Origin of the sequence: Aeromonas sp. s5 (genome assembly GCF_040907865.1) — a bacterium.
Lineage (GTDB): Bacteria > Pseudomonadota > Gammaproteobacteria > Enterobacterales > Aeromonadaceae > Aeromonas > Aeromonas dhakensis.
In genome coordinates this window covers 129,580-187,250 of sequence record NZ_JBFOCO010000009.1, presented here as the reverse complement: position 1 = coordinate 187,250, position 57,671 = coordinate 129,580, and the positions used below count along the sequence as shown (strand labels likewise).

Here is a 57,671-nt window from a genome sequence, read left to right as displayed (position 1 = left end):
TGATCCAACTCGGGATGCAGAGTTTCGGCATGGTTGCGCGAGCGGCCCAGCAGCTCGACCTGCAGCACGTTGAGCGGGTCTGTGTAGGGGTTGCGCAGCTTGATGGACTCCTTGATCCAGGGCTGGTCGTCGAGCAAGTCGCCCTGCGGGCGCAGCTCCAGCACCACCTGGATGGAGTCGGCAAGCTCCTGGCGCAGCTGTTTGCCGAGGCCCCACAGCTCCTTGGGCACCAGCCGGGTGTCGTAGTATTCGGCCAGCCAGACGTCAGCCTTGAGGAACACCATCTCCAGCATCTCGAGGCGGGTGCGGAAGAAGGGCCACTGACGGCTCATCTCTTCCAGCACGCCCTTCTGGCCGTCGGCGATGGCTTGCTGCAGCCCCTTGTGGGCGCCGAGCCAGGCCGGCAGCATCAGCCGGTTCTGGGTCCAGGCGAAGATCCAGGGGATGGCGCGCAGGCTCTCGACGCCGCCGTTGGGCTTGCGCTTGGAGGGGCGCGAGCCGAGCGGCAGCTTGCCGAGCTCCATCTCCGGGGTGGCGGCGCGGAAGTAGGGCACGAAGTCCGGATGACCGCGCACGATACTGCGGTAGTGATCGCAGGAGACGGACGCCAGCTGCTCCATCACGGCGCGCCAGCACTCCTTGGGCTTGGGCGGCGGCAGCAGATTCCCCTCCAGCACGGCGCTGGTGTAGAGGTTGAGGCTCTGGATGGCCACCTTGGGCAGGCCGAACTTGAAGCGGATCATCTCGCCCTGTTCGGTCACCCGCAGGCCACCGCGCAGGGATCCCGGCGGTTGCGACAGGATCGCCTGATGGGCAGGTGCGCCACCACGGCCGACGGTACCGCCACGGCCATGGAACAGAGTGAGGCGCAGGTTGTTGGCTTCGGCCAGCGCCACCAGGGATTCCATGGCGGCGTACTGGGCCCAGCCTGCGGCCATCATGCCCGCGTCCTTGGCGGAGTCGGAGTAGCCAATCATCACGTACTGACGGCCCTGGATGTAACCGCGATACCAGTCCACCGACAGCAGGCGCTCCATCACGGCGGTGCCCGCCATCAGGTCTTCCTGGGTCTCGAACAGCGGGGCGACCGGCATGCGGAACTTGCAGCCGGCCTCTTTGAGCAACAGCTGCACCGCCAGCACGTCGGACGGTGCGCCAGCCATGGAGATGATGTAGATGCCGAACGCATCGGGGTCGTGCTGGGCGATGACCTTGCAGGTATCCAGGGTCTCGTGGGTCTCGTCGCTCGGCGCCCAGTCGCTCGGGATGAGCGGGCGGCGGGAGTTGAGTTCGTTGAGCAGGAAGGCCTGCTTGTCATCCTCGCTCCACTCGGCGTAGTCGCCCATGCCGAGGTAGCGGGTCAGCTCGGAGAAGACCTGGCCGTGGCGCTCGCCATCCTGGCGGATGTCCAGCTTGACCAGATGGATGCCGAAGCAGGCCAGCTTGCGCAGCACGTCAAGCAGCATGCCGTCGGCGATGTTGCCCATGCCGCAGGCGTGCAGGGAGTGGTAGCAGAGCTCCAGTGGCTCGCGCAGCTGGGCGGTGGTCTTGACCAGATCCCGGCTCTCGCTCGCCTGGCCCTGCACCTTGGCGGTCAGGAACTCCTGGGTCTCGCGCAGCTGTTCGCGCAGCTCGCGGACCAGGGCGCGGTAAGGCTCGGGGTGATCTCCGACCCGTTCGCGCACGGCGTCGGTGCAGTCGGACATGGAGAGCTCGGAGGTGAGCTCCTTGATGTCCTTGTAGAACAGGCTCACCGCCATCCAGCGGCCCAGCTCCAGCACTTCGGCGGTCACCTTGGCGGTGACGAAGGGGTTGCCGTCGCGGTCACCGCCCATCCAGGAGGTGAACTTGACCGGCGCGGCATCCAGCGGCAGCCGCACACTCAGGTGGTGTTGCAGCCGCTCGTCCAGATTGCGCATGAATTCGGGGATGGCCGGCCACAGGCTGTTTTCCACCACGGCGAAGCCCCACTTGGCCTCGTCCACCGGGGTCGGGCGCTGTTCGCGGATCTCGTTGGTGTGCCAAGCCTGGTTGACCAGCTGTTCGATGCGATTGAGGATCTTGTCCCGCTCGCGGGGCAGCAGATCGGACAGCTCCAGCGCCTCGAGGCAGTCGTTGAGCTGTACGTGCTTGTGGATCAGAGTGCGACGGGTCACCTCGGTGGGGTGGGCGGTCAGCACCAGATCGATGTCCAGCTCGCGCACGGCCTGGATGATGGCTTCCTGCGACAGGTTGGAGGCTTTCAGTTTGTCGAACATCTGCTCCAGCGGATCCGGGGTGCAGACCTGCTCTTCGCAGCGACGGGAGATGGTGTGGAACTGTTCGGCCACGTTGGCCAGGTTGAGGAACTGGCTGAAGGCGCGGGCCACCGGCAGCAGCTCGTCGTCGCTCAGGTTGCGCAGGGTGTCGAGCAGACGTTCCCGGTCCGTCTCATTGCCTTTGCGGGAGGATTTGGCCAGCTGGCGAATGGTTTCGATCTTGTCGAGGAAGGCCTGTCCCTGATGATCCTTGATGGACTTGCCCAGCAGTTGACCCAGCATGCCTACGTTGGCGCGTAGTGCGGCGTACTTTTCGTTCATTCCACATCCTTATCTTGTTGGTGCCTGACACCCATCCGGGGTGCGAGACGACCTCACTTATTGTTGTGCGATTACAACATATGCTCCGTCATCTTAGGGTGACAATCTACCCAGATTGTCTGCGCAAGGTCAAATAACAGGCCGATTCAGAACATGTATTTCCATCACCTGTCCCGAGGTGCGATGTCATGTAACTTACTTACATTCCCGTCAGTTCAGAGGCAGAAACGGCGGATCAGGTGCTGCAATACGCTGGTGGTCGGTTTGACGAACGACAGATCGAGATATTCGTCCGGCTGGTGGGCCTGGGCGATGTGGCCGGGGCCCAGCACTATGGTTTCACAACCGAGCTGCTGGATGAAGGGGGCCTCGGTGCAATAGTTCACGGATTCGGCGGCCCGCCCGCTGGCCCGCTCGGCCTCGCGCACCAGCTCGGAGTCATCGGCGCAGGCGTAGGCAGGGATCGGCTCGTGCAGGTGCTGCAGGTGCAGGCAGCCCGGCTGGTGGATCTCGATGGGGGAGAGCGCTTCTTTGAGCATGCCCATCAGCTCGTCGGGGCCCACCTGCGGGGTGGGTCGCATGTCGATGTGCAGTTCGCAGCAGCCGCAGATGCGGTTCGGGCTGTCGCCCCCCTGGATGTAGCCGAGGTTCAGGGTCGGCTGCGGCACGGCGAATCTGTGATCGGCGTACTTCTCCTTCAGGCTGTGCTGCAGCTTGAGCACCTGGCCCATGGCCTGGTGCATGATCTCCAGCGCGTTGACGCCGTTGGCGGGATCCGAGCTGTGGCCGCTCTTGCCGGTGATGCGGATGGCTTCCGACATGTGCCCCTTGTGGGCCACTACCGGTACCAGCCCGGTCGGCTCGCCAATCACCGCGTAGTCGGGTTTGAGTTCGGCCGCGGCGGCGATGGCGCGGGCCCCCGCCATGGTGGTCTCTTCATCGGCGGTGGCCAGAATGCGCAGCGGTTTGCTGAGGGTCTTGAGGTCGATCTCCTTGAGCGCCTCGACGATAAAGGCGAAGAAGCCCTTCATATCGATGGTGCCCAGCCCGTACAAGCGGTTGCCCTCTTCGGTCACCTTGAAGGGATCCTTGCGCCAGGCGCCCTCGTCGAACGGCACCGTATCTGTGTGGCCCGCCAGCAGCAGCCCCCCTTCGCCTTGGCCTATCGTCGCCACCAGATTGAACTTGCCCGGCAGATCGGGCAGGGCGGTCACCTCGCACTGAAAGCCGAGCTGAGCGAACCAGTCGGCCAGCAGCCGGATCACCGCCTCATTGCTCTGATCCCAGCGGGGATCCGTGCTACTGATGGACGGAATCGCAATAATATTCTTGTAGAGTGAAAAAAAATCCAGATTGGCCACCTGCTCCTCCTTGCTTCCCCGGAATGTTTCTGTTAGAAAATACAAATGCAAAGTGAGTGCATGAATATTCTGTAGGTTTGCCTGAATACGTGGCTCATCGACAAGGCTTCTAGTTGTAAGGGAAAGTTAATGTTCTGTCACCTGATCTATAACCGACGACACACACCCGCCTGAATTGCCCCTCCGCACTCGTGCATGGGGCATCGAACCCCCTTGTGCACCGCAGCACCATGCTGTGAATCTCGAACTCTGACTTGGAATACTCAACATGCTTAACACCGTTATCGTCGGTGCCAGTGGCTACGCGGGAGCCGAGCTGGCCGCCCTGGTCCAGAACCATCCACAACTCAAGCTGTTCGGCCTCTATGTTTCCGCCGGCAGCCAGGACGCCCACAAGCGTTTCTCTTCTCTGCATCCCCAGTGGGTCGGCGCCCTGGATCAGCCGCTGCTGCCGCTGGACGAAGATGGCATGACCCGGATCCTGACCCAGGCCGATCTGGTGCTGCTGGCCACCGCCCACGAGGTGAGCGCCGAGCTGGCGCCCAAGTTCCTGGCCAAGGGGCTGCCGGTGTTCGATCTTTCCGGTGCCTTCCGGGTCAGGGAGCAGCAGTTCTACGCCTCCTACTACGGCTTCACCCATGAGAGCGAGCAGTGGCTGGATCAGGCCGCCTACGGCCTGGCCGAGTGGAATGCTGAAGCGGTCAAGGCGGCCCAGCTGATAGCCGTGCCCGGTTGCTACCCGACCGCCTCCCTCTGCGCCCTCAAGCCGCTGCAGCAGGCTGGTCTCATCGCCAAGGGGTGGCAGCCCATCATCAACGCCGTCTCCGGGGTCTCCGGGGCCGGTCGCAAGGCGGCCATCAACACCAGCTTCTGCGAGGTGAGCCTCAACCCCTACGGCACCTTCAATCACAGGCATCAGCCGGAGATCAGCCACCACCTCGGCAAGGAGGTGCTGTTCCAGCCTCACCTTGGCAACTACGTGCGCGGCATCCTGGCCACCATCTATGTGCAGCTGGCGGATGGCGTGACGCCGACCCAGGTGGATCAGGCCTACCTCAAGGCCTACGAGGGCAAGCCGCTGGTGCGCCTGACCGGCCAGATGCCCTCCATTCGCGGCGTCGCGGGCACCCCTTACTGCGACCTCGCCTGGCAACAGCAGGGCAACATGCTGGTGGTGGTCTCCGCCATCGACAACCTGCTCAAGGGTGCCGCCTCCCAGGCCATGCAGTGCATAAATATCAAATTCGGATTTGAACCGGCCACCGGCCTGATTTAAGGACTCAAGGAAGGATCGCAACGATGAACAAGCAGACTCTGGTAATCAAGCTGGGCGGCGCACTGATCGAGAACGACGAGGCGCTGACCGCCCTGTTCGCCACCCTCAAAAGCTTTCTGGACGAGCAGCACAGACCCCTGGTGCTGGTGCACGGCGGTGGCTGCCTGGTGGATGACCTGCTCAAGGGGCTGGGTCTCACCTCCACCAAGAAGAACGGCCTGCGGGTGACCCCGTTCGAGCAGATCCCGTTCATTGCCGGCGCGCTAGCCGGTACCGCCAACAAGCAGATGATGGCCAAGGCCATCGCCACCGGCATCCCGGCGGTGGGGCTCTGTCTGGCGGACGGCGGTCTGTGCCAGGTGACCCAGCTCGACCCGGCACTCGGCGCGGTCGGTGACTGCCAACCGGGCAACCCGGCACTGGTGGCGGGGATCCTCGCTCAGGGCTTCCTGCCGGTGGTGAGCTCCATCGGCATCACCGCCGAGGGGCAGCTGATGAACGTCAACGCGGATCAGGCGGCTACCGCCATTGCCGAGGCGCTCGGCGCCGATCTGGTGATGCTGTCGGACGTGAGCGGCATCCTGGATGGCAAGGGCAAGCTGGTGCCCCAGCTCGACAAGCTGACCGCGCTGGATCTGATGGAGAAGGGGGTGATCAGCGACGGCATGGCGGTCAAGGTGAAAGCCGCCCTGCATGCCGCCGAGACCCTGGGCAAACCGGTCTGTGTCGCCAGCTGGCGCTACCCGGATCAGCTGCTCAAGCTGCTGGCTGGCGGTGCCGTCGGCACCCAGGTATCTCTCTGATCTCCACCGGAACAAGGAACATCCGATGCAACATCTTCTGAAAGACAGCGACTTGAGCAAGGCCCAGATCGAGGCGCTGATCGCGCTAGGCAAATCGGTCAAGGCCGATCCGAAAAAGTACGGCCAGGCACTGGCGGGCAAGAGCGTGGTCACCCTGTTCGAGAAACCCTCTCTGCGCACCCGGGTCACCTTCGACATCGGCATCGCCAAGCTGGGCGGCCACAGCGTCTATCTGGATCAGCAGAACGGCGCGCTCGGCAAGCGCGAATCGGTGAAGGATTTCGCCGCCAACCTGTCGCGCTGGTGCGATGCCATCGTCGCCCGGGTGTTCGATCACCAGACTCTGGTCGAGCTGGCGGAGCACGGCACTGTGCCGGTGGTGAACAGCCTTTGCAACCTCTACCACCCCTGCCAGGGGCTGGCGGACTTCATGACCATCAGCGAGCACTACGGCGATCTGTCCAAGGTGAAGCTGGCTTATCTCGGCGATGGCAACAACGTCAGCCACTCGTTGCTGCTGCTGGGGGCGACCCTCGGCACCGACGTGACCCTGGTCTGCCCGAAAGGCCACGGTCCGGATACCCAGATCTTCCTGCAGGCCCAGGCGCTGGCGGCCCAGTCGGGGGCGACTATCCACATCAGCGACGACGTGGCGGCCATCGAAGGGTTTGACGTGGCCTACACGGATACCTGGGTCTCCATGGGTGACAACACGCCAATGGAGCAGGTAAAAGATATCTTTATGCCTTATCAGATCAACCAGGCCCTGCTCGACCGCACCGGCATCCAGCACGTGCTGCACTGCCAGCCGGCGCACCGGGAGCTGGAGATCACCTCTCAGGTCATGGACGGGCCTGGCTCCCTCATCATGGACGAGGCAGAAAACCGGATGCATATCCAGAACGCCGTGCTGTTGACCCTGCTTGGGCACAAATAACGGCAACCGACCCCAAATCACACCCTTTTATCGAATCATCATGGAGAGAAGTAAATGAGCGGAATCAACAAGATCGTACTGGCTTACTCGGGCGGACTGGATACCTCGGCCATCATTCCCTGGCTGAAGGAAAACTATGACGCGGAGATCATCGCCTTCGTCGCCGACGTCGGTCAGGAGCGTGACGATCTGGAAGGGATCGAGCAAAAAGCCATCGCCTCCGGCGCCACCAAGTGCATCGTCAAGGATCTGCGGGAAGAGTTCGTCAAAGAGTACGTCTACCCGACCCTGAAGACCGGTGCCGTCTATGAGGGCACCTACCTGCTGGGGACCTCCATGGCCCGTCCGGTGATCGCCAAGGCGATGGTCGAGGCCGCATTGGCGGAAGGGGCCGACGCCATCTCCCACGGTTGCACCGGCAAGGGCAACGATCAGGTGCGTTTCGAAGGTGCGGTGGCCGCGCTGGCGCCCCAGCTGAAAGTGATCGCCCCCTGGCGTCTGTGGGACATGCGCTCCCGGGAAGATCTGCTGGCCTACCTGGAAGCCCGTCAGATCCCCTGCAAGGCGACCCTGAAGAAGATCTACAGTCGCGATGCCAACGCCTGGCACATCTCCACCGAGGGTGGCGAGCTGGAGAGCACCTGGAACGAGCCGTCCGAAGCGGTCTGGCAGTGGACCGTTTCCGCCGAACAGGCACCGGATCAGCCGGAGTACGTCAAGCTGACCGTGGCCCAGGGTGAAGTGGTGGCCGTTGACGACCAGCCGCTCAGCCCGCACCAGATCCTGATGACCCTGAATGAGCGTGCTGGCAAGCACGGCGTGGGCCGCATCGACATCACCGAAAACCGGATGGTGGGCATGAAGTCTCGTGGCTGCTACGAGACCCCGGGTGGCACCGTCATGGTCGCTGCACTGCGCGCCGTGGAAGAGCTGGTGCTGGACAGACCGACCCGCGCCTGGCGCGAGAAGCTGGGTGCCGAGTTCTCCCACCTGGTCTATGACGGTCGCTGGTTCACCCCGCTGTGCAAGGCCATTGTCGCTTCTGCCAACGCCATCGCCGAAGATCTCGACGGTGAAGTGGTGCTGAAGATGTACAAGGGTCAGGTCACCGCGGTACAGAAGAAGTCGCCGAACAGCCTCTACTCCGAAGACTTCGCCACCTTCGGCGCCGACGAGGTGTACGACCAGAGCCATGCCGAAGGCTTTATCCGTCTCTACACCCTGGCGAGCCGGATCCGCGCCATGAAAGAGCAGCATCAGGCCATCGGTGGTGATCACACCCACGGCTAACCCTATAGGTTCCAAGCCGCAGAAACAGGTGAGGGGGCTTGGCCCCCTCACTCATAAGCGGCGACCTGATTCCCTCGCCTGTGAGCAGGGGAAGGATAACCGATGAGCTGTGACAAGAGGGGCTGCGCCTGGGACATGTCTATGAGATAACAGGGGCGGCTTTCAATGAGGGGTGTGCTTTGCCCCCTTCTCCCGCTTACGTGGAAAACAGGGGGAGAAGGGTTGGGGATGAAGGGGAGGTCATTGGCCATTCCCCTCACCCTAGCCCTCTCCCAGAGGGAGAGGGGATCGGTTCGTAGTTGCTGGATGTGACGTGTTTAACGGCAACAGCACTCCTCACCACCGCACTGTTATACAGGAAAATACAGGGCAAGATTTCTGCGCGCAGGCCAAGGGGCCGCGCGAGTACGGCAGGCGCAAGGCGCCACCGACAACGCATTCAAGGAGAGCAGTATGGCACTTTGGGGTGGACGCTTCAGTCAGGGAGCCGATAGCCGGTTCAAGCAGTTCAACGATTCGCTGCGGTTCGATTACCGGCTGGCGGAGCAGGATATTCAAGGCTCCATGGCCTGGGCCAAAGCGCTGGTCAAGGTGGGCGTGTTGACCGGCGATGAGCAGGGCAAGTTGCAGCAGGCGATGGAAGTGCTGCTCGCCTCGGTGGAGCAGGATCCTCAGCAGATCCTGAGCTCGGATGCCGAAGATATCCACTCCTGGGTCGAGAGCCAGCTTATCGCCGCCGTCGGCGATTTGGGCAAGAAGCTGCACACCGGCCGCTCGCGCAACGATCAGGTCGCCACCGACCTGAAACTCTGGTGCAAGGCCCAGGGCGAGCTGCTGCTCGGTTCCATCACCGCCCTGCAACAGGGGCTGGTCGCCTCTGCCCGTGCCAATCAGGCCGCGGTGCTGCCGGGTTACACCCACCTGCAGCGCGCCCAACCGGTCACCTACGCCCACTGGGCGCTGGCCTATGTGGAGATGCTGGAGCGGGATTACTCCCGGCTGCAGGATGCCCTCAAGCGCCTCGACACCAGCCCGCTCGGCTGCGGCGCGCTGGCAGGCACCGCCTACGCCATCGACCGAGAAGCCTTGGCGCTCGACATGGGTTTTGCCGGCGCCACCCGCAACAGTCTGGATTCGGTCTCCGATCGGGATCACGTGGTGGAGCTGATGCACGTGGCGTCGCTGTCCATGACCCACCTGTCGCGCTTTGCCGAAGACCTTATCTTCTACAACACCGGCGAGGCGGGCTTTGTCGAGCTCTCCGATGCGGTCACTTCCGGTTCGTCGTTGATGCCGCAGAAGAAGAACCCGGATGCGCTGGAACTTATTCGTGGCAAGACCGGCCGGGTGGTCGGCGCCCAGCTGGGCATGCTGATGAGCCTCAAGGCGCTGCCGCTGGCCTACAACAAGGACATGCAGGAAGACAAGGAGGGGCTGTTCGATGCCCTCGACACCTGGCACGACTGCCTCGACATGGCGGCGCTGGTGCTGATCGATCTGAAGGTCAATGGCGAGCGCACCAAGGCGGCGGCCCAGGGCGGCTACGCCAATGCCACCGAGCTGGCAGACTATCTGGTGGCCAAGGGGATTCCGTTCCGTGAGGCGCACCATATCGTCGGCGAGACCGTGGTCTACGCGATCCAGATGAAGAAGCCGCTGGAAGAGCTCTCTATCCCTGAGTTCCAGCGCTTCAGCCCCGTGGTGGGGGAGGATGTCTACCCGAACCTGGAGCTGGAGGCGACCCTGGCCAAGCGGGTCGCCAAGGGCGGCGTCGCCCGCGAGCAGATCGAATCGGCTCTCACCACCGCCGAACAGTGGCTGGCCAAACGCGCCTAAGTGCACAGGAACATCAAGAGAGGGCGTCAGCCCTCTTTTTTATGTCGGCTTATCAGCCTGTTTCGCTTGCCCCGAGGGTGGCAAAGCGGGCATAAATCCCTGACCAGGCTGAATGGAACTCAGCGCCAACCAGAAGGAACCTGCATGTACTTGCCACCCCATTTTGCCGTCACCGACTCCGAGACTCTGCACCAGCTGATCCGGGCATATCCGCTGGGGGCCCTGATCACCCATGGTGAAGGGGGGCTGGATGCCAACCACCTGCCGTTCGAATTCGATGCTGGAGCAGGGGTGCATGGCGTCCTGCGTGCCCATGTTGCCCGCAACAATCCGCTCTGGCAGGAGGTGAAAGACGGCGATGAGGTGCTGGTGATCTTCAAGGCTGCAGATGGCTACATCTCTCCCAGCTGGTATCCGGGCAAGCAGGAGCATCACAAGCTGGTGCCGACCTGGAACTACAGCGTGGTGCATGCTCACGGTCGCATCCAGATCCGTGACGATGCCCGCTTCGTGCGCCGGCTGCTGGCAAATCTGACCCGCACCCATGAAGCCGCAGAGCCAACTCCCTGGAAGATGGCGGACGCGCCGCGAGACTATCTCGAGGCCATGGTGCAGGCGGTCGTCGGCATTGAAATCGAGATAACCGGGCTGGTCGGAAAGTTCAAGCTGGGTCAGAACAAGGAGGCGGCGGATCGCCTGGGGGCGGCCAATGCCTTGCAGGATCGTGGGCAGAGCGCGCTGGCAGAGGCGATGCTGACTCCACCTTCCTCACTACCCTGGCGCGGCTAACATGAGGTCCGGCCCGGCAAAAACGGCAACCAGGAGGTTGCCGTTTTTTTATTGCTCACCGCCGTTCACGCACTGGCATTGAGCAGCTTGCCGACGCCTTCCCCCTTGCCGTTGGGCAGGGTCTGCTTGAAGGCGAAGAGCAGCTGATCGAGGCTGAGGTCGCTGTTGCCAAGGGAGCCCTTGAGGGTGTCGAGCTCGCCCTGCAGGGCGTCGAGGCGGGTGCTCTGGGTGCCGTTTGCCAGCTGGGTGCGAGCGGCGTCGATGGCCTGGGGCAGGGACTGGCCCGAGTACTCCTGCCCCAGGGTCTGCATCAGCGCCCCCATGAAGTGGTTGATGGCGGGACGGTTCTGCTCGCTGTTTGCCTCCTTGACGCCGAGGCGCTGGAACAGGCTCTGCACCGTGGGGGCGAGCCGCTCTTCCTGCACGGGGGGCTCGGTCTGGGCCGGTGGCGTGCTGTCCCCAAGCAGCTTGCTGCCGAGCTTGAGGGCGAGGGAGGCGAGGGGAAGCAGGGTGCCGATGGCGATCATGATGTCACTCTCCGTACTACTGATGTCATGACGGAGCAGGGAACGGGCCAGTTTGGCGAAAATTTAGTCTTAGAGTGGCAGGGGACTGATCCTGCGGTGAATTTAGTTTTTGCCAGGCAGAGGGCGGGCGAGTGCGAGATAGGGCGGCGGCAAACCCTTGCAGCCCGCGGGCTGGCGGGTTGCCGCCCGGCTTGCCGGATCAGAGCTCCTTGAACGGGCGGCGCTTCTCCTCCTCGATGACGATGGCTTCCAGATTGGCGATGCGCTCCTGCAGCTCGTTGATGAGCATGTCCTGCTTGCCGAGACGATCGGTGATGCGGGCATCCCCCAACTGGTAGCGGGCCCGCTTGCTGAGAAAGCCGAACAGTGCGCTGATGAAGACGATCAGCACGATACCGGTCCACATGGTCATGAATGACTCCTTGCCGATGAATAAACGAGAAAACAGCCTTGTTGCCATCTGTTGTCTCATACCCGATTGCCGGCTGCAATGGCCGGCAAGGGGGGGGACGGGAATGTCGAGGGGCCGTTTTGCCCGCGTCAGACCGTTTGCCAGAGCGGACGGCCGAGCCAGAGCCCCCACAGGGTCAGGTGCAGCAGCACGATGAACCAGAATACCCTGCGATAACTCCCCTTTTGGGTCTTGTGGCGCAGCCAGTGGCGGGCCAGCAGGGCGCCGGGCCAGCCGCCGAACAGCTCGAGCAGGTGGAGCCGGGACTCGGGGATGCGCCAGCCGCCGCGCACCGCCTGGCGCTTGTCGTGGGCGTAGGCCAGCATCGTCAGCAGGCTCATGGTAGTGACGATGGCGAGCGGCCACCAGTTGGCGTCGGCCAGGCCGAGCCAGGCCGTCCACAGCAGGGGAAGCAGGGCGAGCCAGATCACAGGGCCAGCTCCCAGCCGCGGGGGGCGTCCGGGCTCAGGCTGCGGATCACGCGCGCCGGGTTGCCCACCGCCACCGAGTCGGCCGGGATGTCGCGGGTGACCACGGCGCCGGCCCCTATGATGGAACGGGGTCCTATGGTTACGCCGGGGCAGATGATGGCGCCACCGCCAATCCAGCAGTCATCGCCGATCCGCACCGGCTTGTTGTAGGCGGTCCAGTTGCGTCGCTCCAGATAGTCCATGGTGTGGGTGGCGGTGTAGATCTGCACGTTGGGGGCCAGCAGCACATGGCTGCCGATGTGCACCTCGCCCACGTCGAGAATGGTGATGTTGAAGTTGAAGAAGGTCTTCTCGCCGATGTGGATGTTGCGGCCGAATTCGCAGGTGAAGGGAGTGCTGATCCAGCAGGAGTCGGGGCAGTGGCCGAACAGCTCACCGCACAGGCGCTGGCGCAGGGCTTGGTCACCGGCCGGGGAGGCGTTGAGTTGTGCCAGCAGCGCCTGACCGCGGATCCGGTCGTTCGCTATCTCCTCGCTCTGGCTGTCCAGGGCGCCGCCCGCCAGAACCTTGTCCCAATCGCTTGCCATGCTACCGCTCCTCTCATGTGCCAAGAGGAGCCAGTATACGCGAGCACTTTGGCGGCGTCAGGCTGTCACTTGCTGCAACCTCAGGCGCCCGGCCAGATCAGCGGCAGGAGCAGCAGGGCCGAGACGAAGTAGGGCAGCAGCACCCGCAGCCCCAGCCGGCGGCCGCCGATCCCCAGGGCCAGCAGCCCCTTCACCAGCGAGTTGACCAGCCCGGCCAACAGGATGCCGCGGGCCGCTACCTCCAGCGCCAGCTCCTTGTGGGAGAGTTGGGAGAGCGACAAGGTGATGGCGTCCACGTCGGTGATGCCGGAGACCAGCGACAGCAGATAGACCCCAGAGTTGCCCACCTTGTTCTGCAACAGGGTGGCCATGAAGCCGATCAGCGCCAGCAGCAGGCCGAACTTGATGGCGGTGGCGAGATCGAGCGGGTTGCTGGTCTGGGGCTGCACCGGGCCGTCGGTCAGCTCCTCGCGCTGGCGCCAGAACCAGAAGGCGAAGCCGTAGACGGTGGCCGCCAGCAGCAGCAGGGGCGCCGCCAGGCGCATCGCCAGCTCGTTGTGGATGAGCAGCACCAGCACCAGCAGTCGCAGCCACATGGTGGCTCCCGCCAGCAGGATGCCGGTGGCCAGCAGCCGCTCCAGCCCCCCCTGCTCCTTGTTGAGGCGGGCAAACTGCAGGGTGAGGGCGGTGGAGGAGGCAAGCCCGGCCAGCATGCTGGTGAGCACCAGCCCGGCGCGGGTGCCGAGCAGGCGCACCGCGAAGTGACCGCAGAACGAGATGCCGGCGATCACCACCACCATCAGCCAGATCTTGAAGGGGTTGAAGGCATCGAGCGGGCCCATCTCCTCGTTGGGCAGCACCGGCAGCAGCACCAGCGAGATGAGCAAAAAGCGCAGAGTGGCGTGAAACTCGGTCTCGCTCAGAAACAGCATCCCCTGCTGGATCTTGCCCTTGAGCCCCATCAGCAGGGCCGCCAGCACGGCGCAGGCCACCGCCTCGCTCGGGCTCAGCAGCACCGACATCAACCCCAGCAGATAGGTGAGCAGCATGGCCACCGAGCTGGTGAGGCCGAACTCCCCCTGCCAGCGCTGGGCCAGCCAGACCGAGAGGCCGCAGCCAATCACCACCGCCAGCAGGCCGAGCAGCGGCAGCCAGGGGCCCAGGGTGGGCAGCAGCAGGGCGCAGACCCCGCCGAGCAGGCCGATGAGGCCGTAGGTCCGCATCCCGGCGATGCGTTGGTTGTCCCCCAGCTGGCGTACCTGCCAGCCCCGCTCCAGCCCTATGATGAGGCCGATGGCCAGCGACACCAGGGCACCATTGACGGGTTCTGCGTTGATCCACATAACGACTTCCTGTTCGTCATCAGCCTGCCTTGTTTCCATGATGGCACAGCCGGCATCGGGCCAGCGCGGCCTGGCTCACAGAGTGCGCGAATGGCGCCTACGGCCTCCTGATATGAGCAAATGAGATAAGCAAAGCGTTATTTCTTGGTTCTCGGCATAACAAGCCCGCGGCATGCTGAACTCAACCCAACGAGATATGGAGTATCCCCATGAAACTGCGAACGACCGCCCTGACCCTGCTCTCCCTGCTGGCCCTCGGTCAGGCCAATGCCGCCGAGATCCGCCTGCTCAACGTCTCCTACGATCCGACCCGCGAACTGTTCCAGGAGTACAACGGCGCCTTCGCCAGGGAGTGGAAGGCGAAGACCGGCGACGATGTGGTGGTCAGCCAGTCCCATGGTGGCTCCGGCAAGCAGGCGCGCGCCGTGGTGGACGGGCTGGAGGCGGACGTGGTGTCGCTGGCGCTGGCCTACGACGTCAATGCCGTGGCCAGGCAGGGGCTGATTGACGCCGACTGGCAGAGCCGGCTGGCCAACAATGCGGCGCCCTACACCTCCACCATCGTCTTCCTGGTGCGCAAGGACAATCCCAAGCAGATCAAGGACTGGGATGATCTGGTGCGCAAGGACGTGGCCATCGTCACCCCCAACCCCAAGACCTCCGGCGGGGCGCGCTGGAACTACCTGGCTGCCTGGGGCTACGCCCTGAAGAAGAGCGGCAGCGAGGAGGGGGCCAAGCAGTTCGTCGGCGATCTCTACAAGAACGTGAGGGTGCTGGACTCCGGCGCCCGCGGTGCCACCACCAGCTTCATCGAGCGCGGCCTCGGCGATGTGCTGCTGGCCTGGGAAAACGAAGCCCTGCTGGTGCTCGGTCAGCCCGGCAATCGCGACAAGTTCGAGCTGGTGGTGCCGTCGGTCTCCATCCTGGCCGAACCGCCGGTGGCGGTGGTGGACAAGGTGGCCAGGAAGCACGGCACCGAGGCGGTCGCCAAGGCTTACCTCGACTACTTCTACTCCGACGAGGGGCAGCGCATCGTCGCCAAATATCACTATCGCCCCAGCAACCCGGCGATCCTGAAGGAGACCGCGGCCCAGTTCCCGCAGCTGACCCTGTTCACCGTCAAGGATCTGGAAGGGGACTGGGACAAGGCGCAGAAGAAGCACTTCGCCCAGGGCGCCCTGTTTGACCAGATCTACCAGCCGGGTCGCTGAGCGGCCGGCCATCGTCAACTGAACTGGCCCCTGTGCCAGCTGATAGGAGCACCAAGATGAACAAGATCCTCCTGGTTCCCGGTCTGCACAACAGCGGGCCGGATCACTGGCAGAGCCGCTGGCACCAACAGTTCCCCCACTGGCAGCGGATGGTGGGGCTGCCGTGGGATCGGCCCGACCTCACGGTCTGGAGCGCCAAGCTGGCGAGCAAGCTCAAAAGCCGGCGCGGGCGGGCTCACCTGGTGGCCCACTCCTTCGGCGCGCTGGCAGCCATCACGGCGGCGCGCCGGCAGCCCGACAAGGTGGCCTCGCTGTTTATCGTGGCGCCGGCGGATCCGGCCCGCTTCGGCTTGCCAGACGAGCTGCTGGCAGGCTCGCTCAAGGTGTCGGCCCAGCTGGTGGCCAGCCGCAACGATCCCTGGATGAGCTTCGAGCGGGCCGAGTACTGGAGCCGGCAATGGCAGGTGCCGCTGTTCGATGCCGGCGAGGTGGGCCACCTCAATGCCCAGTCCGGCCACGGTGAGTGGCACCAGGGGCTCAACCTGCTCGGCACCCTCTATCGGCGGGCCGAGATGGTGGTGGCGCCGACGCCGGCGGTGTGGGAGCGGCGGGCGGCCTTGAGTTTTCGCTGAGCGGCGAGCGTTGAACACACTGATTTGGAATAGAGAAGGAGGGCAGGCACTCGACACCACCACAGTCTGATTTGGATAGCTTGGTACATTGCACGACGCTCCATTTTTAGGTCTTTTATTTATATAAAAGACCTTTTTTTCATTTTATGGCTCTAAAAGCCTTGTATGTCGTTGTTAGATAAAAAAGTGCTTAGCAAAGGCGTTATTGGTGTTTGTTGCCTCTGACAGGAGTGCGCAGAATCGCTGTATCTAATGTTTTTCATAACAAACGGATGCGTTATGCGATTTGGTTCTTACTCCGTGCTGCCGGGCTTTGGCCCGACCCTCGGCTTCAGCCTGCTCTATCTGGGCGTGCTGGTGCTGCTGCCGCTCTCGGCGCTGGTGCTGTTCGCGGTGAACAATCTGACCCTGGCCGAGTTCTGGCAGGTGATAGGTTCGCCGCGGGTGCTCGCCTCCTTTCGTCTGAGCTTCGGGGCCGCCCTGGTGGCGGCGCTGCTCAACGCCCTGTTCGGCCTGATCCTGGCCTGGGTGCTGGTGCGTTATACCTTCCCCGGCCGCCGACTGGTGGATGCCCTGATCGATCTGCCGTTCGCCATGCCCACCGCCGTCTCCGGCATCGCCCTGTGCGCCATCTTTGCCCCCAACGGCTGGATCGGGCAGTGGGTCGCCCCGTTTGGCATCGAGCTCGCCTACAACCCCATCGGCGTGGTGATCGCGCTCACCTTCATCGGGTTGCCGTTCGTGGTGCGCACCCTGCAGCCGGTGCTGCGGGAAGCCGAAACCGAGCAGGAGGAGGCCGCCGCCAGCCTAGGGGCCGATCGCTGGCAGACCTTCATCCGGGTGCTGTGGCCGACCCTGGTGCCGGCTCTGCTCACCGGCTTTGCCCTGGCTTTCGCACGGGCGGTGGGGGAGTACGGCTCCGTCATCTTCATCGCTGGCAACCTGCCGATGGTGTCGGAGATCGCGCCGCTGATGATCATGAGCCACCTGGAGGAGTACGACTACGCCGGCGCCTCCGCCATCGCCGTGGTCATGCTGCTGATCTCTTTCATTTTGTTACTGCTTATCAACAAGTTGCAGGCCTGGAGCTGGGCCCGTATCGGGGGGAGCCGGATATGAACGCATCCAACGCAAGCCTGGCGCTGGCCACGGGTGAGGTGGCGCCGACCACCTCGGTGCGCCAGCCCCCCGTCATCCGCGAGCCGGTTTGGGTCAAGTGGTTGCTGATCACGGTCGGCCTCGGCTGGTTTGCCGCCCTGTTGCTGCTGCCGCTGGCCACCGTCTTTATCCAGGCCTTGTCCCCCGGATTGAACTTCTTCTGGCACGCCATCAGCGAGCCGGACGCCCTCAGTGCCCTCGGCCTCACCGCCCTGGTGACCCTCTGCTCGGTGCCCCTCAACCTGCTGTTCGGGATCGCCGCCGCCTGGGCCATTGCCCGCTTCCGCTTCCCGGGCCGGCAACTGCTCATCACCCTCATCGATCTGCCGTTCTCCGTGTCGCCGGTGATCGCGGGCCTGATGTTCGTGCTGATGTTCGGCAGCCGCGGCTGGTTTGGCGAATGGCTGAGCGAGCACGACATCAAGGTGATCTTCGCCACTCCCGGCATCATCCTGGCCACCACTTTCATCACCGTGCCCTTCGTGGTGCGCGAGCTGCTGCCCCAGATGGAGACGCGCGGCCCAGAAGAGGAGGAGGCGGCCATCATGCTGGGGGCGAGCGGCCTGCAGATGTTCTGGCGGGTCACTCTACCCGGCATCCGCTGGAGCCTGATGTACGGCCTGCTGCTCTGTACCGCCCGGGCGGTGGGGGAGTTCGGCGCCGTGTCTGTGGTCTCCGGCCACATTCGCGGCCAGACCAACACCCTGCCGCTGCACATCGAGATCCTCTACAACGAGTACCAGACCGGCGCGGCCTTCGCGGTAGCCAGCCTGTTGGCCCTGTTCGGGATCTTCACCCTGCTGGGGGAAACCCTGCTGGCCCGGCTGCGTGCCCAGCCCGTTCACTCTCACTGATCACCGAATTCAAGAGGCTGCCATGAGCATTCAGGTACAAGGACTCAACAAGCATTTCAACCAGTACGCGGCGTTGGCCGACATCAACCTCGACTTTCACGACGGTGAGCTGGTGGCGCTGCTCGGCCCCTCCGGCTGCGGCAAGACCACTCTGCTGCGGATCATCGCCGGGCTGGAGCAGGCCGACAGCGGCCACGTCATCATCCGCGGCGAGGATGCCTCGGATCTGCACGTGCGCGAGCGCAACGTCGGCTTCGTGTTCCAGCACTACGCCCTGTTTCGCCACATGACGGTGTTCGAGAACGTGGCGTTTGGCCTGCGGGTCAAGCCGCGCCGCGAGCGACCGGCCGAGGCGGCGATCCGCGCCCGGGTCAAGGAGCTGCTGGATCTGGTGCAGCTCAGCCATGTGGCCGCGCGCTACCCGACCCAGCTCTCCGGCGGCCAGCGTCAGCGGGTCGCGCTGGCCCGCGCGCTGGCGGTGCAGCCCAAGGTGCTGCTGCTGGACGAGCCCTTCGGCGCCCTCGACGCCCAGGTGCGCAAGGAGCTGCGCCGCTGGCTGCGCGAGCTGCACGACGAGCTGCACGTCACCAGCCTGTTCGTCACCCACGATCAGGAGGAGGCGCTGGAGGTGGCGGATCGGGTGGTGTTGATGAACGCCGGCAGGGTCGAGCAGATCGGCACCCCGGCCGAGGTCTACGACCAGCCCGCCAGCTCCTTCGTGCACAGCTTCCTCGGCAGCGTGAACCTGTTTCGCGGCCGGGTGGCCGGGCAGGGGCTCGGCATCGGTGAGCAACTGCTGGGCGGGCCCATCAGCTCCCAGCTGGCGGAGGGCAGCGCGGCCGTCGCCTATGTGCGTCCCCACGAGCTGGAGATAGTGCCGGCGGATGCGCCGGGTGGCATCAGCGCCACCATCACCCGACTGCTGCCCATGGGGCCACGCATCCGGGTGGAACTGCGTGGCAATGGGGATACAAACGGTGCACACTTCGAGGCCGAGCTGAGCAAGGAGGCGGCCCGCGCCTTCAGCCCGGGCCAGGGGGTGCGGCTGGTGGCCAGACAGGCCCAGCTCTACCCGGATTACCAGATTTAAGTGGCAGGCCCCTGGAGGGCCGCGCAGGCAAGTAGCGTGACCAGGGCGGGGTCTGCCCACCTGGGATGCAACAGGGTCAGTATGGCGGCCAGAGTTCAGGCTCGGGCAGCCAGACAAGATAACAACAAGTCGGCGGGGAGGGTCCCGACCGGCCGGTCAGCGCAGGAGGCGATGACGTGAATTTTCAGCAGTTGCGAATCATTCGGGAGGCGGCACGGCGGGATTACAACCTGACCGAGGTGGCCAATGCCCTGTTTACCTCCCAGTCCGGGGTCAGCCGCCATATCCGCGAGCTGGAAGAGGAGCTGGGGATCGAGTTGTTCATCCGCTACGGCAAGCGGCTGCTCGGCATGACAGAGCCGGGCAAGGAGCTGCTGGTGATCGCAGAGCGCATCCTCGGGGATGCCGAGAACATCCGCAAGCTGGCCAGCACCTTTGCCAACCGCGACTCGGGCCGGCTGCTGGTGGCGACCACCCACACCCAGGCCCGCTACGCCCTGCCGCGGGTGGTGAAGGCGTTTCGCGAGCAGTTCCCGCTGGTGCAGCTGGAGCTGCGCCAGGGCGGTCCGGAGGAGATAGTGCGGCTGGTGCAGACCGGCGAGGTGGACATCGGCATTAGCAGCGAGCAGCTCGACAAAAGCGAAGGGGTGGTGGCGTTTCCCTACTACCGCTGGCACCACAACATAGTGGTGCCGGAGCAGCATCCGCTCAGTGCCGAGCAGGAGCTGACCCTGGCGGCGCTGGCCCAGTGGCCCATCATCACCTATCAGGCCGGGCTGACCGGGCGGGCGCGGGTGGACGAGGCGTTTGCCGAGGCCGGTATCGCCCCGCAGATCCTGCTGACCGCGCAGGACTCCGACGTTATCAAGACCTATGTCGAGCTGGAGATGGGGGTGGGCATACTGGCGGACATGGCGTTCGACACCCAGCGCGACAAGGGACTGGTGCAGCTGGACGGCAGCCGGCTGTTTGCGCCCCACACCGCCTGGATCGGCCTTAAGCAGGGGCAGTTCCAGCACAACTTCGCCTGGCAGTTCATCCAGCTCTGCAACCCTGAGCTGGCGCTGGCGGACATTCAGGCCCGCGCCATGGGTGGCGAGCCCGCCATCGACTTCCAGATCTGAGCTGTCACAGCAGAGAAAACGGGGAGCCAGTGGCTCCCCGTTTTGTTGATGGCATCATGCTGCGCCTGCGGGTCAGTTGACCAGGATCCAGGCATCCTGCCAATTGCTACCGACCCCGGGTTCATACTGGGTGGCGCTGGCCGACCACTGGCTGCACCAGCCGCGATAGGGGAAGGGCTTGCACTGGTAGATCTTGCCGTTCTTGGGCTGCAGCACCCTGGTGCCGTCGGTGTAGGACTTGAGCCCCTCCGGGAAGGTGAACTGGTAGTCACCGCCGGCGGCCGGATCCTTGAGCATCAGGTCCAGGGTCTGCTGCACCGCATCGCCACCGGCCTTGGGTTTGCCTTCGATCACCAGCTGGTGGTGACCGGCGCTGAGCCCGGTGAGCGGCATGGTGAAGCTGTGGCTGCTGTCCTTGATGTCGGCGCTGGTCTGTCCCTTGGCGGCCCCCCCGTGATCATACAGAGTGTTGGTGACGGTCAGATCACCCTCGGCGGCCACGGTAAAGTTGAGGGTGAGTTTGCCCTCGTCGAGCAGGTAGTCGCTCTCCAGGCCGCTCACGCTGACGCCGTTGCTCACTGGCGGCTGCTGTTGCTCAAGCTGGATCTCGACCCGCTCCAGCGCGCTGCCGGCCTTGAAGTAGACCGGGTTCTGGCCATAGACGGGGTTGAACTGGCCTTCACCGCTCTGCTGGCCGGCGCGGATCTGGCTCTGCTCTGCATTGATCTTGCTCGCCAGGGCGTGGGTCCAGTTGTTCTTCTGGCCCTGCTCCGGGCTGGCGATGGTCAGCTCGGTCTGCAGATCGGGGCGCACGCCGTTGGCGTCGAACACCAGAGTTCTGGCCTTGTCGCCGACCGCCAGCTCGGTGGAGGGGTAGATGGTGCCGCCCTGGCTCCATTCCAGCGGTGGCTGGGTGCCACCCTTGAAGTTGGCATCGATCACGTTATAGAAGCTGTTGCTGGTGTCCCCCACTTCCCACACCCCCAGGATCACCTGATAGCCGGTGCGCTCGGGCAGGTTGCACTGGTGGGTGACCTGCTTGGGCGGCTGGGTCATGTTGCCGTCCACCACGCAGAAGGGGGTGAGCTCGAAGGAGGCGCGAGTCAGCGGCTGGTTCGGGTTCCAGTCCTGCTTGGTGAGGTAGTAGCGCCAGTTGCGGGTGACGTGGTTGGCGGTGAAGGTCCAGCTGATGGCGAAGGGGCCGGCTTGTACCTCGCGGCGGGTCCAGCGGTCGCTGGTCTGGGCGTTCAGCTCGCCCCAGCTGGCGCTGCCGGCCGAGGCGATCTGGCCGTCGGCAGGGCCGCCATTCGGGAAGCCGGAGGGGCCTTCCACGCTCTGGGGTTCCCATTGCACCGCGCCGCACTGGCTGTTGCCGCCGGTCTTGCACAGGTAGTTGCGCGATTCCGGCTGGCTGATGTAGCCGTGGGCGAGCACGCTGCCACTGACCAGCAGGGCCAGCGTCGCAGCGACGTGATTGAGTTGGATTTTTGCTGCCATACATTCCTCTGTTCGACAGATGTGGGCAGTCAAGTTGGCAGGGGCGTTCCCCGAAACACTGTGTGGCAACCCCGCTATCCTGGACGACATGTCTTTAGACCGGAGGCTTTGCGTCCTGGCCTTTCAACCAGTTTGCCAAATGACTACATAAAGGGTCATGGTGTCGCGTTTGGCGACAACTCATCATGACTATTTTTGATTAAATAATTAAGTGTAAATCTTTACAGCTTGACCTCATCGGAGTAGAGCAAACACTTAACTTTCTGTTTTTAAATGGCTATTAACTCGGCGCCACGGCATCAAGTTCGTCGAACAGGTCGACAAGATGCAAATATTTGGCATTTTTTCGCAATGAAAAACGCCCCCGCCAGCCGATCTGGCGGGGGCGTGCGCTGCGACAAGCCAGGACGGATCAGTGGCGGATGCGCGGGTGATCCTCCTGCCGCGGCGGTTGCGGCATCCGTGGCTGGGTTGCCGGCTGGTGGCTGGCCGAGCCCAGTTTGAACAGGGCCAGCCGCTCGTCCAGGCTGCGGGAGAGTCCGGCCAGCAGCTCGCTCTCCTGAGCCAGCTGGGAGGCTGACTGGGACATCTCCAGCGCCGAGTCGTTGATGCCGCTGACGTTGCGGTTCATGTCCTCCGCCACCATGCTCTGCTGCTCCGCCGCGGTGGCGATCTGGGTCGCCATGTCGCTGACGTGCTGGATGTGGTTGACGATGAGGGAGAGATCCTGGCCCGCCTTCTCTGACTGGCCGACGCTGCTCTCCGCCAGCTTGCGGCTGGCGTCCATGGCGTCGGCCGCACTCACCGCCCGCTGCTGCAGCTGGGCTATGGTGCTCTGGATCTCCTCGGTGGACTGGCGGGTGCGGCTTGCCAGCTGGCGAACCTCGTCGGCCACCACGGCAAAGCCGCGGCCCTGCTCGCCGGCCCGGGCCGCCTCGATGGCGGCGTTGAGGGCCAGCAGGTTGGTCTGCTCCGAGATGGCGCTGATGACCGCCGTCACCTCGCTTATCTGCATCACCCCCTCCTTGAGCTGGTTGACCTGCAGGGTGGCCTGCTCCACCTCGCTGGCCAGCGCCTGGATGCCGTGCACGCTGGCGTGCACGTCCCGGTTGCCGAGGCCGGCCTCGCTGGTGGCATCCTGGGTGTCGCGGGCGGTGTTCTCGGCGTGGCCGGCCACGTCGGCGATGGTGGCGCTCATCTCGTTCATGGCGGTGGCGAGCTGGGCCAGCTGATCCCGCTGGCTGTTGACCGCCTGGTTGGTCTGCTCGGCGGAGGCGGCGATGCGCAGGGCGGCATCCGCCACGTTGCCGGCCCCCTGGCTTGCCTCCAGCAGGGCGTGCCGGATGGCGCTGAGCCCCTGGTTGGTGCAGCTGGCGACGGCCCCCAGCTCGTCCTTGCCGTGCACCGGGATGCTCACCACCAGATCGCCGGCGGCCACCTGCTGCATGGCCCGGTTGATCTCGGCCAGCGGGTTGACGATGGAGCGGCTGATGGCAAAGCCCAGCAGCCCCATCAGCAGGGTCACCAGCAGGGTGGCACCCCCCATCAGCTGATACTGGGACCAGATGGTGGCCTGGATGTCCTGCAGCAGCACGCCGGAGCCGAGGATCCAGCCCCAGGGCTGATAGCCGGCCACCAGCGACAGTTTCTGGGCCGATTCGCCGGAGGGGGAGACCCACTGGTACTCCAGCCGACCCTGCTGACCCCCTCTGCCGAGATCCACCATCCGCTGCCAGTGCGCGCCGGCGGTGGCGGATCCGCTCTCGCCCATCTGCTGGCCGACCAGCTCGGGCCGGACGGGGTGCACCAGCATCCGGCGGTTCTCGTCCAGCACGAACAGGTAGTTGTCACCGTCAAAGCGCATGCTGTTGAGCATGGCCCTGGCCTCGGCCTGCGCCTGCGGTGCGGGCAGGGTGGCTGCCAGCGCCTGGATCCGGCTCATGGCCAGATCCAGCACAGCCTGCAGCCTGGCTTCCCGTTCACTCATCAGATTGCGCTGCAGGGCACTGGCGGAGATGAGCAGCAGTGCGATGAAGCCGACCAGCGCCAGTGAGAGCAACAGCATCAATTTGCGGCTCACGGCAATATCACCGAGCTTGAACATAGTCTCTTCCTTAACTTTCCCATGCGGGTCTGGTGGTGACCAGTCTGTCGGCTGGCCCTGATTATTTTTCATTTAACATTTAATTAACTTTCAAAGGCTTGGCGCGACAGCACGCCAATTGAGAAGTTTGACACCAGTATAGCCAGCAGACAGAAACCCTCGCTTTTGGTAGCGTGTTCGCGCGCATCCCGGCGCACCATTTGCCGGATTATTTGCAGAAAATGTGAATGAGTCGGCATTTCACCAATAAAGGAGTGGGCACCCCGTGCTGCCCCATAACAAGAGGGAATTTATGAGTTCCATTGCCAGGAATTATCTCAACCAGCTCAACGCCGACTACCTGCAGGTGCACAGGCGCAAGGAGGATCTGTTCTGGTCCACCTACATGGGCACCAGCGACGATCAGGCCGGTTTCACCGCCGCCGAGCAGGCTTACAAGGCCTTCTGCGCCGACCCGGCGCGCCTGCCGGTGCTGCGGGAGATGCATGCCATGGCCGAGGAGACCGAGCTCAAGCGCGGTCTGGCAGGCTGGATCGCCTTCTTCGAATGCAACGTCATCGAGGCGCCGGCCGCCGCCGCCCTGATGGACGAGCTGGTGGCCGCCGAGGCGGCGCTGTTTGCCCGCCGTCGGGAGCTGAAGCTGACCTTGCTGGACGAGCAGGGCCGCGAGGTGGCAGGCAGTCTGCCCGCCGCCAGCACGGCATTGGCTGCCAGTAGCAACGAGGCGGTGCGCCAGAGCGCGCTCGCCATGTTCCACACCCTGGAAAACTGGGTGGTCGACAACGGCTATCTGGCCATAGTCGCGCTGCGCAACCGCTTCGCCCGGGCCATGGGTTATCGCGACTACTTCGACTACAAGGTGCACAAGAACGAGCAGATGAGCCCGGCGCAGCTGTTCGCCATCCTCGACGACTTCATCGCCGGCACCGAGCAGCGGCTGCACCAGAGCCTGGCCGAGCTGAAAGCGGCCAAGGGGGAGGCGGCTCTGCTGCCCCACAACCTGCGCTACAGCGTGAGCGGCGACGTGACCCGCCAGCTCGACCCTTACGTACCCTTCTCCCGCGCCTTGCAGGATTGGGTCGAGAGCTTCCGCCGCCTCGGCATCCAGTACCGCGGCGCCAGCCTCACTCTGGATCTGCTGACCCGGGAGGGGAAATACGAGAACGGCTTCTGCCACGGCCCGGTGCCGAGCTTCTGGCAGGAGGGGGAGTGGGTGCCGGCGGTGGTCAACTTCACCAGCCTGGCCGACCCGGCCCAAGTGGGCAGCGGCTGGAGCGGGCTCAACACCCTGTTCCACGAGGGGGGCCATGCGGCGCACTTTGCCAACGTCACCGGCAACGCCCCCTGCTTCTCCCAGGAGTTCCCGCCCACCTCCATGGCCTACGCCGAGACCCAGTCCATGTTCTGCGACAGCCTGCTGGATGACGCGGACTGGCTCAAGCGCTATGCCAGAAATGCGGCGGGGGAGCCGATCCCGGATGCGCTGATCCAGGCGATGATCGAGGCACGTCAGCCGTTTCGCGCCTTCAACGAGCGCCAGATCGCGCTGGTGGCCTACTTCGAGCGGGATCTCTACGCCATGGACGAGGCCGAGCGCACCCCGGCCGCCGTGCTGGCGCTGGCCCGCCGCTGGGAGCGCCAGATCCTGGGGGTGGAGAGCCCGCGTCCGCTGCTGGCCATCCCGCACCTGCTCAACCAGGAGTCGGCCTGTGCCTATCACGGCTACCTGCTGGCCCTGATGGCGGTGGAGCAGACCCGCGCCTATTTCCTGAAGCGCGACGGCTATCTCACCGACAACCCGCGCATCGGGCCGGATCTGGCCGCCCACTACTGGGGGCCGGGCAACGGCATGACCCATGACGAGACCCTGCGCAGCCTCACCGGCAAGGGCTTCAGCGCCGGCCCGCTGGCCGCGGTGTGCAACCAGAGCGTGGCCGAGGCGTGGCAGCAGGCCGAGGCTTGCATGGCGGCGGCCCGTCAGCGTCCGCCGGCTGGCGAGGGGGCACCGCTCGATGCCCGCATTCGGGTAGTTCACGGCGACCAGCTTATCGCCGACAATAGCGACTCAGAGGAAGCCATGCTGGCCGGCTTCGAACGCTGGATCCGCCACCACTATCAGGAGGCGGCCACCAGTCACTGAGGCGCAAGCCGGTGAACATGCGTTATGTCAGACCCCTGCCACGGCAGGGGTCTGTTTTTCATGGGAAGGAGTCGAGGGTGGGAACAAGAGCGCGGTGGAGGTGGCTGCTGGCCACGTTGCTGCTGACGGGGTCGCTGGCGCAGCCGGCCCGGGCACTGCAGGCGCTGACCGAGCAGATGCCCCCTTACAACTACCAGCTGGCCGGCCAGCCGGTGAGCGGTTTTTCGGTGGATCTGCTGCACGCCCTGCTGGCGCGCAGCGGCCTGGCGCTGCGCGGCGACATCCAGCTGCTGCCCTGGGCGCGGGCCTATCAGAATGCCCGCTATCGGGCGGGTAGCATCCTCTTCTCGGTGGCGCGCACCCCGGAGCGGGAGCACCAGTTCCAGTGGGTGGGGCCGGTCGGGCCGCGCACCATAAGGGTGTGGCGGCTGAGCTCGCGCACCGATATCCAGCCCCGCAGCCTGCAGGAGGCGAGCGACTACAGGATCGCCGTGGTACGCAACTCGGCCTCGGCCCAGCAGCTGATCCACCAGGGGCTGGCGCCGGTCAGCGTCAACAGTGAGGAGGACAAGTTTCGCATGCTGCTGCGCGGTCGGGTGGAGCTGGTGACGGCGCTGGATCTGGGGGCGGCCTTCCACATGCACCAGCTGGGGCACGGCTTCGAGGCGCTCACCCCGCTGTTCGTCTATGACGACAGCGAGCAGTACTACTTTGCCCTCAACCTGGCGACGGAGCCGGCCAAGGTGCAGGCCCTGCAGCAGGCCCTCGACCAGATGCGCCAGGATGGCTCGCTGGAGACCCTGCGCCGGCGCTGGCTCAACCTCCATTCGCAGCCCACCGTCTCGCTCGGCGGGGCTGCTCCCTTCTGATCCCCCGTCACCCCGCCGGGCCTAGCCCTGGATCTTCAGCACGCTGACCGGTTTGCCCTTGAGCGCCACCAGCAGCTGCCGGCCCGCCAGCTTGTGGCCGTCGATCATGATGGAGTTGTGGCTGAAGTTGGCCACCAGCCGGCTGCCGTCGGAGAAGCGGGTCTCCTGCACCCGGCCCACCCCGTCACGCCAGCGAAAGCCCACCAGCGCCTTGTCCCACAGCGCCTCGTGCAGCGGGGCGAACTGCTCGCTCAGCCGGGTCAGCTCCGGCAGGCGACTGGCCAGCGTGCTGCGGCTCAGGTTGACCAGCGGCGGGGTGTTGTAGAGCAGGCCGAGCAGGGCGCGCTCCTCCTTGATGCCGGGGAATTTCAGGTTGTCCAGCAGCCAGTGGTGGCTGTTGAGCACGGAGTCGTGGAATACCGCCTGATAGAGGGGCAGCCGATCCGCCGGATTGAACACCGTCTTCAGGTAGCGCGGCTTGAGCCGGGCGGGCTGGAAGAAGACTTGCGGCGCCTCGTCCGGCCACCACTTGCCGAGGTAGTAGGGGGACTTGGCCTGCTTGCGCATGGCGGCATCCTCCCAGCCAAAGCCCCAGCTCTGGATGCCGTGGGCAAACAGCAGCGGCTTGCTGGTGAGGGCGTTGCCATCCTCCGAGCCCAGCACCAGGCCGAGGTGATCCCCCACCCAGCTCATGCGGGCGTTGCGGTCGGCGACCATGGCCTGACTGCCCTGCTGGTGGGCCGGGTTGTAGTCGTTGGAGGCCATGGCGGTGCCATCCACGTCGAGGAACAGGCTGTTGATGCCGCTGGCCTTGGCCAGCTCGCTCATGCGCCCCTTGGCAAAGGGCAGGGTGCAGCCGGGGTTGAGATAGACCCCCTCGCCGCCAAAGCCCGGCTTGGGCTTGCCGTTGGCCTCGACGATGGCGCAGCGCTTGCCGATCTCCGGCGGCAGCTGGGCGGTGAGCCAGCTGTCGTTGGTGCCGGGCGCGATGGCGGTGTCGTAGGAGTCATAGCTGCCCACCAGATAGCCCTGGCGCTGGGCGGCGGTGAGGGCATAGCCCTGCTGCAGGGCCGCCGTCCACTGCGGGGTGCCGAGCCACAGCTTGCGCAGTCCCGCCTGCTGCAGTGCCTCGATCACCGGCAGCGACAGCCCCTGGCCCCAGCGCTCCTGAGGCACCAGCAGATCCCCCAGCTGACCCTTGACCCACTGCTGGCGCAGGGCCAGCACCTTGCTCTGGGCCTGCGGGCCCTGCTGGGCAGGCAGCGGCAGCTGGCTGGCAATCAGCCGGTTGAGGCCGGCCATGATCAGGCTCTGCTGCCAGATCTCGGGATGGGCGGCGGCCAGCGCCTCCCGCTCCTCGGCGTTGAAGGTCTGCAGCCACTCCGGCTTTTGCTGCAATCTGGCCTGTAGAGCGGGCCATGCCTTCACGTCCTGCCGATCGAGCAGGGCATCCCCCCACAGGTAGACATGGCTGGCGCCGATCAGTCGCCGGCCGGCCGGGACGCGGGCAATCTTGTCGGCCAGGGATTGCCAGGCCCCCTCGCTCTGCAACCATGCCCGGTAGCGGCGCGCCCCTGCCAGCCAGTCATCCCCCACGCTCAGCCGCACCACCATGGGCGCCTGAGCGTTGAAGCTGCTGAACTCGTGGCTGGCGCTCAGCTGCAGCCGGCCCCCCTGGCGGCTGAACTTGAGCCGGTTGTCGTAGGGGCTCTGCAGGATCCAGCTGTAGGTCTGCTTGCCTGCATCCTGGCTCCAGAGCGGCAGCTTGAGGTCGTAGTGGGTGTTGAGCTCGGCCAGCTCGTCGCCGACATAGCCGAGCCAGTCGCTGTCGCGCACCGAGAAGCGGCTGCCCTCGCCGATGGCGAGGGAGAGGTGGGTCTGGTTTCTCGGCAGGCTGTACCAGGTCAGCTGACGGGGACTGTCGCTGGCAAGCGTCAGCAGCAGGTCGTCGCCATCCAGTCTGACCTCCACCCTGGCCTCCTGGGCGGGCCAGCGCCAGCTGGCCTGCTGGTCATCCTGCTGCAGCTGATCGACCTGGCGGGCGGGTTGGCCCGCGCTGACCGGGATCCGGTTCACCGCAATGGCCAGGGTATCGGGATCGATGCTGTAACTTTGAGTCCCGCCCTGCAGGGTCAGGGGGGCGGCGGCGAGCGGCGCCGCCAGCCATGAAATTGCCAGCCAGCCCAGTGCTGGCGCCGTTATCCGCAAACCGTTCATGCAACATCCTTGACCTGATCAATGCCATCAGGGTACGCCGCCGCCCGCCTCCCGGTACAGCCAAATTTGCTTAACCCATATGGGGTGAAGGGAGTCATGCCGGTCGCTTTCACGGACGTTTTATTGCAGCAAAAAAGCATCATTCGAACCCTTCCTCAGCCCCCGCCAGCGCTGGCTTTGTCGACTCAAATGGATGTGCGCAAACACCACCGTCGATTTTTCAGACGCCCCATATAGGGGGGTGCCAGCCTTGTCGCCAGTTTCTAGCATGCCCCCTCACTTTGAATGCAATTCATTGTTTTATAAGGATTGTTTTTGACTGGAGTATCAGTATGAAGAGAGCGAAATGGGGGCTTGGGCTGGCATTGTGCGCCCTCTTGGCCGGGGTGATCGGCTGGTGGCTGTGGCCGCAGCCGGTGGCGCCCGGCGCAATGATGGCAGGGGATGAGGCGCGTGCGGCAGAGTCGGCCCCGCTGGTGGAGCTGACGCCACTCGCCGCCATGCCGGCACCCGCGCTCAAGCCGGCGCCGGTCACGCCCCCCGCCAAGCCGGATCGGCTGCGGGAAGATGGCAGCCAGCAGCTGGAGATCCCCTGGCAGGCGGCCGAGGTGGATGCGGACTTTCCGCTGGCGGAGCCCGGCGATGCGGTCGAGCAACCCCAGCCGATCGCCCTGCAGGGCAGCGATCTGGAGCGGGCCCAGGTGGGTGACAGCGTAGCCCTGCCGCTGCCGGATGGCAGTACCCTGCAGGCCAGGGTGACCAAGGTCGAGCTGCAGCGGGGCGGGGAGCGCAACTGGCAAGGGGAGATTCGGGTCGACGGTGACAGCTATCCGGTCAATTTCACCGTCGGCAAGCAAGCGACTTTCGGGTTCATCGGCACGCCGCAAGGCAGTTACTCCGTCGAGACCCTGGGAGGCAAGGGCTGGGTTTACAAGAACCCGCCGCTGGATCTGGGTCATGGCGGCGATGACGCCCTGATCCCGACTCACCAATAACAACAGAAAAGGAAGATCACATGCAGAAAACTACCTTGGGGATCATGATTGCGGGATTGCTCGGGGCGACCCCCGTGCTGGCGGAAACCATCGACCTGATGGTGCTGCACAGCCCGGGGCTGGCGGCCCGCTATCAGGGGGATGCGCAGACCCGGATCCAGCACATGATCAACGTCACCAACCAGATCTATGCCGCCAGCGGCCTGGATCTGACGGTGCGGAGCGTGCACGACCAGCAGGTCAATTACCCGGATGGCGGCACCGACGAATCCGCGCTCAACGCGGTGACCTACCAGCAGGATCCGGCTTTCAAGCAGGTACCGACCCTGCGCACCCGTTATGGCGCCGACATGGTGGTGCTGATGCGCCCCCAGACAGGTGATCACGGCAGCTGCGGGCTGGCCTGGGTTGGTGGTTCCGCGACCTATAGCGATGGCCGCAAGGCGTATGCCGACGGGGATGTCTCCCAGGATGCTGGCAGCATGTTCAGTCATGTCACAGCCACCGGCTGTGGCGACGTGGTGCTGGCGCACGAGCTGGGTCACAACATGGGGCTCAACCACTCCCGCCTGCAAGATGGCACAGGGGGCACTTACCACTATGCGCTGGGGCACGGGGTGCGGGGTTCCTTCGCCACCGTGATGGCCTATCCCTCCAGCTTCGGGGTCTACAGCCACGAGTACAAGTTCTCCAGCCCGGACCTGGTCTGCAAGGGGCAGCCGTGCGGCGTGGATTACCGGGATCAGGCCAACGGGGCCGATGCGGTGCGGGCGCTGAAGGTGACCACGCCGCAGATCGCCGCCTTCTACCCCACCATGGTGACGGAAGCGCTGCCGGATCTGGGCGAGCTGGAACGCTCCCTCGAAACCCGGCGCCAGGACCTGGCGGCGGCTCAGGAGCACTACAGCCAGCAGGTGGCGGCCAGAACTGCCCTGCAGGATCGCCAGCAGACACTCAAGGGCAACTTTGATCGCTACCAGCGTGAGCTGAACCAGCTGAACCAGCGCAACCGCCAGACGGTGCAGGAGATCAACCGGCTGGTGCGCGAGTACAACAGCTACAGCGGCAGCTACGGCCCGGAAGAGTATCGCCGGATCCGCGCCATCCAGGCGGGCCTGAGCACCCGCATCGATCAGTTGCACGATGAGAACAACGCCATCATTCGCCAGTCCAACGAGATCAGCCAGCGTTACCAGGCCGAGGTGAAGGAGTACAACGGCAGCTGGGATCGCTATAACCAGCTGGTGGCAGCGGTGAAGAGTGCCGACGGCAAGGTGGACGAGGCGCGCCGTGAGCTGGAGCTGGCCGAGCACAGGTATCAGCTGGCGCTGGCCCGCCAGCCGGCCGAGACGCAGCCGGCCTGATGCAACAAGGGCGCCCCGCAACAGGCGGGGCGCCCTTGATGTCTGTCATAGGAGTCGACGGAGCCGACCGGGCAAGCCCGGCCGGCTCCTCTTTTTATGGCGGACTTATCTGGCCGCCGGCAGCTGGGCGAGGGCGGCCTTCACCGCGGCTGCCAGCTGGGGATCGCGCCCCGCCAGCATGTCGGCCGGGGTCAGCGCCACCTGCACGTCCGGGATCAGCTCCTGATTCTCGTACAGGGTGCCGTCGGGGTTGCGCAGTCCCAGGGTCGGGATGCCGTAGGCGAGGCCCGGGATCAGCCTGGAGGTGTGGCCGTACACCATGGTGCCAGTACCCGGCACCGGTTCGCCGACGATGGGGCCCACCTTGAGGGTGCGGTAGTACTGGGGAAAGGCCGAGCCTTCCGAGTAGCTGCCCGCATTGACCAGTACCACCGAGGGCTTGGTCCACTGGCGGGTGGCGGCGTCCGTCTCACCCTTGCCAAGGCGCGGCCAGCTGCTGGCCATGCCCTGGGCGCTGCCGCTGCCGGTGAGGAACTCCACCAGGGTGTTGGCCAGATAACCCCCCTTGTTGAAGCGCACGTCGACGATCAGCGCCTCGCGGTTGCGCTGGCGACCGAGGGCGTCGGCCACCACCTCCTCATAGACGGCGCTGCTCATCTCCGGCAGATAGACGTAGCCGACCCGCCCCTGACTCAACTGTTCCACCTGGTTGCGGCGCTTGGCGATCCAGCCGTCGAGCTGCAGCTGATACTCCTGCTGCTGGTCGATGGCGGTGACCTCCAGCTGGTGCGGCTCCTTGGCCCCCTTGGGCAACAGGGTGAGGGCCAGCCGCTGGCCGGCCTGATGGTTGAGCAGGGCATCCAGCTCGTTGAGGCTGTGCAGTTCGGTGCCGTTGATGGCCAGCAGGCGGGCGCCCGGCGCCAGATCCGTCTCCTGCTCCAGCGGGCCGCCGGCCAGCAGGGCGGCCAGCTCGACCGCTCCCTGCCGCTCGCGCCAGTAGCCGCCGAGGCTGGCGGTGTCGTCCGGCATGCGCAGGGAGGAGTCGGGGACGCTGCCCCAGGTGTGAGAAACATTGAGCTCGCCGGCCAGCTCCGCCAGCAGGTTGCCGAAGTCACGCTCGTTGCTGATGCCGGGCAGTAGGCGGCGATAGGCGGCCACGTAGCCGTCCCAGTCCACCCCGTTCATGTCGGCCCGGTAGAATTCGTCCCGGGTGAGGCGGGTGATCTGGTCGAAGGCAGCTGTCATCCGATCCTGCCAGCTGGCGGTGATCAGCAGAGTGAAGGGGTGGCTGCTGGCCTCGCCTGAGCGGGTATCGATGAGGGCGATCTCCCCCTCCCGCACCAGGGTGGCGAGGCTGGCATCCTGGTTGAGGCTGGCCAGCGCCGGCCCCGGCTGCTCGGCAAACAGCAGCTTGGTCTCGCCCTTGCGCAGATCCCGGGCGTAGCCCTTGATCTCGCTCTCGCCGTTGGCCCCGCTGGTCTCCACCAGATAGACCAGGTGATCGTCGACGATGCGGCTGGCGAGGACGGTGCCTTCTGGCTGCAACTGCAGCGCCTCGCGGTGTGCCAGCCGGTCGGTTTCGAAGCCGTAACCAGCCTTGGGCGGCGCCTGTTCGGCAAGGAAGTCGCTTCTGGCGGCGCGGCTGCTGTAGAGGCCGAGCAGGCTGCCGCCGAGGGGCTCGCCATCGGCCCCCAGCACGCCGTACTTGGTGGACTGCCAGTAGAGGATGCCGCCATCCTGACTCCAGGCTGGCTCGCCATCCCGATAGCCGTTGAGGCTGACGTTGACCGGCTTGGCCTTGGCATCCCGGGTGTCGATGACGGCGATCTCCTGCTGGCTGGAGTCGGGCTGGATGGTCAGCGCCAGGTGGCGCGAATCGGGGGCAAAGGCCAGCTCCACCGCATGGCGGGAAGGGTTGAACTCGGCGGCGACCAGCTGGCGCTGCTTGCCGCTGGCCAGATCCAGCAGATGGACGGCCTGGCCATCCACCACGAAGGCGAGCTGTTTGCCGTCGGGGGAGAGGGTCGGCACGCTGATGGCGGCGCCCGGGATGGCCAGCAGCTTCTCCTCGATCAGGGTGCCGGGGGCACTGAACAGGGTGTCCGGCTGCTCCTTCTTGAGGCGATACAATGCCGCCGGCCCCTCCTGTTCGGAGAGGTAGATGAGCTCTTGCTCTTTATCGAGATAGCGCGGCGCCGACTGTTCGCTGGGGTGGCGGGTGAGCTGGCGTACCCGCTCGCGCCGGGTGTCGACCGCGTAGAGATCCCCCTGGCTGACCAGGATCACCTCTTCTCCGTCCTGGCGGGCGATGGCCTCGTCGACGGGGCCGGGCTGCCAGCTCTGTTCGGCCGGCACCTTGGCGAACAGCGGCTGGATGGCGAGCTTGTGCGGGGTGTCGCTGCCTGCATCGAGGCGGTAGAGCTCCCCCTGCCAGGACCAGACCAGATCCCCCTGGCGGGAGGCACTGAGGCCGCGCACCGGGTGACCCTTGAAGCGGGTGAGCTGGCGATCCTGGCCGCTGGCCAGATCCCGTTGCCAGACGTTGAAATCGCCGCTGCGCTCGCTCAGGTAGTAGAGCTGTTTGCCCTGCTCATCCCAGACCGGATCGCTGGCGGCAACCCTGTCTTCGGTCAGCTGGCGATGCTGCTTGCCGTCGAACAGCCAGAGCCGGGAGACGGCGAACGAGTGCTGATGCTTGCGAAACGGCTGATCCATGCCCGGCATCTGGTAGGCCAGCTGGTTGCCGTGAGGGCGGGCCAGGGTGGCGGGCAGGGGCTGGGCCGGGGTTAGCGGACCGCCGGTAACTGGCGTCCAGTAGAGGTTGCTGGCCCGATACCCCTCCGCCACGAAGTGATCGGCATCGGGGTTGGTCAGGCGCTGGCTGCTCAGCAGCAGTTGCTTGCCATCGGCGCTGAAGGCCTGGGGCAGATCGGGGCGCGAGTCGCGGGTCAGCCGCACCATCTCGCCGCCGCGACTCGGCACCACGAACACGTCCTCGTTGCCGTAGAGGTTGGCGGCAAAGGCTATGAGCTTGCCATCCGGCGACCAGAGCGGGCGCTGGCTCAGATAGCTGCCGTCGGTGAGGGGCACGGCGCTGCCACCATCCCCCGCACTCAGGTAGACGCGGCCCTGCCAGGTGAAGGCAAGCTGCTTGCCGTCGGGGGAGAGGGCGGGCTCGCGCAGCCAGAGCGGCTCGGCCGCCTGCAGGGGGGAGCAGAGCAGCAGGAGCAGCAGTGAGAGTCGGTATCGCATCGTGAGGTTCCTGAGAGGTGAAAAGCGCCTTATCTTCCCCCAATGTCCCACCCGGGACTATCCCGAGATAGGGGGGTTATCCCGTTGTTTTGGCAGTTAATTGTAACAATCTATAAAAGATGGCGCGGGATATGTTTCTCTGGATATATTGAGTATTGATGGCGATCCAATATGATGGCGCTCGCCCGCCACACCAGGCGGTGCAGTTCAGATGATTTGGTAACAGAAAAGCCCTTACCAGAGGCTTGCCGAGGGATGGAATGAGAGCCGTATTACTGTGTTTGCTGGGGCTGTGGCCCGCATTGAGTTTTGCCACCCTGTCCGCCGATATGGTGGTGGTGAAGAAATCGAGTTATAGCCTGACCCTGATGAAGGATGGCAAGGAGGTCAAACGCTACTGGATCGCTCTGGGTCCGGCTCCCAAGGGGCACAAGCAGCGGGAAGGGGATCAGCGCACGCCGGAAGGCCGTTACATCCTCGACTACAAGAAGACCAACTCCAACTATTACAAGGCCATCCACATCAACTACCCGAATCTGGACGACATCAAGGCGGCCAACGAGATGGGTGTGCGACCGGGCGGCATGATCATGATCCACGGTCAGCGCAACAGCATAGGCAACACCCGTTTGCAGCCGTCCAACTGGACCAATGGCTGCATCGCCATGCTCAACAAGGATCTGGACGAAGTGTGGAACGCCATCGAACCCGGCACTCCCATCATCATTCAGCCCTGACTCTCTGCAGCGCGCCACCTTCGGGTGGCGTTCTGTTTTTTGGCTCCCTCCTTTCTTTACCCGCAGCCTCTTGGTATCCGTCCCCGTGCTGTGCTAGTTTTTCCGGCTCGCCGTGGCCGCAACAAGGATGATCCCATGCCGTCAGCAACCCTCTCTCCGTCCGTCGGGGCCGAGAGTACCCGTGCGCTCTGGTGGCGCGCCTCCATCGATATTCTGCCGCTCTCCATCTCGGTGATCCCCTGGGGGATCCTGTGCGGCGCCCTGGCGCTGCAGGTGGGACTGAGCCCGCTGCAGGCCCAGCTGATGTCGCTGCTGGTCTATGCCGGCGCCGCCCAGCTGTCGGCCACCACCCTGTTCGGGGCAGGCACGCCGCTGCTGCCCATCATGGGCTCCACCTTCGTCATCACCTCTCAGCACCTGCTCTACGGCTTCACTTTTCGCCGCGACGTGCTGCCGCTCTCCCTGCGCTGGCGCGCCAGTCTCGCCTTCTTCCTGACCGACGAGATGTTCGCGGTGGCGCTCAAAGACAGGGAGCGCAGCGGCCGCTTCGATCCGGCCTACGCGCTCATCGCCGGCTTCGTCTTCTATCTGTTCTGGAATGTGGCGACCCTGCTCGGCATCGCCGCCGGCCAGTACATCGACGGGCTGGATCAGATGGGGCTGGACTTCGCCATCGCCGCCACCTTCATCGCCATGACCATTCCCGCCATGAAGAACCTGCCCATGGTGGCGGCCACCCTGGTGAGCGGGGCCATGGCGCTGCTCACCAAGCCGCTGCTGGCGGAGGTCTACATCATCATCTCGGCGCTCTCCGGCATGCTGGTGGGTTATGTGCTGCACCGGATGAGGAGGTAATCATGAGCTGGCTGATGATAGGCCTGCTGGCCCTGATCACCTTTTTCAACCGCTTCGCCTTCTTCTCGCGGCTGACCCGCTATCAGCCGGGCGCCGAGATGGGGGCCTTCCTCAGCTTCTCGGCCCAGTCGGTGTTGACCGCCATCTGGCTGCCCATCGTCTTCAGCTACCAGCCTGGCATTGGGCTGAGCTGGGATCCGGACTACCTAGTCGCCACCCTGCTGGTGACGGCGCTGACTCTGCTGCGGCTGCCGACCCTGCTGGTGGTGGTGGTCGGCATGGGGGGCTTCTTCCTGCTGCGCTGGCAGGGGGGCGTGGCACAGCTGCTGCCCTGGCTGGGCTAGGCCCGTGATCCTGCATGGCGGATGTCTTCATTGGATATCCGCCATGTTGTGAATGTCACTTCAAAAAACACCTCTCAAGTGTGAGGATTTAGCTCCCATCCGTCGAGGAGCGAGCCATGTCCTTCACCGAAACCTGCCAGCGCATCGTGCGCGATCCCCTGTTGTCACCGGCCCAGAAGAGCCACTCCCTGGCGCTGGCCGCCGAGAATGCGCTGCCCTATCCCGCGCTGCCCGCCGAGGTGAGCGAGGCGATGGCCAAGGGCTTGGTCTGCGACATGTTCGAGGGACACGCCCCCTACAAGCCGCGCTATGTGCTGCCGGATTACGAGAAGTTTTTGCGCCAGGGCTCTGCCTGGCTGGAGCTGGCACCGCCGCAGGATTTCGATGAGGCGCTCGATGCTCTGCGCATCCTCTACCACCACGTGCCCTCCGTCACCGGCATGCCGGTCTGGCTGGGCCGGCTCGACCACCTGCTGCTGCCCTTCGTCAGGGATCTGGATGACGAGACCCTCTATCGCAAGCTGAAGGGGTTCTGGATCTACCTGGACCGGGTGCTGCCGGATGCCTTTATGCACGTAAATATCGGCCCGGACGACAACCGTCTCTGCCGCCTGATCCTGCGCATCGACGGCGAGCTCAAGCAGGTGGCCCCCAACCTCACCCTGTTCCATGATCCGGCGCAGACCCCGGACAGCCTGCTGCTGCAGGGGGTACAGAACATAGCGGCTTGCAGCAAGCCCCACATCGCCAACTACCCGCTGCATCGCAACACCTTCGACGAGCGCGGCTTCGGCATCGTCAGCTGCTACAACGCCCTGCCCCAGGCGGGCGGCGCCAATACCCTGGTACGGGTCTCCCTCAAGCGGGTGGCCGAGCAGGCCCACGGCATCGACGACTTCCTGGGTTGCCTGCTGCCCCACTACTGCCGCCTCGCCTCCCGCCTGATCGAGGCGCGCGCGGCCTTCCTGCACCAGGAGTCCGGCTTCTTCGACAGCTTCCTGGTGCAGGAGGGGCTGCTGGAGGAGGGTCGCTTCGTGCCCATGTTTGGTATCTACGGCATGGCCGAGGCGGTCAACCTTCTGATGGACAAGGAGAATCTGCCCGAGCGCTACGGCTGTGACGAGGAGGCGAACCAGCTGGGCTATCGCATCTCGGCCCAGCTCGCTCGCTACGTGAGCGAAACGCCACAGCGCCACGCCTGGGGCGGCCGCGCCCTGCTCCACTCCCAGGGCGGGCTCAGCGTGGATCGCGGGGTCACCCCCGGGGTGCGCATTCCCTATGGCGAGGAGCCGGATCCCGCCAGCCATGTGCTGGCGCTGGCCCCTCACCACGGCTTCTATCACTCCGGGATCAGCGAGATCCTCACCCTGGATCCCACCATCCGCCAGAACCCGCAGGCGTTGCTGCAGCTCTGCAAGGGGGCGCTTGCCATCGGCATGCGCGAGTTCACCGCCAACGTGGCGGACAGCGACCTGGTGCGGGTGACCGGCTACATGATCCGCAAGAGCGACGTGGCCCGCTTCGCGGCCGAGGGCTCGCGGCTGCAGACCACCTGCCTCGGCGCCGAGGCGAGCGAGCTGACCGGGATCTGCCAGCGGTCGCCGCGGGTGGTGGGGCGCGAGGCGACCCTGTGTGACTACTGAGTGCGGCAGGCGGGCAGGGGCGGCGCGCAGCGCGACGGTGAGCCGCTGGCTGCCCTTCTCCTGCGTGGACGGCCCCGGCAACCGGCTGGTGCTGTTTCTGCAGGGGTGCAACTTCGCCTGCCCCGGCTGTCATAACCCGCACACCATCGGTCTCTGCGATCACTGCGGTGACTGTGTGCCGGGCTGTCCGAGCGGGGCCCTGACCCTGCACGAAGGAAGGGTCAGCTGGCAGGCGGCGTGCTGCACCGATTGCGATGCCTGTCTCGATGTGTGCCCCCGCAGCGCCAGCCCCAAGACCGCCACCATGACGGTGGCCGAGGTGCTGGCCTTGCTGCGCCGCTACGGCCCGTTGCTGACCGGCATTACCGTCTCCGGCGGTGAGGCCACCACCCAGCTGCCGTTCGTGATCGCGCTGTTCACGGCCATCAAGGGGGCGCCGGATCTGGCCCATCTCGGCTGCCTGCTCGACAGCAACGGTTCGCTCGCCGAGGCAGGCTGGCAGCGGCTGCTGCCGGTGCTGGACGGCGCCATGATCGACCTCAAGGGGTGGCACGACTCTGTGCATCACACGCTGACCGGCTATTGCCGCGAGCGGGTGCTGGCCTCGCTGCAACTGCTGGCGCAGGCGGGCAAGCTGGCGGAGGTGCGCCTGCTGCAGGTGCCGGGGCAGAGCGATTATCTCGCCGCCGACGGCACGCTGGATGGCGGGCTCGCCGCCTTCTTGCACTCTCTGGGGCCTGTGCCCATCCGCCTCAACGGCTTTCGCCATCACGGCGTGCGCGGGACGGCGCAGGGCTGGCCAGAGGCGACGCGAGAGGAGCTGGAGCAACTGGCCGCGGCGCTGGCGGCGGCGGGGCTTGGCCCCGTCACTCTGCCGCCCTTGCTCTGAAAGATTTATTCAATGCACTGATCGCAAAGGAGTTTCATGTTTATTGATGAAGGTTGCGACGAGCTGGCCGGCTTTTTTGCTGCCTGAGTCTTGAGATGACGTAACTGTGATTGCTGTCTATTTGAGCTCTGCGAGGGGGCGGCTAGAATGGGTCAATCGCCCACCATCAACAGACGAACATGAGTGAATCCAACGCCTTATATCGAGTGCAGTTCATTTGTCACAACGAGCGTTACGAAGTCTATGTTAGGGAAGTGAGCCAGGGTCAGCTGTTCGGCTTTATCGAGATCGCCAACTTCGTGTGGGACAACCACACGGCGCTTATCGTCGACCCCAGCCACGAGAAGTTGAAGAGTGAGTTTGCCGACGTCAATCGCACCATGATCCCCATGCACCACGTGCTGCGGGTCGATCAGGTGCGCAAGCAGGGGGCAGCCCGCATCACCGAGCTGGGCAACAACGTCTCTCCTTTCCCCGGCCCCATCTACACCAAGAAACCCTGAGCACAGTCGTGCCTGGCACAGCCTGTGCCGGGCACGGCCCTCATCATGCCAGCGCGCGGGCCAGCTGCAGGATCCGCTGGCGAAACCAGCGTCGCGCCGGTTCCTCTCCGGCCGGGCCGTACCATACCAGGCTGTGGGTGACGGCGCCGTAATCAAACGGTACCGGCCGGCTCACCAGATCGTGCGGGGCCGCCTGCTCGGCCCAGCCGTTGACGGCGGTGAGGATCAGATCGCTCTGGTGCAGCAGGGTCGCCGCACTGCCAAAATCGGGCAGGATGGCGGCGATCTGCCGGCGCACCTGCAACTGGGCCAGGCTCTGTTCGAAGAAGGGGTTGGCCAGCTCCTGATCACGAATGGCGATATGGCGCCAGCTCAGGTAGGCATCGAGATCCCAGGGCCGCGCCAGCGCCGGGTGATCCGCACGCAGCAGGCAGACCAGCTTGTCCTCTCGCAGTGTCTCCCACACCAGCCCTTGCTGGCGGGGTAGCGGCTGGCTCTGATCGTGGGGCAGGATCACGAAGTCCAGCTTGCCCGCCGCCAGGGCCGCCAGCCCCTGCTCATCCTTGTTGCGAATGTCGGGCACCAGGCCCGGCACCTCGCGCATCAGCTGCGCCAGGATGGGCCCCATGGGCCAGACCATGCCGCTCTCGCGCAGGGCGAATTTCAGCTGCCCCTGCCAGCTGGCGGGATCGAAGCCGCCCTGGCCGGTGAGGCCGTTGAGTTCGCTCAGCAGCCGGTGCAGGGTGGGGCCGAGCCGCTCGGCAAACGGGGTCAGCAACAACTGGTTGCCCTGGCGGTAGAGCAGCTGATCGCCGAGCAGATCCCGCAACTGGTTGAGGGTCTTGCTGACGGTGGAGGGGGTGGTACAGAGCCGCTCGGCGGTGCGGGTGACGCTCTGGCTGTCGAGCAGCAGGTGCAGGGTAACCAGATGGCGGCCGCCGAGGCGGGAGAGGGCAATGAGATCCATAACGGTTCCACGAGCAAACGGGACAAACAAAAAGCCCCGCCTGAGCGGGGCTTGCGGGGATCAGCCCTTGAGCACGGCAGCCATGGCGTCGGCCACGTAGTCGACGTTGCGGCTGTTGAGACCCGCCACGCACATGCGACCGGAGCGCACCAGGTAGACGGCGAACTCCTCGCGCAGTCTGTCCACCTGCTCCGGGGTGAAGCCGGTGTAGCTGAACATGCCGCGCTGGTTGATGAAGTAGCTGAAGTCACGGCCCGGCACCTTGGCGCTCAGCACCTCGAACAGCTTCTCGCGCATCGACTTGATGCGGGTGCGCATCTCGGTCACCTCACCAACCCACATGGCGTGCAGGCTGGCGTCGTTCATCACGGCCGCAGTGATCTGGCCGCCGTGGGTGGGGGGGCTTGAGTAGTTGCGGCGCACGGTGGCCTTCATCTGGCCTAGTACCCGACCCGCCTCTTCGGCATCCTGGCAGATGACCGATAGGCCGCCGCAGCGCTCGCCGTAGAAGGAGAGGTTCTTGGAGAAGGAGTTGCTGACGAAGAAGCTGACGCCGGCGGCCACCATGGCGCGAATGGCATAGGCATCCTCTTCCAGTCCGTCGCCAAAGCCCTGATAGGCGATGTCCATAAAGGGGATCAGGTTCTTCTCGACCACCAGCGTGATCACCTGGTCCCACTGGGCGCGAGAGAGATCCACCCCGGTCGGGTTGTGGCAGCAGGGGTGCAGCAGCACGATGCTCTTGGCCGGCAGGCTGCTCAGGCAGTCGATCATGGCGTCGAACTGCACGCCGCCGGTGGCCGCATCGTAGTAGGGGTAGTCGTGCACCTTGATGCCGGCCCCCTCGAACATCGCCTTGTGGTTGTCCCAGGTGGGATTGCTGACCCACACCTCTGAGGTCGGGAAGTAGCGCTTGAGCAGATCGGCGCCGATCTTCAGGGCGCCCGAGCCACCGATGGTCTGGATGGTGGCGATGCGACCGGCCTTGACCGCTTCGTGGTCAGCACCAAACAGCAGGTGCTGCACCGCGGTGCGGTAGTTGGCGGCGCCTTCCATCGGCTGGTAGGGGCGGGGGGCCGGGGCGGCGGCGCGCTGCGCTTCGGCCTGCTGTACCGAGGCCAGCAGCGGAATGCGGCCCTGCTCGTCGTAATAGAGGCCGATCCCCAGGTTCACCTTCTGCTCGCGGGTGTCTTTGTGGAAGGTCTCGACCAGGGTCAGGATGGGGTCGCCAGCATAGGCATCGACGTGTTCAAACATGGGGGGTCCTTGCGAAATGGAATCCAGAATATGGCGATCAATGATCGGCGGTCATCATGGCGTAAAGCCGGCGAGGGCTCAAGTCTGAAAGGGACGCGGGCTGGCGGAGCGATGCCGCCCAGCCGTAAACGGGATGATGCGGGCCGCTCGCGGCCCCCTCCACCGGCCTTACTTCAGATAGGATCGCAATACCCGCACCACCTGATCCAGATCCTCCAGCCGCTCGGCCGGGGTCGCCTCTTCGGCGCCGAGATGCTCGCGCATGTGGCCCTCCAGCACCTCCAGCATCAGGCCGTTGACGGCGCCGCGAATGGCGGCGATCTGCTGCAGGATGGCGGCGCAGTCGCTCTCCTGCTCCAGCGCGCTCTCCAGTGCCCCTGCCTGCCCCTTGATGCGGCGCACCCGCGCCAGCAGCTTCTTCTTGCCGTGAATGGTGTGTGACATGCAGGATCCTCTCGATCAATAAAACTATACTGGGGTATAGTATATTGCATTGTCGTCCTCAGGAGAAATCCATGTCATCCCTCGCCTCATCCCACTGCCACCAACCCGTCGTCCACGAAGGGAATCCGCTGGCCGAACAGAAGACCCGCTGGGCCGTGCTGCTGACCGTCGTCATGATGGTGGCGGAGATCGGTGGCGGCTGGTTCTACAACTCCATGGCGCTGCTGGCCGACGGCTGGCACATGAGCTCCCACGCGCTGGCGCTCGGCCTCTCGGTGCTGGCCTACCGCGCCGCCCGCCACTTCGCCCGCGACCACAGATTCAGCTTCGGCACCTGGAAGATCGAGGTGCTTGGCGGCTTCACCAGCGCCCTCTTGCTGGTGGGGGTGGCCTGTATGATGCTGTTCGAGTCGGTGTTCCGGCTGCTGGATCCCAGCCCGATCCACTACCAGCAGGCCATCGCCATCGCCATCGTCGGCCTGCTGGTGAACCTGGCCTGTGCCTGGCTGCTCAAGGATGATCACGGTCATCACCATCATCACCATCATCACCACGACCACCATCATGATCACCACGACCACGATCACTCACCCGATCATCACGGCCATCAGGATCTCAACCTGCGCGCCGCCTACATCCACGTGCTGGCGGATGCGGCCACCTCGGTGCTGGCGATTCTGGCGCTGGTGGGGGGCATGCTGTGGGGGGCCGACTGGCTCGACCCTCTGATGGGCATAGTGGGCGCCGTGCTGGTGGCGGTGTGGGCCTGGGGGCTGCTGCGCGACTCCGGCCGGGTGCTGCTGGATGCCGAGATGGATGCCCCATTGGTGGCAGAGATCCGCGAGGTGATAGCCGAGCTGCCACAGACCGAGATCCGCGATCTGCACGTCTGGCGGGTGGGGCAGCAGCAGTATGCCTGCGTGCTCTCCCTGTTGATGGCGGCGCCGCTCTCCGCCAGCGAGATCCGCGCCCGGCTCGCCATCCACGAGGAGCTGGTGCACGTCACCATAGAGGTGGGCACCCCCTGATCCTGACCGGTTGGCCGCAACAGCAGGAAGGGGCCAAGGCCCCTTTCTGTTTGTCTGGCTCAGTGGGGCGGGCCCTGCACATCGTCAGGTTTGTGCTGCCAGATGGCGCCGAGCAGCAGCTTGAGCAGCAGCCCGGGTGGATTGTCCAGCAGCCGGCCCGACTCCAGCTGCAGCTGGCCGTCGGGATGAAAGCCGAGGCTGGCGTGGATGGTGCCATCCTCGCCGCACACCTGGATGAGACCGCTCAGGCTGCCGCGCTCCCCCGGCTGGCAGCGCAGCCGCAGCTCCCGTGGCTCCCCCAGCAGGGTGAAGGCGCGGGCGAGGGGCGGGGTATCCTCGTAATCCGGCCAGTTGAAGAAGTGGTACTGCTCGGCCAGGGTGCCCGCCTGCTGGCAGAACTGGTCGAACAGCTGGGCAATCCCCTGATACTCCTGATCCAGCCGCCTGGCCTGCTCCTCAATCCGTTTCATCTCCGGTTGCTCCTTTGCTCGCTCTTGTTCACTTATCCATTTGATCGGAAATATTTTTTTCCGAAATTGGACGCGCCTTCCGCTGGTATGGGCCGAAACGGACGACGGGTCTGTGAGCCCGATCCGATTTTCGTTATGAAAACGTTATCTTGTTGAAAGAGGTTAACTTTTTTGCCTTCCTGCTCACATTTGAAACGATTTCAGCTGATTAATATGGCCCCGCTCGGCAATGACCGGGTACTCGAATATCGAGACTAACTACAGCGGGAATTATAAAAAAATGGATATGAAAAAGACCAAGGTGGCGCTGGTAACAGCCTCACTGCTCGCGCTTTTGTCCGGCTGCAATGACAACAGCACTTCCCCCACCCCGGAACCCTCGGACGGCCCAGTCGCCCGTCTGCCCAATGTACAACCCCCGGCCGAACAGCTGGTGGCCGGGCCCGATCAGGCGGTGATAGCCCTGGTGGATACCCAGACCAGCGCCGCCCGCGGAGTCACAGGCCCCTTCGCCAACTACAGCCTGCACCTGTGGAACAACGACGCCTGCAACGCCACCGCCGAGAGCGGCCTCAACGCAGGCTGGGACGACAAGGCCAACACCCCGGCCGCGGTCGACGGCTTCGGCCCGAGCTGGGTGGTGCCCCTCAGCAAGGTGGAAGGGTGCATCAACTTTATCGCCCGTAACGGCGATCTGGCCAACCTGACCGGCAGCGACATGAAGGTGGTCTTCAGCGATCATCCGGACCGCACCGTGGCCATCGTCGCCGGCAAGAACGAGATCTTCGGCAGCCGGGCCGAGGCCTTCACCGCCGCCTTCGGCGTGGCAGGCGCCAGTGCCCACCTGATCGACGGCAACACCCTGATCTGGCAAGGGGGCAAGGACAAGCCCCATGTCCGCCTCTATTACACCGACTCCGGCACCATCAAGGCCAACGCGGAAGGGGTGTTCGACTTCCCCTACATTACCCTCACCCCGACCAGCCTGACCGCCGAGCAGCAGGCCAAGTATCCGCATCTCAAGGATGCCGCCGCCTTCGCCCTGCCGGCCGGGAAAGATCTCAAGCCGCTGCTCAAGGGTGAGCTGGTGGCCATCGGCACCGACGCCGACGGCATTCTGCAGGGGGCGACCCTGGTGCAGAGCGCCGGCGCCCTCGATGCCCTCTACAGCGAGGCGGCCACCAAGCTGACCTATGGCGCCGTGGTGGAGGGGGGCCATGTCACCTTCCGGCTGTGGGCGCCGACCGCAAGATCGGTCAAGCTGGCGCTGTTCGACGAGCAGCACAAGTCGATCGGCGAGCGCACCATGACCCTGGACGAGGCCAGTGGCAGCTGGAGCGTGCAGGGCGGCAGCGAGCTGGTGGGCAAGTTCTACCGCTACGACATCCAGGTCTATCACCCGGTCAGTCGCAAGCTGGAATCCTATCAGGTGACCGACCCCTACTCCCTGAGCCTGACGATGAACTCCGAGTTCAGCCAGGTGGTGGATCTCAACGATCCGGCCCTCAAGCCGGAAGGGTGGGACAGCCTGAAGGCGCCCCACAGCCAGCAGAATCCCGCCGACATCACCATCTATGAGGCCCATGTCCGCGATCTGACCGGCAACGACGACTCCACCCCGGCCGAGCACCGCGGCAAGTTCCTCGGTCTGACCGATACCGACACGGCGCCGGTCAAGCACCTGCAGGCGCTGGCCAAGAGCGGCGTCAGCCACCTGCACCTGCTGCCGGTGTTCGACATCGCCACCGTCAACGAGGATCCGGCCAAGGTCGCCAACATCGGCGACGACTTCGGCAAGCTGTGCCAGGTCAACCCCGAGGTGCAGAACTCCAAGTTCGCCGGCTACTGCAGCAGCGGCCAGACCATCGAAGCCGTGCTCGGCGATCTGCAAGGGAGCGACAGCAAGGAGAACCCGCAGGTGCAGGAGCTCTACGGCTACCTGCGCGGCGTCGACTCCTTCAACTGGGGTTATGACCCCTACCACTACACCACCCCGGAAGGCTCCTACGCCACCAACGCCGAGGGCAGCCAGCGCATCCTGGAGTTCCGCGAAATGGTCAAGGCCATCAAGCAGAACATCGGCATGAACGTGGTGATGGACGTGGTCTACAACCACACCAACGAGGCGGGCCTGGGGCCCAAGTCGGTGCTCGACAAGATAGTGCCCTGGTACTATCAGCGCCTCAATCCGGAGACCGGCTCGGTGGAGAACTCCACCTGCTGCTCCAACACGGCGCCGGAACACGCCATGTTCGCCAAGCTGATGGATGACTCGCTAGTCACCTGGGCGCGCGACTACAAGATCGACGCCTTCCGCTTCGACCTGATGGGCCACCACCCGAAAGATCAGATGGTGCAGGCGCTGGCCGCGGTGAAGCAGGTCAACCCCGAGATGTACTTCTACGGCGAGGGCTGGAACTTCGGCGAGGTGCAGGATGACAAGCGCTTCGTGCAGGCGACCCAGAAACACCTGGCCGGCACCGGCATCGGCTCCTTCTCCGACCGGCTACGGGATGCGGTGCGCGGTGGCAGTCCGTTCGACGGCGGCGACACCATTCGCAAGACCCAGGGCTTTGGCAACGGCGCCCTGGTGGATGCCAACGAGATGGACGGCGTCGATCGCGCCACCGCCCTGCATCAGAGCGACCTGGTGCGCCTCGGCATGGCCGGCAACCTGAAGGAGTTCATCCTGACCGACAAGGACGGGATGCCGAAGAAGGGGGCCGACATCGACTACAACGGTCAGCCGGCGGGCTATGCCCAGGATCCGACCGAAATCCAGAACTACGTCGACAAGCACGACAACCAGACCCTGTTCGACAACCTGATCTACAAGGCGCCGCAAGGGGCCGATCTGGTGCGGATGCAGGGGGTATCGCTCGCCACCGCCATGCTGGGGCAGGGCATTCCCTTCACCCACGCCGGTGTCGAGCTGCTGCGCTCCAAGTCCATGGAGCGGGACAGCTACGACTCGGGTGACTGGTACAACCGGGTCGACTACACCCTGGCCGACAACAACTTCGACAAGGGGCTGCCGCGCAAGGACAAGGATGGCGACAACTATCCGCTGATCGAGCAGGTGCTCGGCAAGCACGTCAAGCCGAGCGGTGCCGACATGGCGACCATGGTGGGCTTCTATCAGGAGCTGGCCGAGCTGCGTCAATCCTCCCGTCTGCTGCGTCTGGGCAGTGGCGCCGAGGTGATCAAGCGGGTCGATTTTCGCAATACCGGCCCGGATCAGGTGCCCGGCCTCATCGTGATGACGGTGGATGACGGTGTCAATGCGGGGGCGGATCTGGATCCGGCCATCGACGGTCTGGTGGTGATGATCAACGCCACCAATGCTCCCCAGAGCATCGGCGACTTCCGTGACGGCAACGATCAGCCCATCGACCTGACCAGCCTGCAGCTGAGCCCGGCCCACCACGGCGGCGAGAGCATCGCCCGCGATGCCGCCGTCAATGGTGGTACCCTGACCCTGGGAGCCTGGTCGGCGGCGGTGTTCGTCAAGCCGCAGAGCGGTGCCCAGGGTAGCGGCCTGCCGGTCGGCAAGAAGACGGATCTGAGCACGGTACCGCCGTTCGGTGACACCGCCGTCTATCTGAAGGGGTTCCTCGATGAGTGGGGCAACACCAACCAGATGATCTTCAGCAGCAACTTCATGTACGAGTTCACCACCGAGGTGAGCAGCGACAAGCTGGGCACCACCAACGTCAAGATCGCGGACGCCAGCTGGGGTCCCCTCAACTACGGCAGCTGCAACGCCGGTGACAAGCTGGTGGTCGGCACTCCGCTGACCCTCTGCAAGGGTGGCGATACCGGCAACATTGGGCTCGATCTGGCCAAGGCGGGCAGCTACAAGTTCGTGTTTACCGCCATGAACAAGGACAAGCCCACCCTGAGCGTCAGCTTTACCGAGCCGGTGCAGAGCTGCAAGGTGCTGGACACGGTGGCGGGCAATCCGCTCGGCTACAACCTGTTCGTCAAAGGCGAGCTCTCCGGCTGGGCCGCTCAGCCCCAGTACCAGTTGAGCTACAAGGGGATGGATGGGGATCTCGCCATCTATCAGGCGGCCTTCAACTACACCGGCAGCACCGAGTTCAAGGTGGCCAACGAGGACTGGAGCAAGGAGTACCTGCTCAACGGCGGCGGAGCGCTGAAGGCGGAGACCGGTTACCCCTTAGCCTTCTCCCAGGCGGGCAGCGCCAACAACAGCATCACCTTGCCGCAGGGGCTGTGGAGCGTGCTGGTGAAGGTTGACCCGGCCGGCACCAAGGCCGGCACTGCGGTGATCCAGGAGTGCAGCGCCAAGTAGTCATTCCCATCGAGCCCGGGGCTGGCTCGGCAGCCCAGGGTTGAATTCCACCTTGCCAAGGGTGGGATAACACCGAGAGAGTAAGCAAAGCGCGACTGCCGACCGGCAGCCGCGCTTTTTCTTTGTCGTTGAAGGCGGTGCAATAAAAAAGCCGTCCCGAGGGGGACGGCTGTTGGTTGTGCCGTTAACGGCCGACTTAGCGCTTGCGCAGCAGGCGCAGGGCGTTGGCGGTGACCAGGGCGGTGGCGCCGGTATCGGCCAGTACCGCAATCCACAGGCCGGTGATGCCGAGCAGGCTGGTGACCAGGAAGATGGCCTTGAGCCCCAGCGCCAGCGCTATGTTCTGGTGGATGTTGGCCAGTGCCGCGCGGGAGAGCCGGATCATGGCGGCGACCCCGCCGAGCTGGTTGTGGGTCAGCGCCGCATCGGCGGTCTCCAGCGCCACGTCGGTGCCGCCCCCCATGGCGATGCCTATGCTGGCCCGCTTCATGGCCGGCGCGTCGTTGATGCCGTCGCCGATCATCGCGACCTTTTGCGTCAGACCGAGCTTGGCGATCTCATCGACCTTGCCCTCCGGCAGCAGGCCGGCGCGCCAGCCCATGCCGAGCTCGCCGGCGATGGCCTCGGCGGCGCGGGGGTTGTCACCGGTCAGCATGATGCTCTGCAGACCAAGTTCGCTCAGCTCGCGCAGGGCCGGGGCCGCCTCGGGGCGGATCTGGTCGCGCAGGGCCAGCAGGGCCGCTGGAGCGGCATCAGGCTGACCGAGCACCACCACCGTCTTGCCTTGCTGCTCCAGGGTGGCAACCCGGGCCTGCGTCGCCGCATCCAGGGTGGCGACCCGGCTCGGTGCCAGCAACTGCCAGAGGGTGCCGTCGATGCGACCTTCCACCCCCATGCCGGGCAGGGCGCGCAGCTCCTGGGCCGCGGCCAGGCTGAGGCCCCGTTCGCCGGCCGCCATCACCACGGCGCGGGCCAGCGGGTGGTGGGAGCCCTGCTCGATGGCCGCCGCCAGCGCCAGCAACTCGGCCTCAGGCTGGCCATTGAGGCTCACCAGTTCGGTCAGCTGCGGCTTGCCCAGAGTCAGGGTGCCGGTCTTGTCAAAGGCCAGGGTATCGATGTGGGCGAGGCGCTCCAGCGCGGCGCCCCCCTTGATGAGGGCCCCCTGCCGGGTGGCTGCCGCCAGCGCCGAGGTGACCGCCGCCGGGGTGGAGATGACCAGGGCGCAGGGGCAACCGATCAGCAGCAGCGCCAGCCCGCGATAGACCCACTCGTCCCAGCTCTGGCCGAAGGCGAGTGGCGGTACCAGCACCACCAGCAGGGCGACCAGCATCATGGCCGGGGTATACCAGCGGCTGAAGCGGTCGATGAAGCGCTCGATGGGGGCGCGCTGGGTCTCGGCCTCTTCGATGAGATGCAGGATGCGGTCGATGGCGTTGTTGCCGGGCTCTGATACCACCTCGAGGCGCAGCACCCGATCCGCCGCCAGACTGCCGGCGGGGACCTTGTCCCCCTGGCGGCGCTCCACCGGGATGGATTCGCCGGTCAGGGCGCTCTCGTCAAAGGCGCCGAGGGTGTCGAGCAGGCGGGCATCGGCCGGCAGACGGGCGCCCGGGGCGATCTCTATGATGTCGCCTGGACGCAGTTCATCGGCGGCCACCTCTTCCCGCACCTCGCCATCGGCAGTGGTGCGGATGCGCAGCGCCTTGTCGGGCACCAGCGCCATCAGGGCGGTGACCCCGGCGCGGGCGCGGCCGGCGGCGTAGGCCTCCAGGTGTTCGCCCAGCATGAACAGCAGCAGCACCATGGCCGCTTCGGCGGTTTCACCGAGGAACAGGGCCCCCACGGCGGCGACCGTCATCAGGGTCTCGATGGCGAAGGGGGAGCCGCTCTTGGTCAGCGCCCACGCCTTGCGAGAGATGGGCCACAGCCCCCAGAGGGTGGCCAGGGTAAACAGTGGCTGACCGATCTGGCTCGGCAGCAGGGCCGCCACCAACATCAGGCCGGCCAGCGACAGCGGTTGCCAATATTTGCCGAGCAGGGTCTGCAGCGGGCCGCGTTCGCGGCCGGACTCCGGCTTGCCGGCGCGCTCGCCCTTGAGCTGGAAGCCGGCGGCCAGCACGGCGGCGGTGACGGGATCGGGGGAGAGGCCGGGGGCCAGATCCACCACCAGCTTCTCGGTGGCAAACAGCACGCGGGCCTGCTGCACGCCGCTCACCCGGCTGACGGCCGTCTCTATCTTGCGGGCGCAACTGGGGCAGTCCATCCCCAGCACCTGCCAGCTGTGGCGGCGGCTGTTCTGCTCGGGGGCGTCCAGCGGCGGCTCGTCCGCGGCGGAGGCGTGATCGTGCGCATGACCCTGCTCATGGTGATGGTCGTGTTTGGTGTCGGTGCAGCAGCCCCCTCTGGGGGGCTCTTCGTCACCGGGGACGTCGGCGACCCCGCGCGCCTGATGATCGTGGGGAGCCGGGGTGGCCGCGCAACTGGCCGTTGCCGTGTTGTCACAGCAGTGGCTGGTGTGGCTGTGCTCGGCCTGGGAGGCGGCCGCCTTGCTGACGGTCTTGATGGGGGCGGCGTGCTGATGGCTGCAGCAGGATTTGCTCATGGTGCGTTCCTCTTGAGGGACCCCGCCCCTGCGGGATCCTGGATGACTGAGCCGAGTGTAAACCTTGGTGTTAAGTCCAAGGTCAACCCCCTTTCTCTCTGCTCCTCCAGACGGGTGCTTTGGCGATCCTATATCCCTGTGATTGGCGGGTGTTTGTCCCCGCCCGGCGGGCCTATACTGGAGGCCCTGATCCTCCCTCGATAATCAAGGACATAACATGAGCAATACCGTTACTCTGCAAGGCAACCCGGTTTCCGTCGCCGGTCACTTCCCGGTTGTTGGCGAACAGGCCAAGCCCTTCTCCCTGGTGGCCAAGGATCTCTGTGACGTGACCCTGGCGAACTTCGCCGGTCAGCGCAAAATCCTGAACATCTTCCCGAGCGTCGATACCCCGACCTGCGCCACCTCAGTGCGCAAGTTCAACGAGCAGGCAAGCAGCCTGAACAACGCCGTGGTGCTGTGCATCTCCGCCGACCTGCCGTTCGCCCAGGCCCGCTTCTGCGGCGCCGAGGGTCTGGACAAGGTGGTGAACCTGTCCACCCTGCGTGGCGTCTCCTTCCTGCAGGACTACGGCGTGGCCTTCTCCTCCGGCCCGCTGGTGGGTCTGGCTGCCCGCGCCATCGTAGTGCTGGATGAGCACGACAAGGTGCTGCACAGCGAGCTGGTGGCCGAAGTGGCCGACGAGCCGAACTACGCCGCCGCCCTGGCCGTGCTGTAATAGCGTCGGGTCGACAAAAATCCCGCCGGGGCCATGCCCCGGCGGGATTTTTTATGGGCGGCTGCCGTCAGGGGGAGGTGGCGAGCGGCTGCGATGGGGGCTTGGGTTGCCACTCCACGTAGGGGCGGTGCAACCTGGCGTAGATCTCGGCCAGCTTGCCGGAGGCGGCGAGCCGGTCAATCGCCTCGCCGAGGAAGCGATCCATCTCGTCGCCGGCGGGCCCTTTGGCGATGATGAAGACATCCTCGAAATCCCCCAGGTGTTCCCGATGGATGTTGGTGAGCTTGAGCCGGCGCAGCATCAGGTCGGCCTCCTCCTGGGCCCAGATGAAGGCATCGATGCGACCGCGGGAGAGCTTGCGCAGGGACTGCTCTATGCTCATCGACCGCTGCAGCGGAATGGGCAGAAAGCCGGGGGTGGCCTCGATCAGCAGATCCCGCTTGGTGGGCACTATGCCGTAGGCCATGTCGGGGGTGATGATGTGGTCGGTATTGCTGTAGAGCACGTGGGTCACCTTGCCGAAACTGCGGGTGCTGAAGCGATAGGGCAGCAGGTCGGCATCCTGCAGGTTGCGGATGGCGGGCAGGCTGAAGTCGGCGGTGCCGGCGATCACCCCGGCCATGGCCCGGGCGAGGGGATAGATGGTGATCCGGATGCTGATATCCGGATAGAGATCGTCGATGGCGCGTACCAGATCCACGAAGGGACCCGTCTTGTCGGCATTGATCAGGCCCGGCAGCTCGCCGAGGTGGGCGTTGATGATGCGCACCGGTTTGGCGGCGGGGGTGGCCTGGGGATCGGCACGGGAGAGCCCCAGGCTGGTCAGCCCCAGCAGGGCGAGCAGCAGCAAGAGGGGCAGGGTGGGGGATCGGGTCATGGTCGGGTCGCTCCGCCTTGAGAGGTTTTCTGAAGTGTAGCCAGCGGCACCCTGGCGCGGCGGCCCGGCACCTGAGCGGATTGGGTTTTACTTATGGGCCCCCGCTCACTAGACTTCGCCCTCCCACTTGCTTATCCGTACCGTGCCATGACCTTTGACCAACTCGCCCTTGCCCCCGCCCTGCTGGCGGCCCTGCCAACCAATCTTCAGCACCCGACCCGGGTGCAGCAACTGGCCATCCCCGCCGCGCTGGCGGGACGGGATCTGCTGGCGCTGGCCCGCACCGGCAGCGGCAAGACCCTGGCGTTCGGCCTGCCGCTGCTGCATCGGCTGGATCCCGCCCTGGCAGAGGTGCAGGGGCTGGTGCTGGTACCGACCCGCGAGCTGGCGGTGCAGGTGAGCGAGGCGTTGCAGGGGCCGGCCGCCGGGCTGGGTCTGCGGCTGGTGACCCTGTGCGGCGGGGTGGAACAGGCGCAGCAACAGGCCGAGCTGGCGCTGGGGCCGCAGCTGCTGGTGGCGACCCCGGGGCGGCTGCGGGATCTGCTGGGCCAGCAGTTGCTGACCCTGGCCGGCCTGCGCACTCTGGTGCTGGACGAGGCGGACCGCCTGCTGGAGATGGGGTTCTGGCCCGATATTCAGTGGCTGATGAAGGCCATGCCGGTCGAGCGTCAGACTCTGCTGTTCTCCGCCACCCTGCCCGCCGAACTGGAGGCGCTGGCAACCGGTTTGCTGAAAGAGCCCGCGCGGGTGGAGGCGGATCCTCGCAACAGCGTGGCCGACGACATCGAAGAGCGGCTCTATCTGGTCAACAAGAGCAGCAAGGTGCCGGCGCTCATCAGCCTGCTCAAGGCCCACGAGTGGCCGCAGGTGCTGGTCTTCATCAGTGCGCGGGACGACGCCGACGGGGTGGCCCGCAAACTGGCCAAGGCGGGCATCGCGGTGGCGGCCCTGCACGGTGAGAAGGAGCAGGCGGTGCGCGAACAGGCGCTCGGCGACTTCAAGGCGGGCAAGGTGCGGGTGCTGGTGGCAACCGATCTGATGGCGCGCGGCATTCACGTGGAGGCACTGCCGCTGGTGATCAACCTGGACTTGCCCGCCAGCGCCCCCGTCTATGTGCATCGCATCGGCCGCACCGCCCGGGCCGGGCGCAGCGGGCTCGCCATCTCGCTCACCTGCCATGGCGAGGCCGACACCCTGGCGGCGATCCGCACCCTCACCGGGCGCGAGCTGCCGCTGGCCGATCTCGCCGGCTTCCCGGTGACCGACAAGCCAGCCAGCGGGGAGGGCAAGCGCGCCCCCCGCGACAAGCAGGCCAACCGTCGCACTCAGGCCAAGCGCAGCGTCAAGCAGTTCAAGGGCAAGGCGTAGCGCCCCCCGCCATGACCGGTGTGACAGGCCGGTTCATCGCAGCGCCAAACAGTGAAAGGGTCGGGGCCAAACCCTGACCCTTTCTGTTTGCCCACCTGGTCACTATCAAACAGCGGTCGCTTCGCTATGCTCCATGGGTTTCACCATGGAGGGATGACGAATGACCAGTCTGGTAATGGGCCCCCTGCTGGGCCTCGAGTCAGAGACCGAGTACAGCATCTGTTTTATGGCGCAGGCCAGCTGCCAGAGTGCAGCCGTGCGGATCAACGGCGAGCTGCAGGCCGCCAGCAAACAGGCGGATACCCCGAGAGGCGGCTTCTGGCGGCTGGTCTGGCAGGCCAGTCCCAAAAGCAAGGCCGGCACCCCCGTCGACTACGAGATCCTGCTGGACAAGCAGCCGGCGCAGGATCTGGCGGGATACGACAAGTGGCAGTTCCATCTGCCGGGCAAGAAGGAGCCGGTGCGGATAGGCTACGCCTCCTGCAACGGTTTCTCCGACTTCAAGCTGCTCACCTCCACTCCGGCCCCCTACGTCATGTGGGACAAGCTGGCCGCGGAGCACAAGGCCCATCCCTTCTCCCTGTTGCTGATGGGAGGAGATCAGGTCTATGCGGACTCCCTCTGGACGAGCGTGCCGACCCTCAAGGCCTGGAACGAGCTGGACCGGGCGGAGAAGGTCAAGCGCAAGGCGGCCCGGGCCATGGTGGAGCAGCTCGACCGTTTCTATTGCGACCTCTATTGCAAACAGTGGGGCCGCCTCGAGGTTGCCTTCATGCTGGCCCGGGTGCCGAGCGCCATGATGTGGGACGACCACGACATCTTCGATGGCTGGGGCAGCTACCCCGAGGATCTGCAGCACTGTGAGGTCTATCAGGCCATCTATGCCGCCGCCACCAAGTACTTCCGGCTGTTCCAGCTGCGCACTGGCGCCAACGGGGCGTTGCTGGACAAGACGCTGAATCACCACTCCTGGCGGCTCGGTTTTCGGGGCTACCAGATCCTGGCGCTGGACAACCGGGCCAATCGCACCCGCGACCAGGTGATGAGCCCGTCCCAGTGGGAGCAGGTCAACGCCGCGCTGGCGGCCTGCGACACGGGCCACCTGCTGGTGCTGGCGGGGGTGCCCGTGGTCTATCGCGACTTCTCCTTCACCGAGGCGGCGTTCGATGCCACCCCCTGGGAGGAGGAGCTGACCGACGATCTCAAGGATCACTGGCGGGCCCAGGCCCATCAGGGGGAGCGGGCTCGCCTCATCATGCGGCTGTTGGACAACGCCAGGCAGCGGCGCCAGAAGGAGCCTGGCTGCAAGACCCTGATCCTCTCAGGCGACGTGCACGTGGGGTGCCTCGGGGTCATTCAGGACAAGCGGGAGGGGCTCAACGTACACCAGCTGGTCTCCTCCGGCATCGTCCACCCCTGTCCCACCCAGTTCCAGTGGATGGGGATCCTCGCCATGACCAACGACGATCCCGAATACCTCGACGAGAGCCGGCTGATCCGCGCCGAGCTTATCAAGCCGTTCGGCGCCCCCGTCTACCTGCGTACCCGCAACTTCGCCACCCTGCTGATGGGCAGTGACGACAAGCTGTGGGCCAACTGGCATTGCGAGAACGGCCTGGCGGCCAGCTACCCGCTGGCCTGATGGCCGGGGAGATGCGAAGGGCCCGTCAGGGCCCTTTTTTCATTGCGTTGGTGTGGCGGTGTCACGGGCGAAGAAGTCGCGCCGGAACTGGCCGAGCACCGCCTCCCTGTGCTGCTGCCAGCTCGCTTCGTCCATGTTGCCCCGGCTGGCTGCCAGCTGCTGCTCCAGCTCGGTCAACTGCTGCTGGTAGCGGCTGCGCTGATCCAGCTGCTGCTGGCGGCTGGCGGCAAACTGCAGGGTCGCCTCGGCCTCTGCGGCCGGCAGGAAGTGGCGGGCCAGGGTGGCGAGCTCCTCGTCCCCCCACAGCTGGCGTGCCTGCTGCAGCCGGGCCGCCGGGTTGAACAGTTCAGTCGTCAGATCCGGGTGCTCCGCCACCCACTCATCCTGCAAGCGGGTGAGGGCATCCAGCCGCTCGGCCAGCGGCAACTGCTCGTTCTCCTGCGCCAGCTGCTCGAGCGCCAGGGCGTAGCGCCCCTGCAGCCGAAACAGGCTCTCCCCCTCGCCAAGCCAGCTGGCCTCAGCGCCTTCCAGATTGGCGAGCCGCTCGGCCAGCGGCAGATCGCTGTCGCTTACCTCGCTGGCGAGCTGCTGGCTCAGCGCCTCCGGCATGGCCCGCCAGCTGGCGGGAGGTGGCTCGGAGCCGGTCTGTTTGGCGGCAACCGGCGAGGCGAGCGCCGGGGAGCCTGGCCGCTGTGCCGGCACGGGGGCAGCGGCGCCCGATGGGGGCTGGCTGGTGGAGGCCGGGCGCGCCGGCTCCTCCTGTGCGCCCAGGTTGAGCAGCAACAAGGCCAGCAGCGCCAGCGCCAGCAAGCCGTAACGGCGTTTCATCGGCTGATCTCTCCCTTGACCGGGAAGTGATCGGAGAGGTTGCTGGCGGGCCAGAGGCTGCCGTCGCTGCTGCGCGGGATCCAGACGCTGTTGAGGTTGTGGCTTGCGGCGCCGTACTCCCGGCTCACCACCAGATAGTCGAGGTACTCCACGTTGGCGCCGCCGGAGAGCGGGCCACCGGCATAGGGGTTGATCCTGGGATCGAAGGTGGCCTCGGTGTAGCCGCCGTAGGCCGGCTCGTCGGCGTCGAGATTGGCCAGCATGCCGGCGTAGTCATCGGCAAACTTGCGCTTGTTGACGTTGAAGTCGCCGCCGTAGATGACGGTGTCGCTGGCGGGAATATTGAGGCTGGCGGCCAGGGTGCGCATCTGGCCGAACTGGATCTGGCGCAGCCGGCGCGCCTCGTCGGTGTCGAAGCTGGCGGTGTGGGTGGCGAACAGGTGCCAGGCCTTGCCCCCCTTGATCACCTCCGCATACATCACCCCCTTGTCGGCGAAGCAGTCGGTGCCGGTGCACTGGGGATAGACCAGCTGGGCCTCACGCACTATGGGGTAGCGGCTGACGATCACCACGCCGCCGTCGTGGATGTTGACCCCCGGCTTGTCGAGCACCTTGGTCTGGTAGGGGTACTCTTTGGCCAGCGCCTGCAGGAAGCCCTCGCGGCGGCCGTCGAACACCTCCTGCAGCAGCAGGGCGTCATAGCCCTTGAGGTGTTCGGGCAGCAGCGCCAGCCGCTCGCCGATGCTGGAGGCGATCACTGGCAGCGCCCAGATGTTGTAGCTGGCCACCTTGAGCTTGCTCTCCGCCGGTTCCGGTTGCTCCCGCTTTTGTGGCGGAGTGAGCATATAGTGCAGATCGTCGTAGCGGCCGGTGAATTTGGCGGTGAAGGCCAGCTCCTGCGGCCCGTTCAGGCGGTGGATGGCGCGATCGCTCTGCCAGCCTGAGCTGTCTGCCGGCGTCTCGCCGCCGTGTTGCAGGGTGCTGTTCCACCAGGTGCCCTCCATCCGCTGGTTGAGGCGATAGGTGTCACCGCCGGGGGTGGTGACCCGGGTTTCGAACAGATAGCTCTTGCCCGCCTTTACCCCCTCGTAGCGGTTGAAGCTGAGCACCATGGCGCTCTCCCAGGGGCCCAGCTCAGTCCTGTGCTGGATCCACTGGCTGCCGGCCTGCAGCTCGCCGGAGCCGCTCTGGCGGATCTCCAGCTGGACCGGATCCGGGCTGTTGTTGGTGAGGTAGACATCGGTATCGGCCAGCGCCTGTAGCGGAAACTGGCTGGCCAGCAGCAGGGCGGCATAACTGACGGGCTTGTGCATCATGAAGTCCTTTTGGTTGAGACACGCAGGAAAGTGACTGTTATGGCGGGCACAGAGGTCATTTCATTTACATTTTTGTTACAAATAAATGAAAGGCCCCATATGGGGAGGCAGGGCGAGCGGACAGGTTGGCGAAGAGGCGGGGCGTGCCGGT

Annotated in this window: 46 protein-coding genes and 1 riboswitch (1 of these 47 running past the window's edge); of the genes, 27 read left to right on the top strand and 19 right to left on the bottom strand. The window is 65.2% G+C overall.

The genetic code is table 11. The features are described from left to right. Both ppc and argE read right to left on the bottom strand, forming a co-directional pair. Positions 1–2,579: the 5' portion of a phosphoenolpyruvate carboxylase gene (gene ppc, locus AB5Y94_RS07395; RefSeq protein WP_368205280.1), read on the bottom strand. Its footprint begins 55 nt before the window's first position; 2,579 of the gene's 2,634 nt are visible here — the first part of the coding sequence; it begins with the start codon at positions 2,577–2,579; the stop codon falls past the left edge of the window. 215 nt (positions 2,580–2,794) lie between these two features. Beyond that, entirely contained in the window at positions 2,795–3,940 is a 1,146-nt protein-coding gene (argE, locus tag AB5Y94_RS07390; protein WP_010635207.1) for an acetylornithine deacetylase, read from the bottom strand. A 268-nt stretch (positions 3,941–4,208) separates the two neighbouring features. Between argE and argC the strand changes: the two genes are divergently transcribed. From argC to AB5Y94_RS07360, 6 genes are all read left to right on the top strand, one after another. Continuing rightward, entirely contained in the window at positions 4,209–5,216 is a 1,008-nt protein-coding gene (gene argC / locus AB5Y94_RS07385; protein ID WP_368205279.1) for an N-acetyl-gamma-glutamyl-phosphate reductase, read from the top strand. A gap of 23 nt (positions 5,217–5,239) precedes the next feature. Beyond that, complete coding sequence (gene argB, locus AB5Y94_RS07380) at positions 5,240–6,019, top strand: acetylglutamate kinase (protein ID WP_139431214.1); 780 nt, start codon at positions 5,240–5,242, stop codon at positions 6,017–6,019. 25 nt (positions 6,020–6,044) lie between these two features. After that, entirely contained in the window at positions 6,045–6,956 is a 912-nt protein-coding gene (locus AB5Y94_RS07375; RefSeq protein WP_026139149.1) for an ornithine carbamoyltransferase, read from the top strand. Between the two features lie 54 nt (positions 6,957–7,010). Then, positions 7,011–8,246: an argininosuccinate synthase gene (locus tag AB5Y94_RS07370; protein ID WP_010635203.1), complete on the top strand. Its 1,236-nt coding sequence runs from the start codon at positions 7,011–7,013 to the stop codon at positions 8,244–8,246. 453 nt (positions 8,247–8,699) lie between these two features. After that, positions 8,700–10,082 (top strand): argininosuccinate lyase, encoded by a 1,383-nt coding sequence (argH, locus tag AB5Y94_RS07365; protein ID WP_368205278.1) that lies wholly within the window; start codon positions 8,700–8,702, stop codon positions 10,080–10,082. A gap of 144 nt (positions 10,083–10,226) precedes the next feature. Further along, positions 10,227–10,871 (top strand): FMN-binding negative transcriptional regulator, encoded by a 645-nt coding sequence (locus AB5Y94_RS07360; RefSeq protein WP_368205277.1) that lies wholly within the window; start codon positions 10,227–10,229, stop codon positions 10,869–10,871. Positions 10,872–10,936: 65 nt separating this feature from the next. Here the strand turns inward: AB5Y94_RS07360 and AB5Y94_RS07355 are convergent, their stop codons facing one another. From AB5Y94_RS07355 to AB5Y94_RS07335, 5 genes are all read right to left on the bottom strand, one after another. Next, the gene (locus AB5Y94_RS07355) at positions 10,937–11,398 is read right to left on the bottom strand and encodes a hypothetical protein (protein WP_043169350.1); all 462 of its coding nucleotides are present in this window, start codon (positions 11,396–11,398) and stop codon (positions 10,937–10,939) included. Between the two features lie 199 nt (positions 11,399–11,597). Next, entirely contained in the window at positions 11,598–11,810 is a 213-nt protein-coding gene (locus tag AB5Y94_RS07350) for a hypothetical protein (protein ID WP_005308557.1), read from the bottom strand. Between the two features lie 128 nt (positions 11,811–11,938). After that, complete coding sequence (locus AB5Y94_RS07345; protein ID WP_005308559.1) at positions 11,939–12,280, bottom strand: DUF1294 domain-containing protein; 342 nt, start codon at positions 12,278–12,280, stop codon at positions 11,939–11,941. Further along, positions 12,277–12,867: a sugar O-acetyltransferase gene (locus tag AB5Y94_RS07340; protein WP_010635198.1), complete on the bottom strand. Its 591-nt coding sequence runs from the start codon at positions 12,865–12,867 to the stop codon at positions 12,277–12,279. The genes AB5Y94_RS07345 and AB5Y94_RS07340 overlap by 4 nt, the downstream gene beginning before the upstream one ends. A gap of 80 nt (positions 12,868–12,947) precedes the next feature. Then, positions 12,948–14,210 (bottom strand): MgtC/SapB family protein, encoded by a 1,263-nt coding sequence (locus AB5Y94_RS07335; protein ID WP_362816987.1) that lies wholly within the window; start codon positions 14,208–14,210, stop codon positions 12,948–12,950. Positions 14,211–14,419: 209 nt separating this feature from the next. On the opposite strand from AB5Y94_RS07335, the gene AB5Y94_RS07330 reads away from it, so the two are divergent. From AB5Y94_RS07330 to cbl, 6 genes are all read left to right on the top strand, one after another. Then, complete coding sequence (locus AB5Y94_RS07330; RefSeq protein WP_368205276.1) at positions 14,420–15,421, top strand: sulfate ABC transporter substrate-binding protein; 1,002 nt, start codon at positions 14,420–14,422, stop codon at positions 15,419–15,421. A gap of 56 nt (positions 15,422–15,477) precedes the next feature. Further along, positions 15,478–16,053, top strand: coding sequence for an alpha/beta hydrolase (locus AB5Y94_RS07325; protein WP_010635195.1), 576 nt, complete (start codon positions 15,478–15,480; stop codon positions 16,051–16,053). A 279-nt stretch (positions 16,054–16,332) separates the two neighbouring features. Continuing rightward, positions 16,333–17,172, top strand: coding sequence for a sulfate ABC transporter permease subunit CysT (cysT, locus tag AB5Y94_RS07320; protein WP_005308571.1), 840 nt, complete (start codon positions 16,333–16,335; stop codon positions 17,170–17,172). Continuing rightward, the gene (cysW, locus tag AB5Y94_RS07315) at positions 17,169–18,065 is read left to right on the top strand and encodes a sulfate ABC transporter permease subunit CysW (RefSeq protein WP_368205275.1); all 897 of its coding nucleotides are present in this window, start codon (positions 17,169–17,171) and stop codon (positions 18,063–18,065) included. Before cysT ends, cysW begins: the two co-directional genes overlap by 4 nt. 22 nt (positions 18,066–18,087) lie before the next feature. Continuing rightward, on the top strand, positions 18,088–19,155 hold the full coding sequence (locus tag AB5Y94_RS07310) for a sulfate/molybdate ABC transporter ATP-binding protein (protein WP_258118946.1): 1,068 nt from the start codon (positions 18,088–18,090) through the stop codon (positions 19,153–19,155). 176 nt (positions 19,156–19,331) lie between these two features. Then, positions 19,332–20,279, top strand: a complete 948-nt coding sequence (gene cbl / locus AB5Y94_RS07305) for an HTH-type transcriptional regulator Cbl (RefSeq protein ID WP_005308577.1) — start codon at positions 19,332–19,334, stop codon at positions 20,277–20,279. Positions 20,280–20,351: 72 nt separating this feature from the next. On the opposite strand, the gene gbpA is transcribed toward cbl, so the two are convergent. Both gbpA and AB5Y94_RS07295 read right to left on the bottom strand, forming a co-directional pair. Further along, the gene (gene gbpA / locus AB5Y94_RS07300) at positions 20,352–21,776 is read right to left on the bottom strand and encodes an N-acetylglucosamine-binding protein GbpA (protein ID WP_026140984.1); all 1,425 of its coding nucleotides are present in this window, start codon (positions 21,774–21,776) and stop codon (positions 20,352–20,354) included. A gap of 61 nt (positions 21,777–21,837) precedes the next feature. Then, positions 21,838–21,923, bottom strand: a riboswitch (cyclic di-GMP riboswitch). 265 nt (positions 21,924–22,188) lie between these two features. Then, positions 22,189–23,880: a methyl-accepting chemotaxis protein gene (locus tag AB5Y94_RS07295; protein ID WP_279484901.1), complete on the bottom strand. Its 1,692-nt coding sequence runs from the start codon at positions 23,878–23,880 to the stop codon at positions 22,189–22,191. A gap of 292 nt (positions 23,881–24,172) precedes the next feature. Here AB5Y94_RS07295 and AB5Y94_RS07290 point away from each other — a divergent pair, with 292 nt between their 5' ends. Together AB5Y94_RS07290 and AB5Y94_RS07285 are read left to right on the top strand one after the other, a co-directional pair. Continuing rightward, complete coding sequence (locus AB5Y94_RS07290) at positions 24,173–26,020, top strand: M3 family metallopeptidase (protein ID WP_099360140.1); 1,848 nt, start codon at positions 24,173–24,175, stop codon at positions 26,018–26,020. Positions 26,021–26,097: 77 nt separating this feature from the next. Continuing rightward, the gene (locus AB5Y94_RS07285) at positions 26,098–26,889 is read left to right on the top strand and encodes an ABC transporter substrate-binding protein (RefSeq protein ID WP_054544036.1); all 792 of its coding nucleotides are present in this window, start codon (positions 26,098–26,100) and stop codon (positions 26,887–26,889) included. Positions 26,890–26,910: 21 nt separating this feature from the next. Here the strand turns inward: AB5Y94_RS07285 and AB5Y94_RS07280 are convergent, their stop codons facing one another. Next, positions 26,911–29,106, bottom strand: a complete 2,196-nt coding sequence (locus AB5Y94_RS07280; protein ID WP_368205274.1) for a glycoside hydrolase — start codon at positions 29,104–29,106, stop codon at positions 26,911–26,913. A gap of 332 nt (positions 29,107–29,438) precedes the next feature. Here AB5Y94_RS07280 and AB5Y94_RS07275 point away from each other — a divergent pair, with 332 nt between their 5' ends. Together AB5Y94_RS07275 and AB5Y94_RS07270 are read left to right on the top strand one after the other, a co-directional pair. Continuing rightward, a complete protein-coding gene (locus AB5Y94_RS07275; protein ID WP_242761340.1) occupies positions 29,439–30,101 on the top strand; it encodes a hypothetical protein in 663 nt (220 codons plus the stop codon). Positions 30,102–30,121: 20 nt separating this feature from the next. Continuing rightward, the gene (locus AB5Y94_RS07270; RefSeq protein WP_017765261.1) at positions 30,122–31,465 is read left to right on the top strand and encodes a zinc-dependent metalloprotease; all 1,344 of its coding nucleotides are present in this window, start codon (positions 30,122–30,124) and stop codon (positions 31,463–31,465) included. A 105-nt stretch (positions 31,466–31,570) separates the two neighbouring features. On the opposite strand, the gene AB5Y94_RS07265 is transcribed toward AB5Y94_RS07270, so the two are convergent. Then, positions 31,571–34,717, bottom strand: a complete 3,147-nt coding sequence (locus AB5Y94_RS07265; protein WP_368205273.1) for a S41 family peptidase — start codon at positions 34,715–34,717, stop codon at positions 31,571–31,573. A 260-nt stretch (positions 34,718–34,977) separates the two neighbouring features. On the opposite strand from AB5Y94_RS07265, the gene AB5Y94_RS07260 reads away from it, so the two are divergent. The 6 genes from AB5Y94_RS07260 to AB5Y94_RS07235 all read left to right on the top strand — a co-directional run bounded on the left by AB5Y94_RS07260 (position 34,978) and on the right by AB5Y94_RS07235 (position 39,688). Beyond that, positions 34,978–35,454 (top strand): murein L,D-transpeptidase family protein, encoded by a 477-nt coding sequence (locus AB5Y94_RS07260; protein ID WP_005308598.1) that lies wholly within the window; start codon positions 34,978–34,980, stop codon positions 35,452–35,454. 135 nt (positions 35,455–35,589) lie between these two features. Further along, positions 35,590–36,309: an AzlC family ABC transporter permease gene (locus tag AB5Y94_RS07255; protein ID WP_123247134.1), complete on the top strand. Its 720-nt coding sequence runs from the start codon at positions 35,590–35,592 to the stop codon at positions 36,307–36,309. A 2-nt stretch (positions 36,310–36,311) separates the two neighbouring features. Next, a complete protein-coding gene (locus tag AB5Y94_RS07250) occupies positions 36,312–36,653 on the top strand; it encodes an AzlD domain-containing protein (protein ID WP_017408987.1) in 342 nt (113 codons plus the stop codon). A 116-nt stretch (positions 36,654–36,769) separates the two neighbouring features. Further along, the gene (locus AB5Y94_RS07245; protein ID WP_368205272.1) at positions 36,770–38,296 is read left to right on the top strand and encodes a YjjI family glycine radical enzyme; all 1,527 of its coding nucleotides are present in this window, start codon (positions 36,770–36,772) and stop codon (positions 38,294–38,296) included. Between the two features lie 37 nt (positions 38,297–38,333). Continuing rightward, a complete protein-coding gene (locus tag AB5Y94_RS07240) occupies positions 38,334–39,185 on the top strand; it encodes a YjjW family glycine radical enzyme activase (protein WP_139725819.1) in 852 nt (283 codons plus the stop codon). A 179-nt stretch (positions 39,186–39,364) separates the two neighbouring features. Beyond that, positions 39,365–39,688: a DUF1820 family protein gene (locus tag AB5Y94_RS07235; RefSeq protein ID WP_005308607.1), complete on the top strand. Its 324-nt coding sequence runs from the start codon at positions 39,365–39,367 to the stop codon at positions 39,686–39,688. Positions 39,689–39,731: 43 nt separating this feature from the next. Here AB5Y94_RS07235 and AB5Y94_RS07230 read toward each other — a convergent pair whose 3' ends face one another. The 3 genes from AB5Y94_RS07230 to AB5Y94_RS07220 all read right to left on the bottom strand — a co-directional run bounded on the left by AB5Y94_RS07230 (position 39,732) and on the right by AB5Y94_RS07220 (position 42,356). Then, entirely contained in the window at positions 39,732–40,655 is a 924-nt protein-coding gene (locus AB5Y94_RS07230; protein WP_139753303.1) for a LysR family transcriptional regulator, read from the bottom strand. Between the two features lie 60 nt (positions 40,656–40,715). Further along, entirely contained in the window at positions 40,716–41,912 is a 1,197-nt protein-coding gene (locus tag AB5Y94_RS07225) for an aromatic amino acid transaminase (RefSeq protein ID WP_368205271.1), read from the bottom strand. A 168-nt stretch (positions 41,913–42,080) separates the two neighbouring features. Then, positions 42,081–42,356: a metal/formaldehyde-sensitive transcriptional repressor gene (locus tag AB5Y94_RS07220; protein WP_005308614.1), complete on the bottom strand. Its 276-nt coding sequence runs from the start codon at positions 42,354–42,356 to the stop codon at positions 42,081–42,083. A gap of 71 nt (positions 42,357–42,427) precedes the next feature. Between AB5Y94_RS07220 and dmeF the strand changes: the two genes are divergently transcribed. After that, positions 42,428–43,384 (top strand): CDF family Co(II)/Ni(II) efflux transporter DmeF, encoded by a 957-nt coding sequence (gene dmeF, locus AB5Y94_RS07215; RefSeq protein ID WP_368205270.1) that lies wholly within the window; start codon positions 42,428–42,430, stop codon positions 43,382–43,384. A gap of 59 nt (positions 43,385–43,443) precedes the next feature. Here dmeF and AB5Y94_RS07210 read toward each other — a convergent pair whose 3' ends face one another. Then, positions 43,444–43,854, bottom strand: a complete 411-nt coding sequence (locus AB5Y94_RS07210) for a hypothetical protein (protein ID WP_017784615.1) — start codon at positions 43,852–43,854, stop codon at positions 43,444–43,446. 280 nt (positions 43,855–44,134) lie between these two features. Here AB5Y94_RS07210 and pulA point away from each other — a divergent pair, with 280 nt between their 5' ends. Then, on the top strand, positions 44,135–48,169 hold the full coding sequence (pulA, locus tag AB5Y94_RS07205; RefSeq protein WP_368205269.1) for a pullulanase-type alpha-1,6-glucosidase: 4,035 nt from the start codon (positions 44,135–44,137) through the stop codon (positions 48,167–48,169). Between the two features lie 196 nt (positions 48,170–48,365). Here pulA and AB5Y94_RS07200 read toward each other — a convergent pair whose 3' ends face one another. Beyond that, a complete protein-coding gene (locus AB5Y94_RS07200; protein WP_368205268.1) occupies positions 48,366–50,771 on the bottom strand; it encodes a zinc/cadmium/mercury/lead-transporting ATPase in 2,406 nt (801 codons plus the stop codon). Between the two features lie 217 nt (positions 50,772–50,988). On the opposite strand from AB5Y94_RS07200, the gene tpx reads away from it, so the two are divergent. Beyond that, on the top strand, positions 50,989–51,489 hold the full coding sequence (tpx, locus tag AB5Y94_RS07195; protein ID WP_010635170.1) for a thiol peroxidase: 501 nt from the start codon (positions 50,989–50,991) through the stop codon (positions 51,487–51,489). A gap of 67 nt (positions 51,490–51,556) precedes the next feature. Here tpx and AB5Y94_RS07190 read toward each other — a convergent pair whose 3' ends face one another. Next, entirely contained in the window at positions 51,557–52,366 is an 810-nt protein-coding gene (locus AB5Y94_RS07190) for a transporter substrate-binding domain-containing protein (RefSeq protein WP_019840840.1), read from the bottom strand. A gap of 147 nt (positions 52,367–52,513) precedes the next feature. On the opposite strand from AB5Y94_RS07190, the gene AB5Y94_RS07185 reads away from it, so the two are divergent. Both AB5Y94_RS07185 and AB5Y94_RS07180 read left to right on the top strand, forming a co-directional pair. Further along, on the top strand, positions 52,514–53,734 hold the full coding sequence (locus AB5Y94_RS07185; RefSeq protein ID WP_368205267.1) for a DEAD/DEAH box helicase: 1,221 nt from the start codon (positions 52,514–52,516) through the stop codon (positions 53,732–53,734). 160 nt (positions 53,735–53,894) lie between these two features. Then, complete coding sequence (locus AB5Y94_RS07180) at positions 53,895–55,376, top strand: alkaline phosphatase D family protein (RefSeq protein WP_368205266.1); 1,482 nt, start codon at positions 53,895–53,897, stop codon at positions 55,374–55,376. A gap of 39 nt (positions 55,377–55,415) precedes the next feature. Here the strand turns inward: AB5Y94_RS07180 and AB5Y94_RS07175 are convergent, their stop codons facing one another. Next, positions 55,416–56,204 (bottom strand): hypothetical protein, encoded by a 789-nt coding sequence (locus AB5Y94_RS07175; protein WP_368205265.1) that lies wholly within the window; start codon positions 56,202–56,204, stop codon positions 55,416–55,418. Further along, the gene (locus AB5Y94_RS07170; protein ID WP_368205264.1) at positions 56,201–57,517 is read right to left on the bottom strand and encodes a sphingomyelin phosphodiesterase; all 1,317 of its coding nucleotides are present in this window, start codon (positions 57,515–57,517) and stop codon (positions 56,201–56,203) included. The genes AB5Y94_RS07175 and AB5Y94_RS07170 overlap by 4 nt, the downstream gene beginning before the upstream one ends. Positions 57,518–57,671: the final 154 nt, after the last annotated feature.

Coding starts and splice junctions, on each gene's coding strand:
- argC (WP_368205279.1), top strand. CDS start 4,209: ATGCTTAACACCGTTATCGTCGGTGCCAGTGGCTACGCGGGAGCCGAG.
- argB (WP_139431214.1), top strand. CDS start 5,240: ATGAACAAGCAGACTCTGGTAATCAAGCTGGGCGGCGCACTGATCGAG.
- AB5Y94_RS07375 (WP_026139149.1), top strand. CDS start 6,045: ATGCAACATCTTCTGAAAGACAGCGACTTGAGCAAGGCCCAGATCGAG.
- AB5Y94_RS07370 (WP_010635203.1), top strand. CDS start 7,011: ATGAGCGGAATCAACAAGATCGTACTGGCTTACTCGGGCGGACTGGAT.
- argH (WP_368205278.1), top strand. CDS start 8,700: ATGGCACTTTGGGGTGGACGCTTCAGTCAGGGAGCCGATAGCCGGTTC.
- AB5Y94_RS07360 (WP_368205277.1), top strand. CDS start 10,227: ATGTACTTGCCACCCCATTTTGCCGTCACCGACTCCGAGACTCTGCAC.
- AB5Y94_RS07355 (WP_043169350.1), bottom strand. CDS start 11,398: ATGATCGCCATCGGCACCCTGCTTCCCCTCGCCTCCCTCGCCCTCAAG.
- AB5Y94_RS07350 (WP_005308557.1), bottom strand. CDS start 11,810: ATGACCATGTGGACCGGTATCGTGCTGATCGTCTTCATCAGCGCACTG.
- AB5Y94_RS07340 (WP_010635198.1), bottom strand. CDS start 12,867: ATGGCAAGCGATTGGGACAAGGTTCTGGCGGGCGGCGCCCTGGACAGC.
- AB5Y94_RS07335 (WP_362816987.1), bottom strand. CDS start 14,210: ATGTGGATCAACGCAGAACCCGTCAATGGTGCCCTGGTGTCGCTGGCC.
- AB5Y94_RS07330 (WP_368205276.1), top strand. CDS start 14,420: ATGAAACTGCGAACGACCGCCCTGACCCTGCTCTCCCTGCTGGCCCTC.
- AB5Y94_RS07325 (WP_010635195.1), top strand. CDS start 15,478: ATGAACAAGATCCTCCTGGTTCCCGGTCTGCACAACAGCGGGCCGGAT.
- cysT (WP_005308571.1), top strand. CDS start 16,333: ATGCGATTTGGTTCTTACTCCGTGCTGCCGGGCTTTGGCCCGACCCTC.
- cysW (WP_368205275.1), top strand. CDS start 17,169: ATGAACGCATCCAACGCAAGCCTGGCGCTGGCCACGGGTGAGGTGGCG.
- AB5Y94_RS07310 (WP_258118946.1), top strand. CDS start 18,088: ATGAGCATTCAGGTACAAGGACTCAACAAGCATTTCAACCAGTACGCG.
- gbpA (WP_026140984.1), bottom strand. CDS start 21,776: ATGGCAGCAAAAATCCAACTCAATCACGTCGCTGCGACGCTGGCCCTG.
- AB5Y94_RS07295 (WP_279484901.1), bottom strand. CDS start 23,880: ATGTTCAAGCTCGGTGATATTGCCGTGAGCCGCAAATTGATGCTGTTG.
- AB5Y94_RS07290 (WP_099360140.1), top strand. CDS start 24,173: ATGAGTTCCATTGCCAGGAATTATCTCAACCAGCTCAACGCCGACTAC.
- AB5Y94_RS07280 (WP_368205274.1), bottom strand. CDS start 29,106: ATGAACGGTTTGCGGATAACGGCGCCAGCACTGGGCTGGCTGGCAATT.
- AB5Y94_RS07275 (WP_242761340.1), top strand. CDS start 29,439: ATGAAGAGAGCGAAATGGGGGCTTGGGCTGGCATTGTGCGCCCTCTTG.
- AB5Y94_RS07270 (WP_017765261.1), top strand. CDS start 30,122: ATGCAGAAAACTACCTTGGGGATCATGATTGCGGGATTGCTCGGGGCG.
- AB5Y94_RS07265 (WP_368205273.1), bottom strand. CDS start 34,717: ATGCGATACCGACTCTCACTGCTGCTCCTGCTGCTCTGCTCCCCCCTG.
- AB5Y94_RS07260 (WP_005308598.1), top strand. CDS start 34,978: ATGAGAGCCGTATTACTGTGTTTGCTGGGGCTGTGGCCCGCATTGAGT.
- AB5Y94_RS07255 (WP_123247134.1), top strand. CDS start 35,590: ATGCCGTCAGCAACCCTCTCTCCGTCCGTCGGGGCCGAGAGTACCCGT.
- AB5Y94_RS07250 (WP_017408987.1), top strand. CDS start 36,312: ATGAGCTGGCTGATGATAGGCCTGCTGGCCCTGATCACCTTTTTCAAC.
- AB5Y94_RS07245 (WP_368205272.1), top strand. CDS start 36,770: ATGTCCTTCACCGAAACCTGCCAGCGCATCGTGCGCGATCCCCTGTTG.
- AB5Y94_RS07235 (WP_005308607.1), top strand. CDS start 39,365: ATGAGTGAATCCAACGCCTTATATCGAGTGCAGTTCATTTGTCACAAC.
- AB5Y94_RS07230 (WP_139753303.1), bottom strand. CDS start 40,655: ATGGATCTCATTGCCCTCTCCCGCCTCGGCGGCCGCCATCTGGTTACC.
- AB5Y94_RS07225 (WP_368205271.1), bottom strand. CDS start 41,912: ATGTTTGAACACGTCGATGCCTATGCTGGCGACCCCATCCTGACCCTG.
- AB5Y94_RS07220 (WP_005308614.1), bottom strand. CDS start 42,356: ATGTCACACACCATTCACGGCAAGAAGAAGCTGCTGGCGCGGGTGCGC.
- dmeF (WP_368205270.1), top strand. CDS start 42,428: ATGTCATCCCTCGCCTCATCCCACTGCCACCAACCCGTCGTCCACGAA.
- AB5Y94_RS07210 (WP_017784615.1), bottom strand. CDS start 43,854: ATGAAACGGATTGAGGAGCAGGCCAGGCGGCTGGATCAGGAGTATCAG.
- pulA (WP_368205269.1), top strand. CDS start 44,135: ATGGATATGAAAAAGACCAAGGTGGCGCTGGTAACAGCCTCACTGCTC.
- AB5Y94_RS07200 (WP_368205268.1), bottom strand. CDS start 50,771: ATGAGCAAATCCTGCTGCAGCCATCAGCACGCCGCCCCCATCAAGACC.
- tpx (WP_010635170.1), top strand. CDS start 50,989: ATGAGCAATACCGTTACTCTGCAAGGCAACCCGGTTTCCGTCGCCGGT.
- AB5Y94_RS07190 (WP_019840840.1), bottom strand. CDS start 52,366: ATGACCCGATCCCCCACCCTGCCCCTCTTGCTGCTGCTCGCCCTGCTG.
- AB5Y94_RS07185 (WP_368205267.1), top strand. CDS start 52,514: ATGACCTTTGACCAACTCGCCCTTGCCCCCGCCCTGCTGGCGGCCCTG.
- AB5Y94_RS07180 (WP_368205266.1), top strand. CDS start 53,895: ATGACCAGTCTGGTAATGGGCCCCCTGCTGGGCCTCGAGTCAGAGACC.
- AB5Y94_RS07175 (WP_368205265.1), bottom strand. CDS start 56,204: ATGAAACGCCGTTACGGCTTGCTGGCGCTGGCGCTGCTGGCCTTGTTG.
- AB5Y94_RS07170 (WP_368205264.1), bottom strand. CDS start 57,517: ATGCACAAGCCCGTCAGTTATGCCGCCCTGCTGCTGGCCAGCCAGTTT.